The 57,671-nt window shown below is 42.0% G+C and carries 54 protein-coding genes, 2 tRNA genes, 1 pseudogene and 1 riboswitch (1 of these 58 cut by a window edge); of the genes and pseudogenes, 27 read left to right on the plus strand and 30 right to left on the minus strand.

Annotated elements, in window-relative coordinates:
• Window positions 1-98 precede the first annotated feature (98 nt).
• Window positions 99-1,472: an MATE family efflux transporter gene (locus VRUMOI_RS15320; RefSeq protein ID WP_089140300.1), complete on the plus strand. Its 1,374-nt coding sequence runs from the start codon at window positions 99-101 to the stop codon at window positions 1,470-1,472.
• A 2-nt stretch (window positions 1,473-1,474) separates the two neighbouring features.
• Here VRUMOI_RS15320 and VRUMOI_RS15325 read toward each other — a convergent pair whose 3' ends face one another.
• Window positions 1,475-2,374, minus strand: coding sequence for a DNA ligase (locus tag VRUMOI_RS15325; protein WP_089140301.1), 900 nt, complete (start codon window positions 2,372-2,374; stop codon window positions 1,475-1,477).
• 209 nt (window positions 2,375-2,583) lie between these two features.
• Between VRUMOI_RS15325 and hxpB the strand changes: the two genes are divergently transcribed.
• A complete protein-coding gene (gene hxpB / locus VRUMOI_RS15330) occupies window positions 2,584-3,237 on the plus strand; it encodes a hexitol phosphatase HxpB (RefSeq protein WP_089140302.1) in 654 nt (217 codons plus the stop codon).
• Window positions 3,238-3,323: 86 nt separating this feature from the next.
• Here hxpB and VRUMOI_RS15335 read toward each other — a convergent pair whose 3' ends face one another.
• The 11 genes and pseudogenes from VRUMOI_RS15335 to VRUMOI_RS15385 form a co-directional block, all read right to left on the minus strand.
• Window positions 3,324-4,520, minus strand: a complete 1,197-nt coding sequence (locus VRUMOI_RS15335) for a quaternary amine ABC transporter ATP-binding protein (RefSeq protein WP_089140303.1) — start codon at window positions 4,518-4,520, stop codon at window positions 3,324-3,326.
• Window positions 4,520-5,413: an ABC transporter permease gene (locus VRUMOI_RS15340; RefSeq protein WP_089140304.1), complete on the minus strand. Its 894-nt coding sequence runs from the start codon at window positions 5,411-5,413 to the stop codon at window positions 4,520-4,522. The genes VRUMOI_RS15335 and VRUMOI_RS15340 overlap by 1 nt, the downstream gene beginning before the upstream one ends.
• Before the next feature lie 75 nt (window positions 5,414-5,488).
• On the minus strand, window positions 5,489-6,496 hold the full coding sequence (locus VRUMOI_RS15345; protein WP_089140305.1) for a glycine betaine ABC transporter substrate-binding protein: 1,008 nt from the start codon (window positions 6,494-6,496) through the stop codon (window positions 5,489-5,491).
• Between the two features lie 244 nt (window positions 6,497-6,740).
• Window positions 6,741-7,640: pseudogene (locus tag VRUMOI_RS15350) on the minus strand (formate dehydrogenase subunit gamma); the annotation flags it as partial.
• Between the two features lie 136 nt (window positions 7,641-7,776).
• A complete protein-coding gene (gene fdh3B / locus VRUMOI_RS15355) occupies window positions 7,777-8,430 on the minus strand; it encodes a formate dehydrogenase FDH3 subunit beta (RefSeq protein ID WP_089140306.1) in 654 nt (217 codons plus the stop codon).
• A gap of 10 nt (window positions 8,431-8,440) precedes the next feature.
• Window positions 8,441-11,311, minus strand: coding sequence for a molybdopterin-dependent oxidoreductase (locus tag VRUMOI_RS15360; RefSeq protein WP_089140307.1), 2,871 nt, complete (start codon window positions 11,309-11,311; stop codon window positions 8,441-8,443).
• An 11-nt stretch (window positions 11,312-11,322) separates the two neighbouring features.
• Window positions 11,323-11,538 carry a twin-arginine translocation signal domain-containing protein gene (locus VRUMOI_RS15365; protein ID WP_089140308.1) on the minus strand — a complete coding sequence of 72 codons (216 nt, stop codon included), beginning with the start codon at window positions 11,536-11,538 and terminating at the stop codon, window positions 11,323-11,325.
• Between the two features lie 250 nt (window positions 11,539-11,788).
• Complete coding sequence (locus VRUMOI_RS15370; RefSeq protein WP_089140309.1) at window positions 11,789-12,427, minus strand: TorD/DmsD family molecular chaperone; 639 nt, start codon at window positions 12,425-12,427, stop codon at window positions 11,789-11,791.
• 2 nt (window positions 12,428-12,429) lie between these two features.
• On the minus strand, window positions 12,430-14,124 hold the full coding sequence (locus VRUMOI_RS15375; protein ID WP_089140310.1) for a 4Fe-4S dicluster domain-containing protein: 1,695 nt from the start codon (window positions 14,122-14,124) through the stop codon (window positions 12,430-12,432).
• A 254-nt stretch (window positions 14,125-14,378) separates the two neighbouring features.
• A complete protein-coding gene (locus VRUMOI_RS15380; RefSeq protein ID WP_089140311.1) occupies window positions 14,379-15,029 on the minus strand; it encodes a DUF3306 domain-containing protein in 651 nt (216 codons plus the stop codon).
• Window positions 15,019-15,459, minus strand: coding sequence for a DUF3305 domain-containing protein (locus tag VRUMOI_RS15385; protein ID WP_089140312.1), 441 nt, complete (start codon window positions 15,457-15,459; stop codon window positions 15,019-15,021). Before VRUMOI_RS15385 ends, VRUMOI_RS15380 begins: the two co-directional genes overlap by 11 nt.
• Window positions 15,460-15,681: 222 nt before the next feature.
• Between VRUMOI_RS15385 and VRUMOI_RS15390 the strand changes: the two genes are divergently transcribed.
• The 8 genes from VRUMOI_RS15390 (at window position 15,682) to VRUMOI_RS15425 (ending at window position 21,842) form a co-directional block, all read left to right on the plus strand.
• Entirely contained in the window at window positions 15,682-16,515 is an 834-nt protein-coding gene (locus VRUMOI_RS15390; RefSeq protein WP_089140313.1) for a formate dehydrogenase accessory sulfurtransferase FdhD, read from the plus strand.
• 84 nt (window positions 16,516-16,599) lie between these two features.
• The gene (locus VRUMOI_RS15395) at window positions 16,600-17,415 is read left to right on the plus strand and encodes a substrate-binding domain-containing protein (RefSeq protein ID WP_089140314.1); all 816 of its coding nucleotides are present in this window, start codon (window positions 16,600-16,602) and stop codon (window positions 17,413-17,415) included.
• A 32-nt stretch (window positions 17,416-17,447) separates the two neighbouring features.
• Window positions 17,448-18,146: an ABC transporter permease gene (locus VRUMOI_RS15400; protein WP_089140315.1), complete on the plus strand. Its 699-nt coding sequence runs from the start codon at window positions 17,448-17,450 to the stop codon at window positions 18,144-18,146.
• Between the two features lie 91 nt (window positions 18,147-18,237).
• Window positions 18,238-18,915 carry an energy-coupling factor ABC transporter ATP-binding protein gene (locus tag VRUMOI_RS15405; protein ID WP_408646313.1) on the plus strand — a complete coding sequence of 226 codons (678 nt, stop codon included), beginning with the start codon at window positions 18,238-18,240 and terminating at the stop codon, window positions 18,913-18,915.
• Between the two features lie 7 nt (window positions 18,916-18,922).
• Window positions 18,923-19,507, plus strand: a complete 585-nt coding sequence (mobA, locus tag VRUMOI_RS15410; RefSeq protein WP_089140317.1) for a molybdenum cofactor guanylyltransferase MobA — start codon at window positions 18,923-18,925, stop codon at window positions 19,505-19,507.
• Between the two features lie 26 nt (window positions 19,508-19,533).
• Window positions 19,534-21,315 carry a bifunctional molybdopterin-guanine dinucleotide biosynthesis adaptor protein MobB/molybdopterin molybdotransferase MoeA gene (locus VRUMOI_RS15415; RefSeq protein ID WP_089140318.1) on the plus strand — a complete coding sequence of 594 codons (1,782 nt, stop codon included), beginning with the start codon at window positions 19,534-19,536 and terminating at the stop codon, window positions 21,313-21,315.
• Between the two features lie 344 nt (window positions 21,316-21,659).
• Window positions 21,660-21,736 (plus strand) — tRNA-Val (locus tag VRUMOI_RS15420).
• Window positions 21,737-21,765: 29 nt separating this feature from the next.
• Window positions 21,766-21,842 (plus strand) — tRNA-Val (locus VRUMOI_RS15425).
• Between the two features lie 57 nt (window positions 21,843-21,899).
• Here the strand turns inward: VRUMOI_RS15425 and VRUMOI_RS15430 are convergent.
• Window positions 21,900-22,805 carry a LysR family transcriptional regulator gene (locus tag VRUMOI_RS15430; protein WP_089140319.1) on the minus strand — a complete coding sequence of 302 codons (906 nt, stop codon included), beginning with the start codon at window positions 22,803-22,805 and terminating at the stop codon, window positions 21,900-21,902.
• A 131-nt stretch (window positions 22,806-22,936) separates the two neighbouring features.
• On the opposite strand from VRUMOI_RS15430, the gene VRUMOI_RS15435 reads away from it, so the two are divergent.
• Window positions 22,937-24,196 (plus strand): adenylosuccinate synthase, encoded by a 1,260-nt coding sequence (locus VRUMOI_RS15435; protein ID WP_089140320.1) that lies wholly within the window; start codon window positions 22,937-22,939, stop codon window positions 24,194-24,196.
• Window positions 24,197-24,264: 68 nt separating this feature from the next.
• Here the strand turns inward: VRUMOI_RS15435 and VRUMOI_RS15440 are convergent, their stop codons facing one another.
• Window positions 24,265-25,788, minus strand: coding sequence for a sensor domain-containing diguanylate cyclase (locus VRUMOI_RS15440; RefSeq protein ID WP_089140321.1), 1,524 nt, complete (start codon window positions 25,786-25,788; stop codon window positions 24,265-24,267).
• Between the two features lie 560 nt (window positions 25,789-26,348).
• Between VRUMOI_RS15440 and VRUMOI_RS15445 the strand changes: the two genes are divergently transcribed.
• Together VRUMOI_RS15445 and VRUMOI_RS15450 are read left to right on the plus strand one after the other, a co-directional pair.
• Window positions 26,349-27,650 (plus strand): dicarboxylate/amino acid:cation symporter, encoded by a 1,302-nt coding sequence (locus VRUMOI_RS15445; RefSeq protein ID WP_089140322.1) that lies wholly within the window; start codon window positions 26,349-26,351, stop codon window positions 27,648-27,650.
• Window positions 27,651-27,808: 158 nt separating this feature from the next.
• Window positions 27,809-28,708, plus strand: a complete 900-nt coding sequence (locus VRUMOI_RS15450; RefSeq protein ID WP_089140323.1) for a DMT family transporter — start codon at window positions 27,809-27,811, stop codon at window positions 28,706-28,708.
• Between the two features lie 61 nt (window positions 28,709-28,769).
• Here VRUMOI_RS15450 and thiD read toward each other — a convergent pair whose 3' ends face one another.
• A complete protein-coding gene (gene thiD / locus VRUMOI_RS15455; RefSeq protein ID WP_089140324.1) occupies window positions 28,770-29,609 on the minus strand; it encodes a bifunctional hydroxymethylpyrimidine kinase/phosphomethylpyrimidine kinase in 840 nt (279 codons plus the stop codon).
• Window positions 29,610-29,668: 59 nt separating this feature from the next.
• A riboswitch (TPP riboswitch) is annotated at window positions 29,669-29,767 on the minus strand.
• Between the two features lie 123 nt (window positions 29,768-29,890).
• Here thiD and VRUMOI_RS15460 point away from each other — a divergent pair.
• Both VRUMOI_RS15460 and VRUMOI_RS15465 read left to right on the plus strand, forming a co-directional pair.
• On the plus strand, window positions 29,891-30,472 hold the full coding sequence (locus tag VRUMOI_RS15460; RefSeq protein WP_089140325.1) for a cytochrome b/b6 domain-containing protein: 582 nt from the start codon (window positions 29,891-29,893) through the stop codon (window positions 30,470-30,472).
• 39 nt (window positions 30,473-30,511) lie between these two features.
• Window positions 30,512-31,303, plus strand: a complete 792-nt coding sequence (locus VRUMOI_RS15465) for a sterol desaturase family protein (protein WP_408646306.1) — start codon at window positions 30,512-30,514, stop codon at window positions 31,301-31,303.
• Between the two features lie 59 nt (window positions 31,304-31,362).
• Here VRUMOI_RS15465 and VRUMOI_RS15470 read toward each other — a convergent pair whose 3' ends face one another.
• On the minus strand, window positions 31,363-32,844 hold the full coding sequence (locus VRUMOI_RS15470; RefSeq protein WP_089140327.1) for an FMN-binding glutamate synthase family protein: 1,482 nt from the start codon (window positions 32,842-32,844) through the stop codon (window positions 31,363-31,365).
• Between the two features lie 126 nt (window positions 32,845-32,970).
• The gene (locus VRUMOI_RS15475) at window positions 32,971-33,912 is read right to left on the minus strand and encodes a zinc transporter ZntB (protein WP_089140328.1); all 942 of its coding nucleotides are present in this window, start codon (window positions 33,910-33,912) and stop codon (window positions 32,971-32,973) included.
• Window positions 33,913-34,096: 184 nt separating this feature from the next.
• On the opposite strand from VRUMOI_RS15475, the gene VRUMOI_RS15480 reads away from it, so the two are divergent.
• Complete coding sequence (locus tag VRUMOI_RS15480; protein WP_089140329.1) at window positions 34,097-34,849, plus strand: DUF502 domain-containing protein; 753 nt, start codon at window positions 34,097-34,099, stop codon at window positions 34,847-34,849.
• 80 nt (window positions 34,850-34,929) lie between these two features.
• Here the strand turns inward: VRUMOI_RS15480 and VRUMOI_RS15485 are convergent, their stop codons facing one another.
• The 3 genes from VRUMOI_RS15485 to VRUMOI_RS15495 all read right to left on the minus strand — a co-directional run bounded on the left by VRUMOI_RS15485 (window position 34,930) and on the right by VRUMOI_RS15495 (window position 36,823).
• Window positions 34,930-35,541, minus strand: a complete 612-nt coding sequence (locus tag VRUMOI_RS15485) for a glutathione S-transferase family protein (RefSeq protein WP_089140330.1) — start codon at window positions 35,539-35,541, stop codon at window positions 34,930-34,932.
• A gap of 67 nt (window positions 35,542-35,608) precedes the next feature.
• Window positions 35,609-36,154, minus strand: coding sequence for a nucleotidyltransferase family protein (locus tag VRUMOI_RS15490; RefSeq protein WP_089140331.1), 546 nt, complete (start codon window positions 36,152-36,154; stop codon window positions 35,609-35,611).
• A gap of 147 nt (window positions 36,155-36,301) precedes the next feature.
• Window positions 36,302-36,823, minus strand: a complete 522-nt coding sequence (locus tag VRUMOI_RS15495; protein WP_089140332.1) for a DUF2058 domain-containing protein — start codon at window positions 36,821-36,823, stop codon at window positions 36,302-36,304.
• A gap of 138 nt (window positions 36,824-36,961) precedes the next feature.
• Between VRUMOI_RS15495 and VRUMOI_RS15500 the strand changes: the two genes are divergently transcribed.
• The 3 genes from VRUMOI_RS15500 to dbpA all read left to right on the plus strand — a co-directional run bounded on the left by VRUMOI_RS15500 (window position 36,962) and on the right by dbpA (window position 39,327).
• A complete protein-coding gene (locus VRUMOI_RS15500; RefSeq protein WP_089140333.1) occupies window positions 36,962-37,540 on the plus strand; it encodes a DUF1415 domain-containing protein in 579 nt (192 codons plus the stop codon).
• A gap of 49 nt (window positions 37,541-37,589) precedes the next feature.
• The gene (locus VRUMOI_RS15505) at window positions 37,590-37,817 is read left to right on the plus strand and encodes a glutaredoxin family protein (RefSeq protein ID WP_089124347.1); all 228 of its coding nucleotides are present in this window, start codon (window positions 37,590-37,592) and stop codon (window positions 37,815-37,817) included.
• Window positions 37,818-37,911: 94 nt separating this feature from the next.
• Window positions 37,912-39,327: an ATP-dependent RNA helicase DbpA gene (dbpA, locus tag VRUMOI_RS15510; protein ID WP_089140334.1), complete on the plus strand. Its 1,416-nt coding sequence runs from the start codon at window positions 37,912-37,914 to the stop codon at window positions 39,325-39,327.
• Between the two features lie 188 nt (window positions 39,328-39,515).
• On the opposite strand, the gene VRUMOI_RS15515 is transcribed toward dbpA, so the two are convergent.
• The 4 genes from VRUMOI_RS15515 to VRUMOI_RS15530 all read right to left on the minus strand — a co-directional run bounded on the left by VRUMOI_RS15515 (window position 39,516) and on the right by VRUMOI_RS15530 (window position 41,854).
• Window positions 39,516-39,935: a GNAT family N-acetyltransferase gene (locus VRUMOI_RS15515; RefSeq protein WP_089140335.1), complete on the minus strand. Its 420-nt coding sequence runs from the start codon at window positions 39,933-39,935 to the stop codon at window positions 39,516-39,518.
• Window positions 39,936-40,016: 81 nt separating this feature from the next.
• Window positions 40,017-40,475 carry a GNAT family N-acetyltransferase gene (locus tag VRUMOI_RS15520; RefSeq protein WP_089140336.1) on the minus strand — a complete coding sequence of 153 codons (459 nt, stop codon included), beginning with the start codon at window positions 40,473-40,475 and terminating at the stop codon, window positions 40,017-40,019.
• 434 nt (window positions 40,476-40,909) lie between these two features.
• Window positions 40,910-41,452, minus strand: coding sequence for a lipocalin family protein (locus VRUMOI_RS15525; protein WP_089140337.1), 543 nt, complete (start codon window positions 41,450-41,452; stop codon window positions 40,910-40,912).
• A 69-nt stretch (window positions 41,453-41,521) separates the two neighbouring features.
• Window positions 41,522-41,854: a DMT family transporter gene (locus VRUMOI_RS15530; protein WP_089140338.1), complete on the minus strand. Its 333-nt coding sequence runs from the start codon at window positions 41,852-41,854 to the stop codon at window positions 41,522-41,524.
• 313 nt (window positions 41,855-42,167) lie between these two features.
• Between VRUMOI_RS15530 and VRUMOI_RS15535 the strand changes: the two genes are divergently transcribed.
• Together VRUMOI_RS15535 and alr are read left to right on the plus strand one after the other, a co-directional pair.
• The gene (locus tag VRUMOI_RS15535) at window positions 42,168-43,427 is read left to right on the plus strand and encodes a D-amino acid dehydrogenase (RefSeq protein WP_089140339.1); all 1,260 of its coding nucleotides are present in this window, start codon (window positions 42,168-42,170) and stop codon (window positions 43,425-43,427) included.
• Window positions 43,420-44,514, plus strand: a complete 1,095-nt coding sequence (gene alr / locus VRUMOI_RS15540; protein WP_089140340.1) for an alanine racemase — start codon at window positions 43,420-43,422, stop codon at window positions 44,512-44,514. Before VRUMOI_RS15535 ends, alr begins: the two co-directional genes overlap by 8 nt.
• A gap of 14 nt (window positions 44,515-44,528) precedes the next feature.
• On the opposite strand, the gene VRUMOI_RS15545 is transcribed toward alr, so the two are convergent.
• On the minus strand, window positions 44,529-45,428 hold the full coding sequence (locus tag VRUMOI_RS15545) for a LysR family transcriptional regulator (protein ID WP_089140417.1): 900 nt from the start codon (window positions 45,426-45,428) through the stop codon (window positions 44,529-44,531).
• Between the two features lie 149 nt (window positions 45,429-45,577).
• On the opposite strand from VRUMOI_RS15545, the gene VRUMOI_RS15550 reads away from it, so the two are divergent.
• Both VRUMOI_RS15550 and VRUMOI_RS15555 read left to right on the plus strand, forming a co-directional pair.
• Window positions 45,578-46,828: an MFS transporter gene (locus VRUMOI_RS15550; protein ID WP_089140341.1), complete on the plus strand. Its 1,251-nt coding sequence runs from the start codon at window positions 45,578-45,580 to the stop codon at window positions 46,826-46,828.
• A gap of 67 nt (window positions 46,829-46,895) precedes the next feature.
• The gene (locus VRUMOI_RS15555; protein ID WP_089140342.1) at window positions 46,896-47,471 is read left to right on the plus strand and encodes a nucleoside triphosphate pyrophosphohydrolase family protein; all 576 of its coding nucleotides are present in this window, start codon (window positions 46,896-46,898) and stop codon (window positions 47,469-47,471) included.
• Between the two features lie 317 nt (window positions 47,472-47,788).
• On the opposite strand, the gene btuD is transcribed toward VRUMOI_RS15555, so the two are convergent.
• From btuD to VRUMOI_RS15575, 4 genes are all read right to left on the minus strand, one after another.
• Entirely contained in the window at window positions 47,789-48,538 is a 750-nt protein-coding gene (btuD, locus tag VRUMOI_RS15560) for a vitamin B12 ABC transporter ATP-binding protein BtuD (RefSeq protein ID WP_089140418.1), read from the minus strand.
• A gap of 47 nt (window positions 48,539-48,585) precedes the next feature.
• Window positions 48,586-49,581, minus strand: a complete 996-nt coding sequence (btuC, locus tag VRUMOI_RS15565) for a vitamin B12 ABC transporter permease BtuC (protein ID WP_089140343.1) — start codon at window positions 49,579-49,581, stop codon at window positions 48,586-48,588.
• 93 nt (window positions 49,582-49,674) lie between these two features.
• Window positions 49,675-50,718 carry a succinylglutamate desuccinylase gene (locus VRUMOI_RS15570; protein ID WP_089140344.1) on the minus strand — a complete coding sequence of 348 codons (1,044 nt, stop codon included), beginning with the start codon at window positions 50,716-50,718 and terminating at the stop codon, window positions 49,675-49,677.
• Between the two features lie 49 nt (window positions 50,719-50,767).
• Window positions 50,768-51,703, minus strand: coding sequence for a siroheme synthase (locus tag VRUMOI_RS15575; RefSeq protein WP_089140345.1), 936 nt, complete (start codon window positions 51,701-51,703; stop codon window positions 50,768-50,770).
• A 476-nt stretch (window positions 51,704-52,179) separates the two neighbouring features.
• Here VRUMOI_RS15575 and VRUMOI_RS15580 point away from each other — a divergent pair, with 476 nt between their 5' ends.
• From VRUMOI_RS15580 to VRUMOI_RS15595, 4 genes are all read left to right on the plus strand, one after another.
• Complete coding sequence (locus tag VRUMOI_RS15580; RefSeq protein WP_089140346.1) at window positions 52,180-53,202, plus strand: amino acid ABC transporter substrate-binding protein; 1,023 nt, start codon at window positions 52,180-52,182, stop codon at window positions 53,200-53,202.
• Between the two features lie 78 nt (window positions 53,203-53,280).
• Window positions 53,281-54,489 (plus strand): amino acid ABC transporter permease, encoded by a 1,209-nt coding sequence (locus VRUMOI_RS15585; protein WP_089140347.1) that lies wholly within the window; start codon window positions 53,281-53,283, stop codon window positions 54,487-54,489.
• A gap of 16 nt (window positions 54,490-54,505) precedes the next feature.
• Entirely contained in the window at window positions 54,506-55,603 is a 1,098-nt protein-coding gene (locus VRUMOI_RS15590) for an amino acid ABC transporter permease (protein ID WP_089140348.1), read from the plus strand.
• A gap of 36 nt (window positions 55,604-55,639) precedes the next feature.
• A complete protein-coding gene (locus VRUMOI_RS15595) occupies window positions 55,640-56,389 on the plus strand; it encodes an amino acid ABC transporter ATP-binding protein (protein ID WP_089140349.1) in 750 nt (249 codons plus the stop codon).
• Between the two features lie 139 nt (window positions 56,390-56,528).
• Here the strand turns inward: VRUMOI_RS15595 and VRUMOI_RS15600 are convergent, their stop codons facing one another.
• On the minus strand, window positions 56,529-57,671 hold the 3' portion of the coding sequence (locus VRUMOI_RS15600) for a chitinase (RefSeq protein ID WP_089140350.1). Its footprint extends 534 nt past the window's final position; only the last 1,143 of its 1,677 coding nucleotides appear in the window; its start codon lies off the right edge, out of view — the gene reads right to left on this strand; it ends in the stop codon at window positions 56,529-56,531.

Raw genomic sequence — 57,671 nt, forward strand, 5'->3', positions numbered from 1 at the left:
AGGGGCTTTTTTTATGTCTATTTTGTTAAATTTTTATCGCTAATTGTATACAACCAGATATAATTCTTTTCCGCCTTTTCACGCAGTTAGGAGTTAATATGCATCGTTATCGTAAAGAAGGCTCAATCCTTGTTAAGTTAGCAACTCCCGTGCTATTAGCTTCGGTTGCTCAAACCGGCATGGGCTTTATTGATACCGTCATGGCGGGTGGCGTGAGTGCTACTGATATGGCTGCGGTAGCGGTGGCTTCGAGTATTTGGCTCCCTTCTATTTTATTTGGTATTGGGTTGCTGTTAGCTCTTGTTCCTGTTGTTGCCCAATTGAATGGTTCCGGTCGACAAGTTCGAATTGCACATGAAATTCAGCAAGGCTTCTACCTGTCTTTTTTAGTCGCGATTCCAATTATTCTCGTATTATCGCAAACAAAACATATTCTAGACATCATGCATATTGAGCCTGTTATGGCACAAAAAACCAATGGCTATATGTTTGCGATGATTTTTGCTGTGCCCGCTTTTTTACTTTTTCAGACATTACGCAGTTTATCCGATGGCTTATCTCTAACAAAACCAGCCATGATTTTAGGATTTCTAGGCTTAGCGATTAATATTCCGTTGAACTGGATTTTTGTGTACGGCAAGTTTGGCATGCCAGCTTTAGGCGCGGTAGGTTGTGGCGTAGCAACGGCAATTGTTTATTGGGTAATGTTTTTGCTTATGCTCACTTATGTGTTAATCGCACAGCGATTCAAAAATATCCATATTTTTAGTGAATATCATAAACCTAACATGCATTCATTGAAGCGTTTATTTCGCTTAGGGTTTCCTATTGCCGCGTCTTTATTTTTTGAAGTCACCTTGTTTGCGGTTATTGCCTTATTGATTGCACCATTAGGCCCTATTGTGGTCGCTGCGCATCAAGTGGCGATTAACTTTTCAACCTTGATTTTTATGCTACCAATGAGTATTGGTGCCGCCGTTAGTATTCGTGTCGGTCATCAGCTTGGAGAAAAAAGCGTTGAAGGTGCCAAAATATCGACTCATGTTGGGCTATTGTTTGGATTTAGTACGGCACTCATAACAGCACTATTGACGATTGTATTCCGACACCAAATTATTGAACTCTATACAGAAAACCCAGAAGTAACCGTTATTGCATTGCACCTTTTAATCATGGCTGCTATTTATCAATGCAGTGATGCCGTGCAAGTGGTGGCTGCAGGAGCTTTACGCGGTTACAAGGATACGAGTTCAATTTTCAGCCGAACCTTAATTTCTTATTGGGGAATTGGCATGCCTATCGGATACGTATTAGGCATGACTGACTTGATTACGTCAGAACCAATGGGAGTGACTGGTTTCTGGGTTGGAATTATTGTTGGGCTAACCATGGCCGCAATCTTGCTTTCTCTTCGCTTACTTTGGCTGCATAAGCAAGACGATAGCGTACAACTTGATTTTTCAACGCGTTAAAATTAGGGTAACTTGGGTTTGATTTCTTCACGCAAGTGGCTAAAGCGAACAAACCTAGGTAACCCATTATGCGTTAGCCCATTGTATCTAAAGGTTATTATAGAACCGATTGGCGGCGGGATTTTCCGTTCTTTATTGGATAATCCCGAGCCAATATAAAATGTCTTACCCTCTTTCCACTTCACTAAAAGTGACCCTGTTAATCCATCGTATTTGCCTTTTCCTGGCTTATAACCAATAACAACTGCTTCATCATCTTGATAAGTTTTCACTTTTAGCAAATCATCACTGCGGCCTGTATTATAAGCACTGTGCTTATTCCGTAGCATAACGCCTTCTCCGCTCAACCTTTCAATATTATCAAGCAAACGATCTAATTCGACTTCAGATTGTAAAGGTAGGTGTTCAACTAGGCGTAAATGAATCGCAAAGGTTTCATTTATACAACGCCTCAGAGCGTGATAACGTTGAACATATTCACCTGGTTGATCCGGCATATCAAAGGCCATGAATAAAATATTCTCCCAATCTTGGTCATTGGGAACGGAATCTAATACCGTTTTTTGAACATGATTAAATTGACCTCGCCCAGCCCAAAGTTCGCCATCTAATGCTTGTTTAGGAAATTGAGCAGTAAACCAATCAGGCGCATAAATACGCTGCCCTTGTCGAGTTTGAAAATACTTCCCGGTCCACAAGGCTCGAATACCATCGTATTTTTCACTGTACCAATAGTCCTCAAGATTTACTTCATCATGATAGACATTTGCAAGTACAACTTGTTCAGAACTTTGCTCTTCTTCATTTTTCACCTTTGTGGCAGATGTATTCGGTGAAGACAATATCGCTGCACCTGTAATGAAAGAATAAACAATAAAAGAATATTGAGATTGTTTCGCCATTATTACGCTCTGTTCATTAGTAAAAAACATAACTTAATACATCAGAAACGTCACAATGATCTGGCAAGTCTAAACTGCGACCCTACTTATATTTAAATTGTTTGATAAACACATCAATTACATGAGGACATTGAAGGGAACCTTATTTGCACGGTAATAACGTCATGTTAGACTCTTCAAACACATTAAATAAAAGAAGAGAATTCAACATGATTAAAGCTGCTGTGTTTGATATGGACGGCCTAATGATCGATTCGGAACCTTATTGGCAACAAGCTCAATTAGAAGTATTTCCGACTGTAGGCGTTAAGATCAGCCTACAAGATACCATTGATACGACCGGTATTCGTATTGACCAAATTGTTGAGCAATACTATCGTCAGCAGCCATGGGAAACGCATACTTGTGAGGAAGTTTGTGACATGATTTTGAATCGTGTGATTGAATTGGTAAAAGAACATAAACCGATGATGCCGGGGCTATTCCACGCGCTTGAAACATGCCAACAAGCCGGATTAAAAGTTGCGTTAGCGTCTTCTTCACCTATGGTGTTAATTCAAGCGACGCTCGATGCTTTAGAATTAGATGGCGTATTTGAAGCGGTCTTATCCGCGGAAGGACTGCCTTATGGAAAACCACATCCTGAAGTGTATTTGAACGCAGCGGCGGCATTAGAAGTATCACCATTAGACTGTGTCGCTTTAGAAGATTCATTTACCGGACTGTTAGCCGCTAAATCTGCGCAAATGAAAATGATCGTGATACCAGAGGCTAGCCAATCTGAACAGGCTCGTTTTGTGATTGCCGATTATAAATTAGCCTCGCTTGAAGCTGTCACATCTGAGCTGTTACAAGCCCTATAAGGATACAACCTCGTTACGAGCTTCTATTTGTAAGCCGTAACGAGGCATTCACTCAACTTTGTTCAATTTGTAATTGTTTCTACTATTTATCGCCCGCCTAATAACGTCGCCAAGAGTTTCTTATCTAGCATCCCAGCATATTTTCCATCCATATTCTGTACGGGTAATGGTTGGTTACTATCCAGCACCTCAGGCATCACTGACTCTAAAGTCTGATCGATACTAAGCATTGGCTGATTCGATTGAGGGCTCATCACATCACGAACATAGCGCTCTGGAGTCGATGGCATCATCGCTTGTAGTTCAACCAGACGAATCAAGCCGATGTATTGGTGTTCACCATCTACTACTGCGCTTTCTGTTGATATCGTTTGTTGCATGTGAGATATCGCATCACGGATACTTGATGTCGCTTGTATGGCGTTTTGTGCGGTATAAGCGTGTTTCACGGTTAATGCTCGACCTCGATTAATGTCTTTAACAAACGAGGCAACATAATCAGTGGCAGGATTCAGTAAAATATCAACGGGCTTACCTTGTTGAATTAACTGCCCATCTTTTAAAATGGCAACTCTATCACCTAAACGCAAAGCTTCATCGAGATCATGGGTAATGAAAATAATGGTCTTATGAAGTTTTTGCTGCAAGTCTTTTAATTGTTGCTGCATTTCACTACGAATAAGCGGATCTAAGGCTGAAAACGCTTCATCCATTAATAAAATATCAGGATCAGTACATAATGCACGCGCAAGACCGACACGTTGCTGTTGTCCCCCAGATAACTGATTAGGATATTGATTTTCATACCCCGTTAAGCCGACAATATCAATCCAGTGCTGCGCTTTGCTTTGCCAATCAAGTTTATTAACCCCTTGAATTTTTAGTCCATAAGCAACGTTTTGAATAACAGTTCTATGAGGAAGTAAGCCAAACCGTTGAAAAACCATCGACATTTTATGACGGCGTAAATCTTGGATTTGTTTTTTATCTAACGAGCAGATATCAATGCCATCGATTTCAATCGTACCTTCTGTAGGTTCTATTAAACGATTGAAATGGCGAATTAAGGTCGACTTCCCGGAACCTGACAGCCCCATCACCACAAAGGTTTCGCCTTTCTCAATATCTAAACTGATGTCACTCAAGCCAACACTGAGCTGATATTGACTCATTAATTCATCTTTTGAAATCCCTGCCTTTAACTTTGTGACGCCGTCACTTGAATTGCTGCCAAAAACCTTATAAAGGCCTGAAATTTTAATGTAAGTAGAGGCACTAGACATTATGATTTGCCTCCTAAATGTTGTTGGGTTCGCTTGGCATAACTTTGAGTGACTCGATCAAAAATAATCGCCAATGCGACAATTGCCAGCCCATTTAATAAGCCCAAGGTAAAATACTGGTTTGTGATGGATTTTAATACCGGCTGACCTAGCCCTTTCACGCCTATCATTGAAGCAATTACCACCATCGCCAATGCCATCATTATCGTTTGGTTAATGCCGGCCATAATATTAGGCATGGCCAAAGGGATTTGTACGCCAAACAATCGCTGTATTCGATTGGCTCCAAAGGCCGTTGAGGCTTCGAGTACTTCTTTATCAACTAAACGTATACCTAAATTGGTTAAGCGGATCACCGGAGGAATCGCATACACGACAACCGCAATTAATCCCGGAACTTTCCCTATTCCAAGTAGCATTACGATTGGGATGAGATAAACAAAGGCTGGCATGGTTTGCATCACATCAAGCAATGGTGTGACTATTTTTTGAATCCGATTAGAGCTGGCCATCGCAACCCCTGTTGGCACTCCGAGTATTATTGCCACAAACGTTGACACTAAAATAATACTCATAGTGCGCATGGTATCTTCCCACATGCCTAAATAGCCGATAAAAAAGAATGCGACCACCACACACAGGGATAATTTCCAAGAACGACTCGCCCCATAAGAAAGTGCCGCTAAAATGGCGATGATTAACCACCAAGGCGTGGCAAGTAATAACTTTTCAAAATGCACTAAAAAAGATAATAGCGGATCAAAAAAAGATTCAATGGCTTCGCCATATTGACGGGAAAAATCGCGATACGCGCCATCTAAGGTTCTTCTTAGCCATAGTAGGCTATCTCGGTCAAGTTCAGGGAACTGGGTTAACCATTGAGGTACAGACATGTCATTTCCATTCTTTATGATCATTACAACAAACGGGTACCCAATATTTGAATATGAAGTACCCGCTAGACCAAATTACAGCTTATCTACTGCAGCTTGCACGGCGGCTTGCGATTTCTCATCTAACCACTGAGACCAAATTTCTTTGTGTTTTAACATGAACTCTTCCATGGCCATGTCACCATCAGCCTGATTATCTTCCATCCACGCTAACATTTGGTTCATTTGTTTATTGGTATAAGAGCGGTGAGTTAAATATTTCATTGCCTCAGGTGAACGAGTTGCAAAAGATTCTGTTACAACCGTATCGACTTTCGATGGTGGCCACATGATAGGTTTAGGGTTCTTACATTCGACTTGAGTAATGCATTCTTGGTAATGTTTTACATCTGTTCCATGGCCAAATTCCACTTTCACCATAGGATATTTACCTAGGACGGCTGTAGGAGCCCAGTAGTAGCCAAACCAAGGTTGCTGTCTGTCGTATGCTTTCGCAATGGTGGCCGCTAAAGCTGCACCAGAACCAGGGTCGACTTGCTCAAAACCTGATTCTTTTAAATGAAGCGCATCAAAAATATGCCCAGCGGATATTTGGCAAGTCCAACCGGCTGGACAGGTATAGAATGCCGATTTACTGTCATCTTCTGGGTGAGTAAATAGCTTAGCGTTCGCCTTGATACCTTCTATCGTCGCCAAACTTGGATCTTTATCCACCATGTACTGTGGAACCCAATATCCTTCCTCACCACCATCCGATAAACTTTGTACCGCAAAGCGAAGACGTTTTTCTTTAACCCCGTTTTCTAATAACGCTTTGGCTGAGTTACTCCATAGCTCTGGCGCTATATCCGGCTCACCTTTTTCAACCATTGAGGTTGTGGTTGGAACGGTATCTCCGGGGATAAGGTCAACTTCACAGCCGTAAGCATTTTCTAAAATAAACTTATCAACATTCGCCATTAAAGTGGCTGAACTCCAGTTCATATCGGCAATCGAAACCGTGCCACATTCTGAGGCCATACTTGCGATTGGAAAGCTGGATGCCAGCAAAAGCGAAGAAAGTGCGAAATATTTTTTCTGCATATACATTTCCTTATGTTTTTTATTTATCCTACTGTAATCGTTTCGAAAATTATTCTTCTAAGTATAAATAGTAGATATAGAACAAGGTTTTGCCCATTTATATCCAAGTAACGTCAATTTTCCTGTTTGTAGCTTTTTTATTCTTGCTGAAACTTGCACCTTGACGTTACTTGGATGTATTAAAAAATAAGCAATAAAAAAGCAGCTAAAAACTAGCTGCTTTGTTCGTTAACGTATGAAATGGTTAGACTTTGGGGTCTTCCACTTTACCTTGAGCTTTCATTTCTTCATACCATAAATCATGGTGTTCTTTGGCCCAAGTTTCATCTACTTCGCCTTTCACCATCCCTTCTAAGGCACCTTCCATACCGAATAAACCAATATAGATATGGAAAATAAAGCCACAAATAAGGATCAAGGCAGAGATCATGTGGGCTAAGTTAGAAATATCCATATCACGACGGCCTTGGCCAAAAATTGGAAAATCTAAAATAAAACCACTAATGGCGGCAATAATGCCCATAAAGATCAACATCCAGAAAATAATTTTCTCACCTGCATTAGAAAACTCGGCTGAAGGATGCTTTCCTTTATGTTTACCAACCATACCACCTAATTTTAAACACCAATCAAGGTCAATTTTCTTAAAGGTACTTTTACGCCACCATTTAATTAAGACTGCCATCAATAAGATGAAGAAAATCGGGCCGATATAGTTATGGTATTGCTTAGCAAAATAAATGATATCTCCCCAAGCGGCCGTAGAAATGATCGGTTTGAGGAAGTGTTTTCCCCATACCAATGTCATTCCAGAAAAAGCCAGACTTAAAAAAGTGAACGCCATTGACCAATGCAAAGCGCGATCAAAACGAGTCCAACGCTTGATCTTACGACCGGTTCTCGGTTGGCTAAGCTTTAATGGCCCAACAATCACGTAGGCTAAAGCCACCATTGCTAAACTACCCAGAACCGCAATTGCGCCTAATGGTGACATCCATTTCTCTTTCAAACGGTACCAAGTCTCACTTGGTTTACTCACCAAGACACCATGCTCCATCGATTGAGAAGTTGTGTAACCTTCTTGTCCATCTTGCACTTTCTGATAAAACGTTTCGCCGGCTAAACGAGTCATTTCTTTTTCAGCGGTCGTGGCAGGCGCAACACCCGTTTGTTTGTTGGTGTCATCGTTGGCTAAAGTGGTAAAGCTCAAGCACAACATCATTACTGTCATCAAAGAGACAGCAAACGTTTTGAATGATTTCATGAACATATCTGCCCCCTTATTTGTGACTGTTTGATTGAGAGGCATCATAAGCCAATGATTCATCATAAGTGACACCCGTAACATTGCTACGGTCATCCTTACCACCTCGGTCATGTACGCGTTTTGCCATGATTTGCGCAATTTTATCTGCAGGCCCGGCCATTAATGCTTTGGTTGAGCACAATGAAGCACACATCGGTAGCTTGCCTTCCGCGATACGGTTAGCGCCATATTTTTCGCGCTCTTCTTGAGAGCCCGGCTCCGTTTCAGGGCCTCCGGCACAGAAAGTGCATTTATCCATTTTGCCACGTTCAGCAAACGCGCCATGTTGAATAAATTGAGGGGCACCAAATGGGCATGCAAATAAACAGTAGCCACAACCAATACACAAGTCTTTATTGTGTAAAACAATGTTGTCTTCGGTACGGTGGAAGCAATCCGCAGGACATACCGCCATACACGGCGCGTCATCACAGTGCATACATGCCACTGAAATTGATGCTTCACCCACTTCACCATCATTAATGGTGACGACGCGGCGACGTTGGATTCCCCACTCAAGGGCATCATCGTTTTCGTTTTTACAAGCTGTGACACAACCATTACATTCAATGCAGCGTTCCGAGTCACATAAAAACTTCATTTTTGATTTTTTATCTGTTGTAGACATAACCTACCCCTTACGCGTTTGAAGTGCTGGTGGCTTTGCTAATTTTACAAAGCGTCACTTTGGTTTCTTGCATTTGAGTCACAGGGTCGTAACCGTAAGTGGTTGCGGTGTTTGCTGACTCACCAATAACGTAAGGATCCGTGCCTTCAGGGTACTTCTCGGTTAAATCCTTGCCTTGGAACTTACCACCAAAGTGGAACGGAATAAACGCCAAGCCTGGTAGAACACGGTTAGTCACCATGGCTTTCACTTTGATACGGCCTTGTTCCGCGCCTTCAACCCACACATCATCGCCATCTTGTATACCATTGGCTTGAGCTTCTTGCGGGTTAATTTCCACAAACATTTCTTGTTGTAGCTCCGCAAGCCACGGGTTAGAACGGCTTTCTTCACCACCACCTTCATATTCAACCAAACGGCCAGAAGTCAGAATGATTGGGTATTCCTTTGAATGATCCTGATCTTGTATTGATTTATACAAGGTAGGCAGACGATAAATCGCATCGTTATCATCCCATGTTGGGTAGTCTGCGACGAGATCACGACGAGGTGTATATAGAGGTTCACGATGTAATGGGACACGATCTGGGAACTGCCATACAATAGTGCGAGCTTTACCGTTACCAAATGGAATACAACCATGCTTAATCGCGACACGCTGGATACCACCAGAGAGATCTGTTTTCCAGTTTTTACCTTCCGCTGCGGCTTTTTCTTCAGCGGTTAAATCATCCCACCAACCAAGTTGTTTTAATAACTTATCGGTAAATTCTGGGAAGCCATCTTCGATTTCACAATCTTTCGAAAAACTGCCGTCAGCCAGTAGGCTCTTACCTTCAAACTCCACACCAAAGCGAGTACGGAAATTACCACCACCGTTAGCAACGCTTTTCGAGGTATCGTAAAGAATGTGAGTGCCTGGGTGTTTCAGTTCAGGCGTGCCCCAACATGGCCAAGGCAGACCGTAGGTTTCACCTTTCACTTCACCTGACTCTGCTTCCAAGTTTTCATGACTGAATAAGTGCCAGTTTTGTTGATGGAATTTCAAGCGGTCAGGGCTTTGACCCGTGTAACCAATTGTCCACATACCGCGGTTAAACTCACGAGTAATGTCCTCAATAACCGGTTGATTATTCTTGATTTCTACATTTCTAAATAACTCGTCAGCAAAGCCAAGTTTCTTAGAAAGTAGATACATGATTTCATGATCCGGTTTAGACTCAAACAAAGGTTCGATAATTTGATCACGCCATTGGATTGAGCGGTTTGATGCAGTCACAGAGCCATAAGTTTCAAACTGCGTAGTAGCCGGTAGCAGATAAACACCATCGGTGCGGTCATTGATAACAGCCGCGACCGTTGGATATGGGTCGACGATCACCATCATATCCAGCTTCTGCATGGCTTTGGGCATTTCATGACCACGGGTTTGCGAGTTCACCGCATGCCCCCAATAGAACATGGCGCGGATATTATCGTTCTGCTCAATGCGAGACTTATCTTCTAATACACCGTCAACCCAACGAGAAACAGGAATCCCCATGTTATTCATTGGTAATTTGCCGTTGTATTTCTTCTGATCAAAGCGGCCTTTTAGCCAGCCATAATCGATGCCCCACACATTTGACCAATGCTGCCATGCGCCCTCTGATAAGCCATAATAGCCTGGTAGATCGTGAGATAACACGCCAAAGTCTGTTGCACCTTGTACGTTATCGTGACCACGGAAAATATTCGCCCCGCCGCCCGATTTACCCATGTTGCCAAGCGCTAATTCAAACACACAATACGCACGAGTATTATTGTTACCTGTCGTATGTTGAGTACCGCCCATACACCAAACCACACAGCCCGGTTTATGGTGAGATAAAGTCTTCGCTGCTTGGTACACATCCGCTTCAGGAATACCCGTAACACGCTCAACTTCCGGTGGTGTCCATTTTGCGACTTCTTCACGAATTTCATCCATACCAAACACACGTTGATGGATAAATTCTTTGTCTTCCCAACCGTTTTGGAACACATGCCATAACATGCCCCAAATGAAAGCAACATCCGTACCTGGGCGTAACGCGACATGTTGATCGGCTTTCGCTACCGTACGGGTTTTACGAGGGTCCGCGACAACAATTTTACAACCACGTTCTTTGGCGATCAGAATGTGCTGCATCGCAACCGGATGCGCCTCTGCTGGATTCGAACCAATAAACAAAATCGACTTACAGTTATGCATGTCGTTAAATGAATTGGTCATTGCGCCATAGCCCCAAGTGTTGGCAACACCGGCTACTGTTGTTGAGTGGCAAATACGTGCTTGGTGGTCAACGTTGTTGGTTCCCCACATTGAGGCCATTTTACGGAAAGTATAAGCTTGTTCATTGTTGTGCTTGGCTGAACCTAAGAAATACACCGAATCAGGGCCTGATTCTTGACGAATTTTTAATGCTTGGTTACCAATTTCTTCAATTGCGGTATCCCATGAAATTCGTTTCCACTTTCCGCCTTCCAACTTCATTGGGTATTTTAAGCGACGTTCGCCGTGACCATGTTCACGCAAGGCAGCGCCTTTAGCACAGTGACCACCGGCATTAAATGGGTGATCGAAAGCCGGTTCTTGACCTGTCCAGACGCCATTTTGTACTTCTGCATAAATACCACAGCCAACTGAACAGTGAGAACAAATGGTTCTTTTAACTTCAGTTGGTGCAGAACGATCCACTTCTTGAGCTTCAGCTTTTTTCATAATGCTCGGGGCAAACATTGAGGCGCCTACCACAGCACCACCGGCTGCAATACCAGTGTTTTTCATGAAATTACGACGACTCAAACCTAATTGGTTCTCGCTTTTCGAGACGCTATCAGAGCGCTTTGTCAGTTTCATTATCGCTACTCCTATAGAGAATCGAAATAATCACGAATGTGTTGCGTTTCGTGATAGCCCTTTTTTAATTTTGGCTGCTCATTGTTTTGAGGCTTTTCTGCGGCAGATACTTGGGTTGAAATACCTGCGGCCACTACACCACCTACAACGGCTGCTGTAGTGATTCCCTTGAGTAAATCTCGTCGACTTTCGTTGACGCTCTCTTTATTTAGAGATGTTGTTTTCATACATTGCTCCTTACAATACCAACCGCATGAGTGATCATCTAATTCATTTGATTGGTATAACCGTGTATCCGGTCATCGGAAACCATTGTTAAATAAGCGGTTTAATGAATGAATTCATAGAATCGCTTATGACGCAGATTTAAATTGCCTTTAACCGCAATTCAGGTCCATGGTTGAACCTTCGGTTCTTCAAAGTACTCACTTGGAAGTCCCTTTCTCTAAGTATTAACAACTCAAAGAAAACTTATTGTTATTGCAGACGAGTGATTTCTATCTCGCCTGACGATGATTTTTCGGTATATCGCGCTTGTTCTATTAGCCCAAAATGCCGTAGTACTCGCGAAACTGGCAGATAAAATTGCGCTGACTTAGCCTTCTCAATTTCATTACAAAATGAGATGAACCACGGGCGAATATGGGCATTAAAAAACTGTTGCTGAGCATCGAACGCTTCAGATTGCAACATCGACATCACTTCTAAAAGCGCGGAGATACTATCTTCTGGTTCGCGAATATCATCTTGTCTTTCAAAGCCAAAACGTTTGAGATCTTGACGAATCGCCACCAAGGGTTTTTCCATTAAGGTGCCAGCAATATGCCATGAACTAAATGGCACTACTTCCCCACAGCCAATACCAATAAATAAGTCTTGGTATTCATCGGCTACTTGCTCTGGACTCGTCATTAACGCCGCCTCTTTTAAACGAAACCACGCGTTAGTCATAGCATGTTGTTCACAAGGCTCGACTTCTAATTCTCTTAACCATTGCAAAACTTCTGTTGATGGCGGCTCTCGTAATAAGCATGCCAATAAACCATAAACCTCTGCTGTCACCGCTTCTTGTTCTATTTCTTTAGGTTGTTCCGTATTTATATTCGACTGTGGCATAGTTAAATATCCAATTGTTTGGCAGGGTTAGCGGTCAGGTCAGAGAACAAATCTCGCACGCGGCAGTCTTCACACATGGCAATGCGACGTAATTTATCTTCACTGGCAAAATGAGAGTGACCACGTAACTTATTTTGTAACATCTCTATCATCGAAGCGGGTGCAAATGGCTTACCACAACTTAAACAATGTGCTGCTGGCTCTTGATGAAGTGTCATATCTTGCGTGCGCTGCTGTTTATCCCAGTTAAACCTTGGCTCTAGGCTGATTACTTTTTCCGGACAAGCACTTTCACATAAACCACATTGAACACAGTCTTGCTCGGTAAATAACAACGCAGGGCTATCCCCTTTAGCGTGTAACGCTCGCGTTGGGCAAACCGAGACGCAACTCATGCATAATGTGCAGTTATCAGCGTCGCAATTTACCGTACCAAAAGGTGCTCCTTCAGGTACTTGAGCAATATTATTGGTCACTAGATTCGTATCTGGGGCGTAGTGCTCAGCCAGTAAATCTAACGCATTGAACAAACGATCACGCTTCATACCTGATTGAATGTTGCTTGCAGTGATGGCCAACGGTTGTTGGATTAATGTCGGCGCGCTATGACGTAGATCTTCCATGTACATAAGATCAATACGTTGTTTTTCTAGCCCTAATTGAGTCAATAAGGTTTGAGCAATGGCAACCTCGGTTTCTAATACACGGATGATGGTGGCAGGCATGTGTCGGCTAGCAGCAAACATCACCTGACAGGCACCGTGAACCAGCGCACTAAACCAAGTATCAATCCCAACACTTGGTAATTCATCTAAAGTAATAGGAATAACATTGTCAGGTAGCATGCCCAACATCATTAAATTATATTTTTCATGACGTTCACTACAAAACATCACGATTGGGGTTTCCCCGCCTTCTGCAAAGTACTTAGCCAACACACGTTCAATAAAAGTTTGTGTTTCTTTAGGCTCAGGCAGCGCGTAACTGATCGCTTCTGTCGGGCACGAGGTTGCACATGTGCCAACGCCTTGGCATAAATAAGGGTTAATTTCAATTTTATGACCGGTTTTCTCACTACCTTGACTGGTGAGTGCCCCTGCAGGACAAGCATCAATGCAACGAGTACACCCTTTCACACCACGTGAACTATGGGCACATAACTCGGTGTTTAATCGGAAGAACTTCGGCTTATCAAAGGTACCGATAAGCTCGGGAATGGCTTCTAATGATTCATCAAGCGTTGGGTATCCACGCCCACTTGGGTAATAACCTGGGACGGGCACTTCTTCCATCATGATGCCATTAGGGGTGAGATCTAAAACGACATCAAAATGATCTTCTCCGGTCACGGCTCGGGCTAAGTTATGCGAAACCCCAGAGCGAACAATGCGAACCTCAAAATGACCGAGAAATCCAGAAATCGTCACTTGTTGAGAAAAGAAGCACTGAGCAGAAGGAATCACCGCTGAAGTATGAGTTTCAGCATCAACCATTAATGCAGTGACTGAATTCATCGCATCAAAGTGGCTAAATACGGCTTCCACTTCTTGTTGCGCTCCGACAATAAGTAGATTGCCACGAGATTCGTAACTCACGGTTGGCGGAATTAAGTTTTTTAGCTCGACCGTATTTAACAAGGCGAATGAACGAGCTTTACCGTTAGCGCTCGATTGCTGCTGTAGAAATGATGTCAACATTGCTCTTCTTCTTATAGTGAAGTTCTAATTTTATGTAATATTCCAGTCGTGATGATTCAAAATAGATTTAATCATCGAGCAACAGACCCTAAGGGTACAGATAATAACCTTTTTAAAGCTATGGTTAAGTTCTAATGTGATGAAAAAACTAAATTTTTGAATTCGAGCCCCTTTTATCGGCTGGAATGAGAATCGATATTAATAAGCCTGTTCAAATATCAACCAAATAAAAGCTTAGTCTAAACAGGCCATTGTCATCCTGATTTTTTATTGTCTTCATCCATTGCGACTTTAGCTAGGTCTGCGCCTTTATTTGGACTCGCTTGATTATTTTTACTCGCTTCACTGCTATTCACTTTGGGTTGGTCGTTTTCTTCCGCTGCGTAAGCGACTTGCTCTGCTTGCGCTAACTCAGTATTTCCAGTGAGACATTCACTCGCATCTTCATTCTCATCAAACACTTCCTCGACACGCTTATGCCAACTACGCAAAGTGTCTGCCACATCCTTAGGCAGGCTTTTTACTTTGGTGTAATCCATGTTGTAACTATCAAGTGGATCGATGCCAGAAAACTCATCAGAATGAAATAACGCGCGAAGTTGTTGTTGCTTTTCTTGCTTGGAAAATCCTTCACTAAATACATGCGCAATCGTCGTAAGTGGTAAATCTTGATTGGTTTCCCCCTCACTTTCATCACGGTGCGAGGTGTGATCATTTGGCTGTTGATGACTAGGCAAACTCGAATCTGTTTTAGAATCGGCCAATGTTTCCTCATTCAGAGTCACAGTCATCGAATCTAAGGCGTCAGCATCAAACTGTGCGGTGATCGGCACGTCGACTTCTTGGTTTTCTTCCAAGCTTTTGTTCTTTTTCGTTAACCAACGCTGAAAACGATTAGTTGCCATTTGACCGCCCTGCGCCTTGACGCTTTTTCTTGCGCACTTCAAGCAGTTCACCGTGTCGACCAATAAAGGCTTCCATCCATGCTTGAATCGCCAGTGGCATATCGATTGCCAGTACCAAATAATCCGTATCCATATAGCAAGCGATGGCAGCTTGAGACGCCGTTAAGTGTGAGATTTTAGGGGCTGAATTGGTATCCAAGAACTCTAAAGCAAGAAATAACTTCGGTTGTTTTGAGCTAAGATTAAAGCGGTAATCGGTGCGCTCATCTTTATACAGTTCAAGTAATTGTAAGTACGGGTTCGGCTCCGTGACATCTGGGGTTAAATTGATGCCTTGCCATTGCCAAGATTCAGTTTCCCAGCGACCTACAAGTTTAATCTGTTTTTCCAATAGGCAAAGAACCGGCCAACTATGGGGTGTTTTTTTCATCAAAATTGAAATCCTTTTTCTAGGTGTTCGGATTTTGTTCTACGATAATGTAACAATATTTGACATAAATCATTAAACCTACTGATAATAAGGTAATTCACCTATTAAGGGGTAGTCGCTCCTTAAATTAGTTGGTTTATTATTGATTTTAAGCGTATTTTTTGGCTATCAGAACCAACACCTATTCAAGTAAGAAAAATAGGAAAACCTCAAGGAGCTTTCGTGTCCGACTATCCAAGCATCATTAAAAGCGGTTCCACACCTGTTCAAACTGAAATTGTAGAAGTTTATGACGAATATGGTGAAAAACTCACTAAGGAAATCGCTTGTGAGCGTCCTCTTACGGTATTACTTAACTGGAAAGAAATCGTCACGCTGATGACTTTAGGTTCAAGGCCGGAATCTCTGGTATTAGGCTATTTGAAGAACCAAGGTTTTTTAAAAGATCCCAAAGCGATTGAGTCCGTCATCATCGATTGGGAAACGCAAAGTGCGGCAATCATCACCAAAGAAAGTACTGACCATCTTGATAAAGCATTAGAGAAAAAGACCGTCACATCAGGCTGTGGTCAAGGCACTATGTATGGCAACGTCATGGCGCAACTGGAAAACTACCAAGTTCCACAAGTTCCATTAAAACAATCCGATATCTACGCGACACTTGAAGCTCTCACTCATTTTAATGAAACCTACAAAAAAGCCGGCGCCGTTCATGGTTGCGCGGTATGTCGTGGTAGCGAAATACTATCCTTTGTAGAAGATGTCGGTCGCCATAATGCAGTGGATACTTTGGCTGGTGAAATGTGGCTAAAACAAGAAAGTGGTGACGATAAAATCTTCTACACAACCGGTCGTTTAACCTCTGAAATGGTCATCAAAGTGGCTCAAATGGGCATACCAACGTTATTGTCTCGCTCGGGTGTGACTCAAATGGGGCTCGATCTTGCCAAGCAATTTGGCATCACCACCATTGCACGCGCTAAAGGATTACGTTTCCAAGTATTCTCTGGTGCACATAAAGTTGAATTTGATGTCAAAGGGAATCAGTCGGCGTAATTAAACCGCTCGTTTTCTTTTTTGTTCAAACAAACGGCCTTTTATTGGGCAATAATTAACTATCAACCATAAGATGGAATTTCTATGAAAATGCGCTTTTGGGCAACCGCCCTTCTTTGCTTAGCGACTTTAGCACCAACGGCTAATGCTCAAGATGCAAAAACCATTCGCCTTGCCACCACTACCAGTACTTACCACTCAGGTCTTTTAGATTACCTACTGCCTAAATTTAAAAATGAAACCGGCTACACCATTGATGTGATCGCTGTTGGTACAGGTAAAGCTTTAAAAATGGGTGAAAATGGTGACGTTGATTTAGTGATGACTCACGCCCCTGGCGCAGAAGCGGAATTCATTAACAAAGGTTTTGGCGTTGAAGCCCATCACTTAATGTATAACGATTTTGTGATTGTTGGCCCGAAAAACGATCCTGCTGGCATTAAAGATGAAAAATCCGCCGCCAAAGCGTTAAAAACACTAGCAGATAAAAACATCACTTTTGTCTCTCGTGGTGATGATTCGGGTACCGACAAAAAAGAAAAAGCGATTTGGAAACAAGATAACATTCAACCTAGCTTCTCTGCTTACCGCTCTGTAGGTCAAGGCATGGGACCAACGCTGAACATGGCATCCGAACTTCAGGGTTATACATTAACGGACCGTGGCACTTGGATTGCTTACCAAAGTAAACTCGATTTAGAAATCATGGTACAAGGTGATAAAGCACTATTTAACCCATACCAAGTGATCTTGGTGAACCCTGAACGCTATAAAGGTTTAAATACGAAAGGTGCCCGTGATTTTAGTAACTGGTTAATCTCCAAACACGGCCAACAACTGATCAATGATTACCAATTACAAGGCCAGAAATTATTTACCGCCAGTTACGATGGCAAATAAACTCAACCGGTAAATAAAAAAGAGAGAAAAGAATGCAGCTTTGGCAAACGACACTCGATGCGCTTCATTTATTAGTCAATTTTGATGCTGATTTATGGAAAGTGGTATCTGTGTCTTTTTCGGTCTCGTTTACTGCCATTTTAATGGTATTGGCGCCGGCGTTATTGTGCGCGTTTATCTTGGCTTACTGCGAGTTTCCCGGACGCTGGATGTTGCTTTCTTTTGTTCACACATTACAAGCCGTTCCTACGGTCGTGATCGGCTTACTTCTGTATATGACATTATCTCGCGCAGGTCCATTGGGTGACTGGCAAATGCTATTCACTCAAAAAGCGATGATCTTAGGACAAATGCTGATTAGCTTCCCTATCCTCGTCTCATTGATGTATGGTGCGTTTCAAAACAGCGATAAGCGTTCAATTGAAACCTCTTACACACTAGGAGTTAGTCGTATACGTATTTTAATGACCTTGCTATGGGAAACCCGTTTTCCTTTATTTGCTGCGGTAGTGGCTGGTTTTTCAAGGATCATTACGGAAGTTGGCTGCTCAATGATGGTAGGTGGGAATATTTTAAATTCCACTCGTAATATCCCAACAGCCATCGCACTAGAAAGTCAAAAAGGCGCATTTGCTCAAGGAGTGGCATTAGGCATGGTATTGCTGCTGCTCGCCTTATTATTGAATTTTGTTTTAACCTCTGCCAAAGGTCAGGGACATTTACGAGTTTAGTTACCAAACGATTAAATCCGTCGGTCTTGTTTTGTACATTTCACTAAAAATTGGATAAGCCATGCTCCCATTACAAGCGTCTAATTTATCTATGCAATTCAAGGATAAGGTTCTATTCCATATCCCAAGGCTGCAACTTGCACCGAATGAAGCCGTTTACCTACGAGGTGATAATGGCGTGGGTAAAACGACGTTATTAAAAATTCTATCCGGTTTAATGGCCCCCACTTCTGGCACTTTAAGTCATTATCAATCTTGGTTGTCTCGTTGGGTGAATCCCAATAAATACGGCATTGTTTATTTACATCAATCTCCTTATTTATTTGATGATACCGTATATAAAAATGTTCAATACGCCATCAAGTTTTCAAAAATGTCGAGGCAAGAAAAGCGAGCTCAAGTCATTACGGCCTTAAGAAAAGTAGGACTTGAAACCCTTGCCGATGAACATGTGTCCGTACTATCTGGTGGAGAAAAACAACGCATTGCGATGGCTCGAGCTTGGATCATCAAACCTGCAGTTTTATTAATGGATGAACCCAGCTCTAGCCTTGATATTGAATCTATTTCACGTCTAACCTTGTTAGCTAAAGAACTACTAGAAATAGGGTCAAGTTTAGTTATTACTAGCCATCAGCAAAATGAGTTAACTCAATTATGCTCAAAGCAATGGTGGATAAAAAATCACACTTTGGTTGAATCGCCATTATTACAAGTTATTCAAGAATCAACCGAACCTGAGTCGCTACAACAAACAACGGTGCTATAAAGAAATGATGCTAAAACCACAACAAATCGATTGGGTGATCCTCGCCGGTGGACAAGGCTCTCGTATGGGAGGCATGGATAAAGGTTTAGTCGAACTTAATGATAAACCGCTGATAGAGTATGTGATTGAAGCGCTGCAATCTCAAACTGCGAGTATCACGATCAACGCCAACCGTAGTCATGATATTTATCAGCAGTACGCTCCAGTTATAGCAGACAGCTTCACTGAATTCCCCGGTCCACTAGGTGGTATTCATGCTGGGCTTAGTCACCCTGGAAACAATGAATGGGTCGGTTTTGTTCCTTGCGATAGCCCCAATATCCCCAACAATCTTGCGCAACTATTTTGTGATGCGTGGCATCAAGAGGCTGATATTTTAGTGGCTCACGATGGCGAGTATTATCAACCCGTTTTCACTCTATTTCATCGTCGAGTGCTTGAAAAACTGCATGATTTTTTAGAGCGTGGCGAACGTAAGATCATTTTATTTTATGATGAGTGCAACACGGTCAAGGTTGATTTTTCGAATGCAAAAGACACATTCATCAACTTAAATACGCCAGAACAGCTCAAGATGTTTTCTCAACGCTAAATCAAATATAACGAGAAGGTTTTTCTATGACTTCATTTCCGATCCCTGTACTTGGCTTTGCGGCATACAGCGGCACAGGCAAAACCACCTTACTTGAAGCCTTATTGCCTAAGCTCACCGCTAAAGGTTTACGAATTGGGGTTTTCAAACACGCGCATCATGATTTCGATATCGATCAACCAGGCAAAGATAGTCATAGATTAAGAAAAGCGGGCGCAACACAGATGTTGATTGCTTCGCGAAATCGCCACGCCTTAATGACAGAGACTCCGGAAAAAGAAGCCAATTTTTTCAAATTACTTGAACAGTTTGACCTCGATAATCTCGACTTTATTTTAGTGGAAGGCTGTAAAAATCTATCTTTTCCTAAAATAGAACTACACCGGGAAGTGATAGGTAAACCTTGGCTACATCCTCATGATGACAATATTTTTGCTGTCGCTTCAGATAGCGACATTATCGAATCTGAACTTCAACATGTGGATATCAATGATCTTGATGCTATTTGTGAATTAATAGAAAACTTTATACAAGGTACAAGTACAACTAAGCCGGCTACCACTACCTCTTGCGACAGTTTGTCACCCGCCTTTTTATCGGTTGAACAAGGTTTAGATAAGATCTTAAGCACGCTAACGCCCCCCAAATCGACGGAGCAACAGTCTCTATTCAATGCTCGTTTAAAAGTGATTGGGCAAGATATTATTTCACCTATCAATGTGCCAGCTTATTGCAACTCGGCGATGGATGGTTACGCACTGCGTGGTCAGGATATTCTAGATGGCTTATCCTCTTTTGAAGTCGTCACTGAAATCTTAGCGGGTAACGGTTATTCTGCTGAGATTGCAACCGGTCAAGCGGCTAAAATCATGACAGGTGCTCCTATGCCGCAAGGTGCTGACACGGTGATCATGCGTGAACAAAGCCAACAAAATGGCCAATCGGTCAGCTTCTCAGTCAATACAAAAGAATTTAAAGTGGGCCAAAATATGCGGCAAGCCGGTGAGGATCTTGCTCAAAATAGTGTTGTCTTTAACCAAGGCACCCGTATCACTTCACCAGAACTCGGCATGTTGGCTTCATTGGGTATTAGCCGTGTCCACACCTACCCTCAGCGAAAAGTCGCCGTGTTTTCTACCGGTGATGAAGTGCAAGCTCCTGGCGAGACATTAAACGATCATTGTATCTATGATTCGAATCGCTTTACTGTGATGGCGCAACTTGAACGATTAGGTTGTGAAGTGGTTGATTTAGGCATCATTGAAGATAACAAGGCTGCGCTAGAATCCACTTTACTCGAAGCATCCACACAAGCCGATGCCATTATTTCATCTGGTGGTGTTTCGGTTGGTGACGCGGACTTTATCAAAACCGTTCTCGATAAAATCGGACAAATTAACTTCTGGCGAATTAACATGCGCCCAGGCCGCCCTTTAGCTTTCGGTCATATTAACGAGACGCCATTTTTTGGCTTACCCGGTAATCCGGTTGCCGTGATGGTCGCTTTCCTCGCCTTTGTCGAACCGGCCTTGCGCCTGATGCAAGGTGAGAAAAATTGGCAGCCGAATAAACTGAAAGCAGAAACCGAAAGTAAAGTGTTTTCTCGCTTGGGCAGAACGGAGTTTACCCGTGGTATCTATCACTTAGATGAGTTTGGGCAATTAAAAGTACGCACGACGGGCAAACAAGGTTCCGGTATTTTACGTTCAATGAGTGAAGCCAATTGCCTGATTGAAATTCCACCTCATGTTGAAATGGCAAAAGAAGGTGAAATGGTGACGATTTTACCGCTAGAAGGTCGCTTATAACGGCGCTAAAAATCTTGACGGGATACTTTAAGCACCTAAGTTTTGACTGTGGTATAACCAAAGTTGTTGGCGTTGCAGAGTGGCGACAAGTAAATAAAGCCCCATGAGCATAGCTCGCCTATAAGTTTTTTCAATGAATAGATGAGGGCGAATGAACGCCGCCAGCAAAGCCGCCGCTTCAAATATCAAGGCATACATGTCTAAAAAATCGACACTCAGAGCATAAAGTCAGCAAACAGTCGCAAAGTATTGATTTTCTGCTTGCAACAGGCACACGGCATCGTTAATATCTTTCCCGTTCAAAGCCGATTCAAATTTGGTTTGTTAAGAACATTTTGAAATGTGCGCCCGTAGCTCAGTTGGTTAGAGTACTACCTTGACATGGTAGGGGTCGGTGATTCGAGTTCACTCGGGCGCACCATCTCAAAATATTTTTATTTTAATAATTATGCGCCCGTAGCTCAGTTGGTTAGAGTACTACCTTGACATGGTAGGGGTCGGTGATTCGAGTTCACTCGGGCGCACCATATAAGACTGCCCACTTCAAACGAAGTGGGCTTTTTTATTCCTGTCATTTTTGACACTCATATATGTGTACGAATAATCTCATCACTGACCCACTGTAAAAGTTGTTTAATTGCCTTTGATAAAATCTGATTTTGTCGCACCACATAACCTAAACGGGTACTAGGGAATTCTGGTAGCGGCGTAATCGTCGAGGTTAGATTACGTTTCGTCGAAACCGCAAACTCCGGCACGATAGCCACCCCAAATCCGGCTTCTGCCCAATCGATCTGAGCATCAACGCTGCCAACTTCCATGATTCGATAATTAGAAAGTTGTAATGATGGCAACGCTTCATCAATCAGATCTCGAGTACGAGTATCGTGCCCTAAAAGGATTAAAGTGGGTTCACTCCCCTTCACGACTTCTGATTTATTGTCATACTGTTGCTCCGCATCTTGTTGCCACTGTTCGAGATTATTCCCTAATGCGCACCATTTAATTTGCTGCAATTCTGTAAAATGTAAAGGCTGACTTTGCTTTTGGGCGATAACAAACCCTAAATCGGCTTCAGCGTTTTTAACCAGCTCTGAAGCCTGAGATGACGTGGTATTCAACAAAGTGAAATCGATGCCTGGATATTCAGCTTTAAATAATTGAAATGGCCCGATAAGCAATAAACGAGAAATGATATCACTGGCGGCTATCGTCAATGTACCGCGGTTTAAATCATTAAAAGCATTGAGATCCGCTTGGCAAATTTGCAGTTCAAGCAAAGTACGTTGACTACTTTCGAGTAAACGCTGCCCGGCTTGTGTTAAATGAAATGGATTTCGATCAATGAGCTTCACGCAGGTGGCTTGTTCCAATTGCTTTAAATGCAAACTGACATTAGGTTGAGTCATATGCAGTGCCATTGCAGCACGACCAAAGTGCTTGTATTCCGCTAAAGTAACAAAGGTTTTTAACCAATTGATGTCCAACATAATCTCACCCAAGCTTTAAAATTCCAACTTATCTTATATGAGTTTCTTATCAAGACAATAATTATAATTAATTTCTCATATTCAATCGACAGGCATAGCATGATGCCTTAACCAATTAGGAGAATAAAATTATGCCGTCTATCGTTGTTGTGGGTGCAAACTGGGGTGATGAAGGTAAAGGCCGAATCGTTGATTTTTTAGCGGGTGAAGCTGCTGCCAGTATTCGTTTTCAAGGTGGTAACAATGCCGGCCATACTGTTGTAAACGATCACGGCACGTTTAAGTTACACCAACTACCAAGTGGTATTTTTAATCCTAATTGTATTGCAGTATTAGGCCCTGGCATGGTGATAAGCCCTGCAGCACTAAGCGAAGAAATTGCGGAAGTTCAAGCTGCAGGTGTTGACGTTAAACTTTGTATTTCTGACCGCGCGACCCTATGTCTACCCTTACACGCATTAGAAGACACTTTAGAAGAACAACGCCTAGGTGATGCGGCTTATGGCTCTACTCGTCAAGGCATCGCGCCAGCCTATGGAGACCGCGTAATGAAAAAAGGCATTTTAGTAGGATGGTTAAACCAACCTGAAGTTTTGCAAGAGCGTATTCAATTCATGTTGGATTGGAAAATGCCACAACTTAAGGCGCTTTATCCAACTTGTGATTTTTCTCAAACTGCCAGCGAAATGACCGAATGGTTGCTTGAAGTCACCGCAGCATGGCGCCCATTTATTTGCAACGTCACCGAGCCACTTAAAGCGTTGCAAGCTAAAGATGCCAACCTACTGTTTGAGGCCCAACTTGGTGCCGGTCGCGATTTAGTTTATGGCGAATACCCATATACGACTTCATCAAATGTCACCGCAGCTTATGCAGGAATTGGTAGTGGCTTACCCGCGCTGCGTCCTGAACGAGTGATTGCCGTCGCAAAATCGTTTAGCTCTTCTGTTGGCACCGGCACTTTAGTGACCGCAATGGAAGAACAAGATAATTTCCGCGAAAGTGCTAATGAGTATGGCGCAGTAACCGGCCGCCCACGTGACATGGGTTACTTTGATGCGGTCGCAACACGCAACGGTATAGAACTGCAAGCCGCTACTGAAATTGCTCTCACTAAGATTGATTGTTTATCAGGAATGCAAGACCTTAAAATCTGCGTTGCCTACGATGGTGAACATACTGAGAACCCTATTTGGCCACAAACGGCAGCATTAAGTCCTGTTTATGAAAACATGCAAGGTTGGGATGAAGATATTACTGGTTGTCGTCACTTTGCTGATTTACCTCAAGCCGCACAGGATTATGTGACTCGTATCGAGCAATTAATGGGTGTGCGAGTGAGTATGGTATCGGTTGGTCCAGAGCGTGATCAAATGATTATCCGTTCATAATCGACAAGTTCATCCTTCAACGAATAACGCCGGCCTCTCACTTGAGAACTCGGCGTTTTTTTAGTTCATTAATTGTAAAAACGATAACCACTTTTTCCTGCATGTTTAATGTCATACATCGCTTTATCAGCCAGTTTGATCAATTCTTTAGGGTCATCATTATCATCTGGGTACATTGATATACCAATACTTGCTGTGACACTTAACTGGATCTCATTAAATTTAAGCGGTGTTTCGATGGCCTCTAACATTCTTTGGGCAACATTAGCGATAACCTGTTTATCCGACACGTGGTTAAGCACAATTAAAAATTCATCACCGCCCATGCGAGCAATGGTATCTTCATCACGTACACAACGTCTTAAACTTTGTGCCACCGACTTCAATAATTCATCGCCGGCATTATGACCAAAGGAATCATTCACCGCTTTAAAACCATCAAGATCGAGAAATAACACCGCCACTTTACGATTATGTGCTTTTGCTGAAGCAATGGAATCGGTTAAACGCTGCATAAACAAGGTTCGTGTAGGTAACCCCGTTAATATGTCATGGTATGCCATATGATGAATTTTCTGCTTCGCCGCTTTTAAATCGGTAATATCTTCCTTTATCTTTACATAGTGTGTAATTTTCCCATTGGCTTGAACCATTGGTGCTATTGAAGCTAACTCCCAAAACAGTTCGCCATTTTTCTTTAAGCTCTTCAATTCGCCACGCCACACGTACCCATCTTCTAAACGTTGCAATATAACGGGCATCTCTTCTGCCATGACTTCTTTAGGATGAAGAATATCGATATTGGCACCAAACAACTCTTCCTTTGAATAACCCGTTTTCTTAATCAACTCTGGATTCGCATATTCAATCGTCCAATCACGATTCACGATCATAATAGAAGAGGCTGAATGTTCCATTGCCAATAAGTAAGAACGAAATTTCGATTCAAGAATTGAGTATGTTTGTAGAACCAAAGTGATCGCAAGGCCACTAATGATAAAAATGCTGCTTAAATACAAAATAGTTTCAGCTACACCACCATCCAGTGGTGCTTTTCCATTTGGATATAGTATCTCCATAATTCCACGCATCACATGAAAAAAGGCAAATAAACCAAAAATGATGGCAACAGGGTGACTGGATTTTTTACGTACTCGATTATTATCAGTGACCAGCGTAAAAACAATTGCAATACACACAGTGGCGACAAGGAAAGAGTACAGCACCGTTCTAATCGTTAAGCTTGGGTAGATGTAATAAAAATAATAAAATAAAAATGCCGTTAAAAACGTAATAACAAAATCATAAAAAATAAAAGGCTTTCGCTCCGTAAAAATACGAAGCCCATGGAAAATAAGCTGCATCCCTAACACAATGGCGGTGTTCACAACGACGATCGAAATGAACATTGGAATGTAACCTCGGGCAACGGTAAACACACTGCCTGCCCCAATCAGCGTGATCCCTAACGCCCAGTGGCCCACTCCTGTAGACTTTGGTCTGATTCTCCATAAAAAAGCTAAAACAATAGAAGCACCTATCGTGATAAGGCTGACAGCAACCAACAGTGTTCTATTATCCAATACGATCATAATAACCCATTATAAAAAATGAAGACGCGACAAATATTTGCCGCGCATTCTACTTGCTTTTAACCATTTCAAAAACAGATTAATTATTTACATTCCCTTTACAAAGGAGCTGGTTATAAAAATGTACAGATAAATATATTAATTATTAATAACTTACCTTATTTAACTCATTCAAATGTATATTTGTCTATACATAAATCATTCAATTAAATGACAAAATCAATAATATCCCAGTGAATTCATGCAGTAATTATTGATAATAGAAGGACAAGCGCGATCTAAATAAGAAAATAGTACCCACTGCTGATAAATGTGTTAGAGAAAGGCATTCATGCTGAAATAAAAATCAATATAAGAATGACTTTTTAATATAATGAGCTTTTGCAGAAGATTAAAGAGCTAACATATTTACCTTTTAGACACAAACCACCTCAAACTTGTGATCTTTATCACGCAAAGAGATCATTTTTTGTAACAAATGAAACGAGTTCTTAGTGAACTCTGCTAATCTCCGCTTCACTTTGAAATGTTGTACAAAGTATTCATATGGAGATCAGTTCATGACGAACGACAACAAAAACAAACGCTCACTTACGAGCAAAATTTTATTCGGCATGTTTGCCGGTATTCTATGTGGATTTTTAATTCGCAATTTCTTCTCTGGTAATGAATTCATCGACGGTTATATCGTTAATGGTTTATTCGATGTTGGTGGCAAAATTTTCATTGCTAGCTTAAAAATGCTAGTTATCCCTCTTGTCTTTGTTTCGCTAGTTTGCGGAACAAGTTCATTAAAAGACATTACAACGTTAGGACGCTTGGGTGGTAAAACACTTGCTTTCTACATCACAACAACCGCAGTTGCGATTACTCTAGCATTAGTGATGGGGATTTTCTTCCAACCAGGTGCCGGTGCCGATTTAACATCAGCGACCTCATTTAGTACAGCTGAAGCCCCGTCACTAGGTCAAGTTATCGTTGGCATGTTCCCAAGTAACCCAATGGCAGCAATGTCACAAGGTAATACCTTACAAGTTATCGTATTTGCCGTGTTATTTGGTATTGCGATTAGCCTTGCGGGTGAAGCTGGACAACGTGTTGCAAACTTCTTCAATGATGTGAATGAAGTGATCATGAAGCTTGTCACCATTTTAATGGAAGTGGCGCCTTACGGTATTTTCTTCTTAATGGCAAAACTATTTACTGGTCTCGGCTTAGATGCTATCGGTAACTTAGCAGCATATTTCCTTGTTTTGGTTTCCGCCCTGCTCATCCACGCATTTATCACTTACAGTGTTCTACTAAAAGTACTTTCGGGCTTAAACCCAATTGCTTTTTGGAAGAAGATGAAAGATGCAATTATGTTTGCATTTTCGACAGCATCTTCGAATGCAACCATTCCTGTTACGATGGAAACCGCGACTCATCGTTTAGGTGTGAGCAATAAGATCGCTTCTTTTACTGTTCCACTTGGTGCAACCATCAACATGGACGGTACCGCGATCATGCAAGGTGTTGCGACGGCATTTATTGCTCAAGCTTTCAATGTTGATTTGAGCCTTGGTGATTATGCGACAGTCATTCTTACAGCAACACTTGCTTCAGTAGGTACAGCTGGCGTTCCTGGTGTAGGCCTTATCATGCTGGCAATGGTACTTAACCAAGTTGGTCTACCCCTAGAAGGTATTGCACTGATAATGGGTGTTGACCGCTTACTGGATATGATCCGTACTGCGGTGAACATCACTGGTGATAGCGTTGTAACTTGTATTGTTGCTAAATCTGAAAATGAATTAAACATTGATACCTTTAATGACCCTAAAGCTGGTGAAATTGAGCTAGGTTTACGTTCTAAATCTTAACGCTTTCACTTAAGTCCAAAAGCCCTTAACTAGAGTTCATCGTTTGATACTGGTTAAGGGCTTTTTTACTAGGAATATTAAACAGTGAGCAGTACCTAAATTTTATTATTATTCTCGTGTTAACCTCATCTTTCTCTTCTTTTTTGTGACGCCAATCTATGAATCAAGAAACCAAAGCGACCCTTATTCTGATCTGTACCACTATCTTTGCAGGTCTCGGTTGGATATTTTCTAAGCAAGCGATTATGGGTCTCCCTCCTTTTGCTTTCATCGGAACTCGCTTTATTGCGGCCTCAATACTGTTATTCCCCTTTTGCTATAAACAACTCTTTAAATTAACGCGCACTCAAATAATAAATTCAGCCAGTGTTGGCATATTAATGTCATGCGCATTATTAACGTGGGTAACGGCAATCTCGGTAACCGATACGCTCGCCGAAGGGGCTTTTATTTCAAGTCTCGCCATGCTGTTTGCACCACTTGTGGGATGGGCTTTATTCAAACAAAAACCAATCCGTATGTTTTGGATTTCATTACCTTTTGCGATTCTGGGACTTGGTTTTTTGTCACTTTCTAATGGATATCATCATTCCCCAAGCCAGATTTGGTTTCTTATATCTGCATTTATGCTCGCTTTTCATTTTAACTTTAATGCGAAATATGCTCAGAGCGTTCCCAGCTTAGTACTGGCCTGTATCCAGCTCTTTGTGGTCGGTGTTATTGGAACGATAGCTTCACTGATATTGGAAGAGTGGCCAGAGCATGTTTCAGAAACCACCTGGATGTGGCTCGCCCTCAGTACCATTGTCGCCACTAGCTTACGTTATGTGATGCAAACCATGGGGCAAAAACTTACCACCTCAGGCAATGCAGCCATTATTATGATTTTGGAGCCCGTATGGGCGAGTTCATTAAGTGTGGTGTTTTATGGCGATGATATGCCAGCAGGAAAAGTAATTGGTTGTACTCTAATCCTATGGTCGCTCTTTGTTTACAGAGGTGGTGCTAAATTATTAGAAAGACGGCAACAGACGCTACCGCCTAAATCGAGTAAATAACTGCGACTGGTATATACCCAATTATTTTGGTTTGGTGGATGTAAGCAACAACGCTGCAGCATCAAGTGCGAAGAGTATAAAAATGATGAACGGGACCCGCGCCCTTACCTACATTAAGCTCATCGGCATGAGTTAGTGCTCTTGATAAATACTGCTTAGCATGTCCAACAGCTTCAGTGAGCTCAAAACCCTGCGCTAAATAAGACGCGATAGCAGAAGAAAGTGTGCACCCTGTTCCGTGAGTATTTTTGGTGACAATACGTTGGTGTGTATAGACCGCAGTTTGGTTTCTTTGAATAAGCCAATCTCGGCTTTCCTCACCTTTAAAGTGCCCACCTTTTAATAAAATATCTACGTTATGTAATTCTGAATGGGCTTTTAGCTTTTCAATAAACCCCTCAATTTCACGTTCTGACTTTGGTTCCGGCTCGCCAATTAATAAGCCCGCTTCGGGTAAATTTGGCGTTATGAGCCTTACTAATGGAATAAGCTTTTCTTTCAGCGTGTTAATGGCGGATAGTTGAATTAATGGGTCACCACTGGTGGCAACCATAACTGGATCTAACACCACATTCATTAAGTTATAGTGCGCTAACTTTTGGGCAATCACTTCAATCACACTACTATCATTAAGCATCCCTATTTTCACAGCTGCAATATTTATGTCTGAAAAGATGGCATCTAATTGCTGGCCAACAAATTCAGCAGAAACAGGGAAAATAGCATCGACACCTTGGGTATTTTGCGCAGTAAGAGCCGTAATCGCAGAACAAGCAAAACCACCAGTAGCAGAAATCGCTTTAATGTCGGCTTGAATGCCTGCGCCACCGCCAGAATCGGAGCCGGCAATGGTTAAAACATTAGGAATTTGAGGGGGAGATGTGTGGTATTGTTGGGACATAACATACTTCCTTATACGTGTGGAAGTAATATACATGCAGAGATAGAAGAGCGACCTACCACACGTTAATATTAGTTCCCTACGCCAGTGTTAATTGGATCAGGTTCAACGGGTCTCACAATTGTGATCTCAGCCTAATGGCTCCCCGACTAATGAAGCCTAATCTAAAGATTTGCCTCCATAATGTAAAGGCTAAATTAATTCACTTGTATTAAGCAATCATTAAGTTTCATTCGTTATTCTAGTGACTTCTATTTATTTGCCACTGTTAAGGAAACGCTATGGACATCACCTCTCCTTTTTTTCATTACTTAAAACAGCATCAATCAACTGCCATTCGCCACCTACATCTAACCGTGATGATGCTAGTACTCCTGGAAGTGTTACTCAGCAATATTATGCACGTGAATAAACAAGGAGAAATCGGTCAAAGCACGTTAGAGTATTTGGGAACATGGGCACATATCGTAGTCGGTATCAGTCTCGTGTTCTTTGGAAGCCTTTTTATTGTCGTCGCCTTTAAACAACGTGGATTTAAATATTACTTTCCATATCTTTGTAACCAGTGGCAACCGTTAAAATCTGACATTAAATTGCTCACTCAATTGACCTTGCCAGAATCAAAACCCTACGGTATTTCTTCTTGTATTCAAGGGTTGGGACTCGGTGCTTTATGTCTTGTTTATATAACCGGTATCAGTTGGTTTATCAGTTGGAACTTAAACCTCACTCTTGCGCCTAACCTATTACACTGGCATAAAACCTTAACAGGATTGGTTGAGGCTTACTTAGTTGGCCATGGTGTGATGGCAATCGTTCATATTTACAACCCGCTCAAACTAAAACGAGAAGTAATCAACTAACCCATTAACCAGAATAGGACGCATTGAATGGACACATGGCTGCTAGAACATCAAACCCTACTTCGAGCCAGTGTCTTTTTCATGGTCTTTGTTGTCATGGCCGGTTGGGAGCAGTTGGCCCCGAAAAAGCATCTCAGCCAGCCTAAATGGTATCGCTGGATAAACAATTTAAGTTTGGTGTTTTTTAATAGCTTTCTATTACCTTTCACTTTGCCATTTCTAGCGGTGGCAATGGCTTATCTTGTCGAAAGTCAGCAGCTCGGCCTTTTCTATTGGTTGAATACACCGACATGGTTCAACCTCATCCTCAGTCTTATCTTATTGGATATGATTATTTACTGGCAGCATCGACTATTCCATCGAATTCCCCTGCTTTGGCGTTTACATCGCGTTCATCACGCCGATCAAGATATCGATGTCACCACCGGTTCTCGTTTTCATTTCATTGAGATTTGGCTTTCAATGCTGATTAAACTCGTGACGATTGCTGTATTAGGGATTTCTCCTCTAGCTGTTTTTGTATTCGAAGTCATCCTCAACGCCAGTGCAATGTTTAACCATAGCAATATTTCACTGTCTCATCGTATTGATCAGCGTTTAAGGAAATGGATCGTCACGCCAGATATGCACCGAGTGCATCATTCGATTCACCGAAATGAAACTGACAGCAATTACGGGTTCTGTTTATCCATTTGGGATCGTTGGTTTGGTAGTTATATTGACCAACCGAAAGAAGGACATCAAAAGATGGTGATTGGGATTTCTTTGTTTCGAACGCCTCAAGAGCAATCGCTATGGCGGATGTTATTGCAGCCATTTAGAAAACAATAACGCAAGCCGAAGCCTGCGTTATGAATTCTTATATATTATTTGACCATCATGAAATCGATCTATTGGTAATGTTCATACATTTTATCTAACGAAATAGATAAACCATTCTCTGTCACTACCCGAACATGCTTATGGGTAATCTCGCGGATATTAGACACTCCACAAGAATGCGCCATAATGCCTAAACTGTAGTTGATGAAATGATTGTAATTCGCCACACGTTCAGTTTTATTCGTAACATCTAAACCTTGTTGACGCTTCACATCTTGTGTTGCGATGCCGGTTGGGCAGGTATCTTTGTTACACTGTAATGATTGAATGCAACCCAGTGCAAACATATAACCACGAGCACTGGTCACAAAATCGGCCCCCAGCGCAATCGCCCATGCTACTTTGGACGGTGTGATAAGTTTACCCGATGCAATCACTTTAATTCGATCGCGCAACCCATGATGCTGAAGGCGCGAAACCACATAAGGTAAGCTTTCTTTTAAAGTTAAACCGACGTAATCCATCAAAGGTTGCGGCGCGGCTCCAGTTCCGCCATCTGCGCTATCAATGGTAATAAAATCTGGGGCGCTTTCTTCACCGCGATGCTTAATCGCTTCTAACAATTGGTCAATCCACTCATAAGCACCGATCACCGCTTTAAAACCGACAGGCTTACCCGTCGTCTTTCGAACAAACTCAACCATATCTAATAAATCAGACACATTACGAATATCAATATGGCCATTTGGGCTAATCGAATCTTGCCCTTCTGGTATACCACGAATGTGAGCAATTTCTGCTGTCACTTTTTTACCGGGCAAAATACCACCTTTACCCGGCTTCGCACCTTGACTCATTTTAATTTCAAACATGCGAACTTGTTCATGAGATGCCGCTTGTTTCAGTTTTTCAGCACTTAAATGGCCAAGTTCGTTACGGACGCCATATTTAGCTGTGCCAATTTGCACCACTAAATCAGCTCCACTTTCTAAATGATAAGAAGTGAGCCCTCCTTCTCCTGTATTCATCCAACAACCTGCTTTCTTCGCTCCTTGAGATAACGCACGTACTGCAGGCTTAGAGATCGCGCCATAGCTCATGCCTGAGATATTGAATATGGATTTTGTGGTGTACGGCTTTTGGGCATAAGGGCCAATCGTTACTTCACCAGGTTCGGTAGCATCTTGATCTAAGGTGGGAAATGGGCAATTCATGAATAAAATGGTGCCCGCAGGATCAAGATTTCGTGTTGAACCAAAGGCTATGGTGTTATCGACATTTTTAGCCGCACGATAAACCCAAGAACGCTCAGCTCGGTTAAATGGCATTTCTTCACGATCCATCGCAAAGAAATACTGACGAAAAAACTCACCTTGTTTTTCAAAGAAATAACGTAAACGACCAATAACGGGATAATTATGGCGAATCGCATGCACATGCTGTTTTTTATCTACGATATACATATAAACCAGCGCAACCACAGATAACGCCAGTAAGACCATAAAAAGACCGGCAACCAGATCGACGATAAAAGAAACACTCTCAGCCATTGGTACTCCCTTAAATATTTTCAAAGTAAAAATATGGTGTGCAGCCGTTTTAACATGCTCAGATATTTATAATTGTGAACAAGCAGGAATAAACATCACAATTAATCATTGTTAATTGCAATTTAATCAAAAGAACTTAAGCCAGCGTAATAGAATGAACTCCAACACGAATGTGACACCAAGCCCAGCACAAAAGATAAAGAACGCTAATGGGTTATCTACCCCAGGAATACCGCCAACATTAATACCCAGCAGGCCAGTTAGAAAGCTCACGGGTAAGAAAATGGCGGCAATTACGGTAAACAAATAGGTGTTCCGGTTCATTTTCTCGGCTTGTTCTTGCTCTATATCCGCTTTGATCAATTGAATCTGTTCAATATAAAAATCAATCGATTCATTAATCCGAATCACGGTATCCAAGGCATTGCGCATTTTGAGTTCCACATCTTCCATTTCTGGATGGTCAATCTCTAAGAAATCATCGTGCGCATAACGTTGCGGCTTCATAAAACGGCGAAGTTTTAGTAAACGCTTATGAATGATATGCAGATCGCTGTTTTTACCATCGCCTTCTTCAATTTCAAATAGTTGCTCTTCAACCTCATTCAAAAAACCGGCAATGTTTTGGTTTAAACCTTCAATAATGGACAGTAATAAACGAGCGGTGCTTTTCGGGCCTTTCTGTTCACGTAATGCTTGGCGAATGCCAGTAATCGCTTTTGAGGAAATTTTACGCGTGGAGATCAGCGTCCCTTTATGCCAAAGAATTCGAACACTGAGCATGTCATCAGGCTTTGCGCCCTCATTTAAGTTAACGCCACGCATGATTAATAGAAAAGATTGATCTTCAAAGATCTCAAAACGAGGGCGAGTATCATCGGCAAGCAAACTATCCACTACACCGCTTTCAAAATCATTGTCTAGTAGCCATTCACGTAACGCGCCCGCCTCACGCTGACAGTGATACCAATGATTTTCTTTTAACATTTCTAACGGTTCTTGTGGCTCAACCAATTGGGCTGGTTGGGTTGAAAAATCCCACTGTTCAATCAAAAAGCTGTGTGACATATTACCTGCTCTCACTTTTTCTATTGTCTTCACTTATTTGATGTTATTAACGCAGAGGTTACATAAAGGTGCAAGAAATAGTTATGCTATGAAGCACTTACTCGTACAATGGTATCAAAATATCAATTTAGCATTGTTACCGCGCCATTAATGACAATACGCTTGCAAAGGAAGCCATCAAGCTATGAAAAAACTCATTATTCGAAAAATAAAAATAGGCATGCTGTTTGTGATCCCTTTGGTGATCGCCTGCTGGGTTGTCAACGCCGTCGTGACTTTCATGGATAAAACTGCCAGCTACTTTTTACCTGATAGCCTACACCAAACATTAAGCAATATATGGGGCTTTGGTTTAATTACCGCGATTATCTTAATGTTCATTATTGGCATTATCTTTGACGGGAGTTTACAGCAACGCTTTTACAGTTGGTTATCCGATAAAACCATTAACCGTATTCCGGGTTTTGGTATTATTCATAGCTCGACCAAGCAAATCATGGAAGCTTTGACCTCCGATGAATCGCCATTCAAAAAACCAGCTTTCGCCCGTTCATGGTCTGGCCCCAATTCAAAAGAAATCGTGTTTGATTTAGGCCCAACCTGGATGATCCCAAACCAAAGTGGCGAAATGTTTTTAGGGCCTGATGGTGAGTTTTATCCGGTTCCTGAAGAAGGCTATCGAGTCGTTTTTGTACCGCAAGCCATTAACTTATCCAATGGCTATGTCCGTTTCGAAAAAGAAGAAGATTTATTATACGTGCCCCATCTTGCGGTCGAACAATTAACCGCCACGCTGATTTCATGTGGCTTAACCTTGCCTAAAAAGCCAGATGATGCGTTAGGGAAAGTGTTAAAGAATGAGCAAGAAATGCAGCAAGCCTTAGAAGAATGGAAGAATAACCAAGCCTCAGAGCCCACTCGTCATAAAAAGCATTAATGCAAAATGAACAAATGAAAGCCCGCCTATTTTGTTATGGAAATAGGCGGGCTTTTTTATTTGATTATATTATGACGCCGCTATTGAAAAGCGGCTCGTTGCGATAGTTTGTCATACCAAGCTTGAATATGAGGGTAAGCCTCTAATGCTTTAATTTCTAATGCTTTCTCACAAACAACACCGACGAAAAGAAAACCGGTAATATCTGCCACACTCAGCTTAGTCCCCGCCACATAATCATTGCGGCTTAATTGCTTATCCAGTTTAGGTAAGAACTCTTCAACGCGGCGTTTTGATTCTTCCCCCCATGCTGGCACGCAACGTTCACGGTCACTATAAACGCCCGATAAATTGCGAAATGCCTGAAAACCAGCGTACAAACCATCAAACTCAACAATTCGTTGCCACATTTCCACTAACCCTTTTTCTTCAGGTGTGGTGCCAAACAAAGACGTATCATTATGTTTCTCGGCGAAAAAGCGACAAATCGCAATGGTTTCACTAATGCAGGTGCCATCATCTAGCTCAAGCATTGGCACTTTACCATTAACGCTTTTCTCTTGATATTCTGCGTTTAAGTTTGCCCCTTCACGGACATTGAGTTGCACACGGTCAACTTCGATACCTAATTCTTTTAAAAAGATCCCAACTCGACGTGAGCTTGGATTAGCAGCAAATTCATATATTTTCATCAGTGGTTCCCTTTTCTGAACATTCGCTTATCGACAAATCAATAATCCATTTACAATGAGCGGACTATTAAGTTAAAACTTTCAAATTAGGCCAAGTTTTTAACCAAGCTTTAGAATGAACTCGATATTCAAAGACCTCTTTATTTCGTTTGGGGTTGTGCGTCACTTCAAGTGCAAATAACGAATCAAACCCAAAGGCTGAAATACATTCTAGTTCACCATCAGCTTTCTTACGTATCGCGACCGCCGTTTCTTTTTCCGGCCAATAACCCATTGCATCGACCACGCTGACGTATGGGTTATCATGATTGCGGTGATGCATCATCGCTTGATTTCTTACTTGCCAATTCACATTCGGCATCATCCCTTTTAGCCTGGTTTCATATTCAAGATCAACATGATTGCCCACATTTGTCGAATCAAAATAGATCACATCAATGTCATTTAACGGCGTTGGTTCACTTTTATGGTGTAAAGCGTCCCAAACTAGGTTTCGTACAAAACCCGCCGCAATATACCCTTCGGGTAAATCTAATAAAGCGACGCAATCCAACGCTTTTAATCGCAACGTATCTTGCTTGACCAGTTCAACGATTTTATTCACGTTATTCATCTTTTATCTTTTATCTTTTATCTTTTATCTTTTATCTTTCAAAAATGATAAACCGTACCCTGAAAACAAAAATGGCAGACTGACTCCGGTGTTTCAACCTTTATCATATCTGCCATTTTAGCTAACGGTCTGATGTTAAGAAGCGGATTACCACATCAAATCATCTGGCACGACGAAATCTGCGTATGGATCGTCTTCATCTTGCTCTTCTTGAGTCAGAACATTGTTCAGTACAATACTTTCTTCATCACGTTGGAAGATTTTATCTGCCACACTCGCCGGAATGATCGCGTAGCCTTCTAAATAGCGCGCAATCGCCAGACGACCTTTGGTCAATTGGCCTTGAGTTGGCTTATCAACATAAAGCTTCTTCACTAATGCACCGTCTGTAAAGTTATAACCGATCTCACCGTCTGGGATCTCAATGCGGTTCATCTCAATCAATTGCTTCACTTGTGCTTTCAGCTCTTTAGTTAATTGCTGTTTTTTCTGCTCAGCATTTAACGCTTTATCACGCTCAAGTTGCGCTTTCTTATTCGCTTCTACCGCCTCTCTTGCTTCACGAGCTTGAACGCGAGATTTTTTCGATGACTTCTTCGCTTTCTCTAATTTCTTATTACTTACCAAGCCTGCTTTTAGCATTTGCTCTTGTAGTGTCAGTTTTGCCATGATGCTCTCTTTACAACGTAATCTTTGCGGTGATTATACCTTTAAAAAGATCCAATTTGCGAGATAGATATATGTTAGAATCCGCCGCAATTGCCTATCTTGTCAATAACCTCATTAATAACTGGTGTGAGAATTCCAATGTCAGCTGCTTCTTCGTCACTTCCTACCCATCAAGAAATTGAATCACAAGTTGAACAATGGTTACTTGATGTGGTGATCGGTTTGAATCTGTGCCCTTTTGCTGCCAAGCCTCAACGCAATAAGCAAATTAAAATCATGGTCTCTAAAGCCGATGTGGAAGAAGCCTTATTAGAAGATGTGTTTCAAGAGTTCACGACTTTGGTGAATACCCCGGTTGCTGAGTTAGAAACCACATTAGTTGTCATTCCCCACATGTTGCAGGATTTTGATGACTATAATTTCTTTTTAGATTGGATCGATGCTCTCATCAAGCAAGAACAGTGGGAAGGAATATTCCAAGTGGCAACCTTCCACCCAGATTATTGCTTTGCCGGCGCCGACCCAGATGATGCAGAAAATCTCACAAACCGCGCACCTTACCCTGTGCTTCACCTTATCCGTGAAGAGAGTATGGAAAAAGCGGTCAAACATTATCCCAACCCAGAAGCGATTCCAGATACCAATATCGCTCGGGTAGAAGGCTTAAGTGAAGAAGAAAAGCAGCAACTTTTCCCTTACCTGTTTAAAGCCAAGTAATAAATATAGATAAAGAAACTTAATAAACGACAATCAAAAGATACTGACTATGAAACGAGTTGTCTTATATGTGGCTGACAAGTGCCCACACTGTAAAGCCGCTAAAATGTATTTAGATTCAAAAGGCATTAAGTACCGTTTGTGTAATGCCAAGATGCAACGTGGGCGCAAAGAACTTGAAGCAATGGGCGCACGTGGCGTACCCGTTTTAAAGATCGGCGACCGAATGATGGCCGGATGGAACGCAGCCAACTTCGACAAAATTTATAACAGCTAATCATAACGCTGTAAGCACTCGCCTAGAGAATATACTCAGGCACTCATTTTTGAGTGAGCCGATATCAGCTTGCTCTTCCTTTAAGGAAACCATTTTGACTACAGATTCTCCTACAAACAAAGCTCCTGCAAATACTGCATTTTCTAGCCTTGCATTAGATCCTGCGCTAATCGAAAACCTAACCTCAATGGGTTATGAATCGATGACACCAATTCAAGCGGATAGTTTACCTCTGATGATTGCTGGCAAAGATGTGATTGGCCAAGGCAAAACAGGTTCAGGTAAAACTGCGGCATTTGGCTTAGGCTTATTAGCGAATTTGAACGTGAAGCGTTTTCGTGTGCAATCTTTAGTGCTTTGCCCTACTCGCGAGTTGGCTGACCAAGTGGCGAACGAAATTCGCAAACTGGCTCGTAGCATCCACAACATTAAAGTCTTAACACTTTGTGGCGGCATGCCATTTGGCCCACAAATTGGTTCATTAGAACATGGTGCGCACATTTTAGTGGGTACGCCGGGCCGTATTCTTGATCACTTAGAAAAAGGTCGTATTGATTTATCAGAATTGAATACGCTCGTATTAGATGAAGCAGACCGCATGTTAGACATGGGCTTTCAAGATGCGTTAGATGCGATCATCGAACAAGCGCCAAGCGAGCGTCAAACATTGCTATTTAGTGCCACCTTCCCACCGGAGATCAAGAAAATCGCCAATCGCATTATGCGAAATCCAGAATTGGTGAAAGTGGAAAGCCAACACACCAACTCAAGCATTTCTCAGTTCTTTTATAAAACCAATTCATTTGAAGATCGTTTAAAAGCGACTCAAATTCTGTTGTTGCAACACAAACCAGAATCTTCCGTGATCTTCTGTAACACCAAGCGTGAAGCTCAAGAAGTGGCAGATGAACTGCATTATAAAGGTTTTGATGTTATAGCCCTACACGGTGATTTAGAACAACGTGACCGTGACCAAGCTTTACTACGTTTTGCCAATAAGAGCGCTTCGATTCTAGTGGCAACCGATGTGGCCGCGCGTGGCCTTGATGTTGAAAACCTAGATGCGGTCATCAACTTCCAACTGGCACGTGACGCCGAAGTTCACGTACACCGCATTGGTCGTACTGGACGCGCAGGCAGTAAAGGCATGGCATTTAGCTTATTTGCTGAAAAAGAAATGTTTAAAGTCGCTCAAATTGATGAGTACATGGACATTGAGATTTCACCATCGACCCTACCTTCAGACAGCGTGCTAACTGATACTCCATTTGAATCGAAGATGGCCACCATTCAAATTGATGGCGGTAAAAAACAGAAAGTTCGTGCCGGTGACATTCTAGGTGCACTAACTGGCGGTGATAATGGCGTTGACGGTAAGCGTGTCGGTAAGATCCACTTATTCGATATGCGCGCTTATGTTGCGGTTGAGAAAGGCATTGCCAAACAAGCCTTGAAGAAAATTTCAAACGGTAAGATGAAAGGTAAAACTTTCCGCGCTCGTATAATCTAGTCGCTATTCTTTAATCACTAGATTTGAAATGATAAAACCTTGCCTTGAAGTGATTCAGGGCGAGGTTTTTTGTTAATACATTAATGTTAGTACAACTCATATACTCAAGTGGCTTCAAGATGCTAAATTCAATCATTGAGATGTGGTGACATGGAAAAAGATAATGACCGACACCATCGCTCCTTTTATCAGATTGTCTTCGACATCCAATGAAATCTGTCATCAGAATGATCAACCGCAAACCCTACTCTTTCATAAAGATGAAACGCTGGGCTGATTTTAAAGACTCGTAATTTAAGTTGATGTACGCCTACCTCCATTGCTAGTCGTTCACATTCAGCAAGTGCAAATACACCAATACCTTTCTTTTGATGTTTCTCGGTAACTTGTAAGTCTCGAATGTAACAACCATCATTGTCAAAGCCTAAACGGATTGCACCAACTACTTCCCCGTTGAACAATATGTCGACATTGGTTAAGTCACGAATTTGCTCTGCTATTTTAGAACAATCCCAATCAACGGAGTAATGCTCATAGTATGGGCGCATGTTTAAGTAAGTTATCTTAGCCGAAGCGGCTAAATCTTCTGTTTGTTGATAAGAAATCATAAAATCTCCCTTGAATAATAAGCAATGCTACCTTACTTAAACCACAACGCAGTAAATACTAAAGCTTATCCAAACCTAAAGTTAAAAATAGGTTGGCAGTACCCCATCAAACTTTGATGAATCATGTGAAATATACATACAATCAGAGCCACCAACACTCACAAAACCAAGCTTGTTATAAAACTGATGACCAACATCACTGTGTAAGAATATGGCTTTAGCATTGTGATTCAGGAACAATTCTGCTTTCACTAAATTAATCAAATGAGATGCATAACCTTTACCTCGAAGCTTATAAGGAGTCGCAACCGAACCAATCCCAAAATAGCCTTCTTTTAAATTAAATCGACCGTGATAAACAATAAGAGACGATAGAATGTCGTCATTTTCCATCAGAACATACCAAGTACCCGCTTGATACTTTTCACTACCACGACATTCATCTAAATATTTTTCATCAGAAAGGCCATTATTCCATGAATCAAAACCAATAGCATAAATAGTATCTAACTCATGAAACTCTGCTTCTTTAACGTACATTATTATGCATCCCCTCAATAGCTCAAAGACTTAAACCATAAGACATCTATTTATCACCAAACCCAAAATGTTAGAACTCTCGAATCATTAGAACACAATATACCCAGCGACTAAAAACTGCTTAACGTATCAGCCTTTCCTGGGTTTGCAATACAACGTCCAAATAACCACCATAACTAAAGTAAAGTAGTGTTTTCTTTGGTATGTGATAAATCTGCCACATGCACAACTCAAGCTCTTCCCCTTGTTCAGAAGACCCACTTGATAGCTAGAAGTAATAATAAGTGGAAGTTGGATGGGGTTAGATTCTATGAATTAAGCCATTTCCTGAGAGTTAGCCGCTAATGTTACACTAACCACGCTTTGGGAGATCCTGAACGGCGCTCCTACACCGCTTTTCAGCGATGACGGAATATTTTTTATCAGAACCCGTTTTAATCTAATCCACTAGTCTGATCCACAAAGATCAATTGCTTAGTATCAAAGCCCTTCTCTTGACTTATTTTGATGAACTGTTGTTTTACAGAATCATCGACGGTTGGGGTTCGGGAGAGTAACCATAGGTACTCATGATCGGGGCCGGAAATAAAGGCGTATTGACCAGCGGGATCTAGGTAGAAAATTACGTATGAGCCGTAGAAAGGCCCAAAGAATGAGACTTTTAAGTAGCCTTCATTGGGTTCGTTAACAAAATAGGCTTTGCCTTCCGCTTGCTGCCATTCGCCCTCTTGTGCTGAATAACCACGGTTAATGACTTTTACCCCACCATCTTCTTTAAATGAATATGTCGCCGTGACATGGGTTAACCCACGTTCAAAAGAGTGATCAAGACGAGCGATTTCATACCAGGTGCCGAGATATTCATTCACGTCAAATGTTTGAATTGGTGTAACCGACTTGGGCATGCCTAAACAGCCGGCCAGCAACAACACCAGCAATACGGGTAATGCTTTAAGGTAAAGCTTGAATAGGGTCATATAACGTCCTTGTTTTTGTCTTACTCCTGAGTTTGATACTTTATGAACCGCATGAGGTATTTGATCAGATTAATGTCCACCTGTTTTTGAAAAGATATTAATCACCACTACTCCTAACAGAATCAACGCCATACCGAACATTGCCGGAATATCTAGCTTTTGGCCATGTACTATCCAACCAACGGCCGCAATTAATACGATTCCTAGTCCTGCCCATATTGCATACGCGATACCGACAGGCATGGTTTTCAACGTTAATGATAAAAAATAAAAAGCGGTGATATAACCGAGCACCACCACAATTGAAGGTACTAACTTGGTAAAGCCTTCACTTGATTTCATCGCCGAGGTTGCAATCACTTCAGATACAATTGCGGCCCCTAAAAACAACCACTGTTTCATATAGCCTACTTGTTAAGTTACTCAATAAAGAACGAATTTTACCCTATTATTAAAATAAGTGCCCTTTTTCAGTTCAATCATAAAGAAAAATGATAATTAAAATCGACGCAAACGCTATCGTTTTATCTGCTTACTCATTTATTGACCAAGATCCCACTTTGTAGCACGTCAAAATTTAATATTTTTTAGTCTATTAAATTTGATTTTTATCAGAGTTTTAGTCTGCACTTTTAAAAACAACAAAGCACCATTCTCCTGATTTTGGAATAAACTTGGATTTATACATTGTTATGGTTCGAAATTAAGGAAGATCATGAAAGTAGCAATTTTAGGTGGTGGCGTGTTAGGTGTGGCAACGGCTTGGTACTTAGCGAAGTCTGGACATGAAGTCACGGTGATCGACCGTCAAGCGCATGTAGCCGAAGAAACCAGCCACGGTAATGCAGGGATGATATCGCCGGGATACAGCTCTCCTTGGGCGGCACCGGGTGTTCCTTTCAAAGCCATTGGTTGGATGATGCAAGACCTTTCACCTTTTATGATCAATATGAAAGAGCTCGATGGTTATACCCTTTCATGGATGAGTAAGATGTTGGCGAACTGCAACACTAAAAGTTATCAAACCAATAAATCGCGCATGTTACGAGTGGCTGAATATAGCCGTGATTGTTTTGTCGATATTCGTAAAGAACTCAACCTTGCTTACGATGGTCGCCAAAAAGGTACTTTGCAGTTATTCCGTAAACAAAAGCAGATTGATGCGCTGCAAAAAGACATTGCGGTGCTAAAGCAACTTGGTATTCCTCATCAAGCGTTAGATATGCAAGGCTGTATTGAACATGAACCCGCGCTCGCCAATGTAAGGGACAAATTTGTCGGTGGTTTACGCTTACCGGGTGATGAAACGGGCGATTGCTATAAGTTTACTTCCGAGCTTGCTGCGCAATGTGAAGCGCTTGGGGTGAGGTTTATGCTCAATACCAATATTGAACATTTGGTGGAATCGAACGGGAAAATTGTTAGCGTTAAAACCGATAAAGGTGTTCTCAAAGCCGATACCTTTGTTTGCGCGCTAGGAAGCTACTCGCCTAAATTGATGAAACCTTTAGGGCTCGATCTGCCGATTTATCCGATTAAAGGTTACTCACTCACCTTACCGATTGAAGATGAGTCGCGTGCACCTCAATCAACCATTATGGATGAAACCTATAAAGTGGCAGTGACTCGCTTTGAAGATCGCATTCGTGTGGGCGGTACCGCAGAAATCGCTTCGTTTAATTTAGAACGTCCGGTTAAGCGTCGAGCGAGTATCGATTTTGTCATTCAAGATATGTTCCCGGGTGCGGCAGATGTCGCAAAAGCGGAGTTTTGGTGTGGCTTACGCCCAATGACGCCAGATAGCACCCCAATTTTAGGTGGCACCAAGTACTCCAATTTATATTTGAATACTGGACACGGCACTTTAGGCTGGACAATGTCGTTAGGCTCTGCCAAATTCGTGGCAGACATTATCAATAACAAACAGCCGGATATTGATCCAGAAGGCTTATCCATCGAGCGATACTATGGCTAGACCAACCAAAGCAAGCATTGATCTTGCCGCCTTTCGACATAACTATCGTGTTGCCAAAACGCAATCACCGAGCTCACAAGCGGTGGCCATCATCAAAGCCAATGCTTATGGGCATGGTGCGATTGAACTGGCTCATGCATTGACCGAAGCGGATGCATTTGGTGTCGCTTGTATTGAAGAAGCCATCGAACTACGCGAATCGGGTATTAAGCAGCCGATTTTGTTACTTGAAGGTTTCTTTGAAGAATCCGAACTTGAGCTGATAAGACAATATGATTTCTGGACCGCTATACACAGTCCAGAACACATTGATGCGTTAGAACGCCAACCAGTATCAAGCAAGGTATCGGTTTGGTTGAAATTAGACAGCGGTATGCATCGTTTAGGATTTACCCCGCAAACCTACCCTGCGGCATTCCAGCGATTAAGCGCCCTGCCTCAAGTCAGCCATATTGTGCACATGACGCATTTTGCTTGCGCTGATGAAATCGAAAAATCGATGACGCACGCTCAACTGCAGGTTTGTGATGCAACATTCGCGAATTTAGACGCTCATGCCTGCAGTTTTGCCAATAGCGCCGCGACTCTTGCTCACTCAGCAAGTCATACTGAGCACCACGGGGGTTATACTCGCCCGGGCATTATGCTGTATGGCGCGGATCCTTTGTCTGCGCCTAACTCGGCCTCTCAGCAATTGATTCCGGTGATGACATTATCATCCAAGATCATTGCAATTAGAGACGTGCCCGCTGGGGACGCTATTGGCTATGGTGAGCGCTATCGTTGTTCACACAATATGAGAATTGGTACCGTCGCGATTGGTTATGCTGATGGTTACCCAAGGCATGCCCAAGATGGTACACCGGTTTTAGTGGATGGCATTCGCACGAGCTTAGTGGGTCGCGTTTCTATGGATATGTTAATGGTCGATCTCACGCATATTCCTGATGCTCATATTGGTTCATCCGTTGAACTGTGGGGAAAAACCATTAAAGCCGACGAGGTGGCGCGTTATTGTGACACTATCGCTTATACATTATTTACGGGGATCACACGCCGCGTTCATAAAGAATACATCGAAGGCTAAGTGGTTAAAGCCCGTTAGATTAAATGATGGCGCCCAACCAAAGCGGGCAACGCTTGCTTGGTAAATTCCATGAATGCTTTATCCGCGACCGATAAATAACCCGCTTTGCGCCATGCCATACCGATTTTAAGCGTGATTGATTGTTCAAATGGAATGCCAATCACGCCTTTTTCTTGCTCTGTCACTAACTTCAATAATGCCCCTATCGCAAAATCTTTTTGCACCACTTTTAGGATCATCGGAATAAGATTGGTTTCAATCGATATATTCGGCTCTAGACCATGCTGAATACATAATTTGTCCACCATTTCCCGATGAAAATAGCCCTTTTTAAACATGATCAATTCTTGAGAAAAGAACTCATGAATAGAGATCGTTTGTTGCGCGGCAAAGTCATGTTGTGGGCTTACAACGGCCAACATTTCATCTTCAATTAAGGGCTCTATTTCTAATGAATCGGGGACGCTTTCATTGAGTATCACACCAAGATCTAGCTCGCCATCGATCAGCATTTTTCGAATGGATTGAGTGCCTGCGTCAATAATGGTCAGCTTCAAACCAGGGTATTGTTGCTTAAATGCCATCAAAATATCAGGAAAAAAATACGAGCCCATCATACTTGGCACGCCCAGTCTTACTTCGCCTTTAACTAGCCCTTTCAATTCTTGCATTTCCAGTTCAGCGTCTTGGAGTTTTTGCAATATCTGTTTCGCATGGTTGTACAAGCGCGTGCCTTCATCGGTTAACTGTACGCCTTTTTCGTGACGGTGTAACAGCGTTAAACCAATCGATGACTCCAATTTTTTCATTGCCACACTCAAGGCTGACTGGGCAACATGCAGCGCCTCTGAGGCTCGGCTAAAGCTTTTCAACTTTACGATGGTAACGAAATAATGTAAGGCTTTGGTATTCATGGTTTCTCGCATTTTAATCCGATGGTTGGTTTGGTCCGTTGATCTAGTCACTTAGATCAAAAACAGATACCAACTATAAATTTAATATATTTTATATATAACAGGTAAGTTGATAAAATTCTGTTATCGTCCTCACTTGAGCACCGTTTATGTTAAGTAAATCGTTTGAAAATCATCCTATCTCAGATCAAGCTACACCGTGTGAGGCAACTGAGAACGCTGATCCGAAATCACTCAAAAAAGTCACTTTCGGCTTATTCATTGGTTCTTTCATTTCATTTTGTAATCTCTACTTATTCCAACCACTTCTACCGTTAATTGCTCAACATTATCAAGTCAGTGCCGCTCATGTTAACTGGGTACTGGCAGCCGCGACATTAACGCTCGCACTCTCCTTGTTACCTTGGGCTATCTATTCTGAAAAGATCGGCCGTCGCAAAATCATGTTGTTTAGCTTATACGCTTCACCCGTCGTGGGTTTATGTATTCTTCTGTCCGATCAGTTAGGGTTACTTATCGCCTCACGTGCACTGATGGGGATTGCGCTGTCAGGCTACATTTCTGTTGCGGTGGCTTATATGGCCGAAGAATTTAGCCCAAAAGTATTTTTACTCGCGGTGGGTTCTTATATTGGCGCCAATTCATTGGGGGGGATCACTGGCCGAATTTATGGTGGTGTGGTTGGTGAATGGCTCGGTTGGCAAACGGCGGTCATTGGAATGGCCCTATTTAGCCTTGCTATCGCTATTTTAGTCACGCTCTGGGTGCCTGCGCAGAAAAATTTTGTGGCCAAAGAAACGTCGTTATCCAGCCATTTAAAAGATGCGATGCGCCACATACAAACGCCAAGATTGTGGATGGCTATGTTGATTGGCGGGCTAAACTTTGCGCTATTTGTGAATCTCTACACTGTGATGGGCTTCCGTTTAGTGGCTGAACCCTTCTCTCTACCCGTCGGTATGGTATCGCTGATCTTCCTTTGTTATTTAACCGGCACGTTAACCTCAAAACTCAGTGGCCAATGGAGCCTACGCTTCAAACCCACCAGCGGTATTGTTTTGGGTACGCTTGTCAGTCTATTAGGTATGCTTATTGCCCTGATCCCCAATTTATATGCGATGTTTATTGCGCTTATTTTAATCAGTGGCGGCGCTTTCTTCACTCATTCATTGGCGTATGCCTGGGTCAGTTCAAAAGCACAACAAGCTAAAGCAAGCGCAACCGCCTTATACCTCGTTCATTATTACGCTGGTGGCAGTTTAGGAGGGTTTTACTTAATCTATTGCTGGCAACATGGTGGCTGGTTGACTGTCGCCCTTGGTGGCAGCTTGCTCTATATCGCAATTCTCATGCTCACATATAAATTAAATACGCTTGAGGATACCAATGTACGCTCATAATTGATCATGACTGGAACACGGATTATTTGTTATCATCTGCCGCAACTTTTATTCACGAGGCAATGACATGCAATTTACCCTACTTTCTACTGAACTTTACCAGCACTTATATCGTGATATTACAGAATTTCGTTCAACGTTTGATCTCCCTGTTGCCGACTTAACTTCTCTCGACAACAAAGCCGATACTTTGCATACCTCACTTGCTATCGAAGAGCTGACTGAATTAGCAGAAGCCGATTGTAAAACGGAACAGGCCGATGCGATTGTGGATACGGTTTATGTTTTAATGGGTCGTTTGGTCCATCGTGGTGACGAGCAAGTAACCAGCAATGTGGGTATCAGTTACATTATCGAATTATTGCTGCATGTGGCTAAAAACCGTGGCATTGAATTTTTACCATGCTGGGATGAAGTTCATTCAAGCAATATGAGTAAAGTTTGCCGCAACGAACAAGAATTCACTGAAACACAAGCATTCTATGCCAAGCAAGGTGTTGAGCTTGAAGGCGTGAAAAAAGGCGAATACATCATCGCAAAATGCGCAAAAGATGTAGAGATGCAAGGTAAGACCGTACGCAAAGGCAAGGTGCTGAAATCGGTTTACTACCGCCCAACCGATTTAGAAAAATTGACTCAATAATCCAAGTTTAAAAGATAAAAAAAAGCCTGTCTCAGATGAGGCAGGCGTATGTGTTAAATGTATGACTTTTACTAAAAAGTTATCTCTGTTAACACAAGGTAGGACGAGAATGTATCACTCTCATTAATGCCAGTTGTGTGCCAACTTTTGACAACTTCACATAAAAAACTTAACTCATTGTTTTACTAGATTATTTTAGAGTAATCATTTCTTTATTATTCCCGACACCGACCCTAACCCTTTATAGGTAGATTCTCTTGCACACATTTGGCGTGCTTTGCTCTATCAATGAGCATTCAAACCATCAGTACAAAAGGTTAATCAAACAATAAATGGGCTTGTCCTGCATGCTCAATACGCGTGACTTGGGTATTGAATATATCGGTGAGTAATTCCCCCGTTAATAACGACTTGCTTTCGCCCATCGCTTTCAATACACCTTCTTTTAACACGACCACTTTATCGGAATGCCTTAAGGTTCGATTCAAGTCATGATTCGACATAATGATCGTTAGCCCTTTCTTCGCCATCACATCGATCATTTGGTATAGCAAACTTTCTTGGCCGACATCTAGCGGCGCGGCAGGTTCATCAAGTAATAGTAATTTAGCTTGTGGGTTTAACGTGGGCCACACTTGCAAACATACTCCAGCAAGCCTGACTCGTTGCCATTCCCCACCTGATAAATGGTGAATGCTTTTGCCTAGCTTCTCGGTAATACACAGCTGGGTAGTAATCTCATGGACCGCACTTTCTACCACATCACTCGCCATCTCTTTGGCAATGGATAGGGATAAATACTGAAAAACCGACATATTGAATGCTGGTCGATCGGACTGACACAAATAAGCTCGAATTTTAGCTAATGCTTGCAGATCATAGTGAGTAATTGACTCACCGTTTACTCTGACATTACCTTGATGTGAAAGTAAGCCAGACAACACGTCAAGTAAGGTACTTTTACCACTCCCATTAGGGCCAATTACATGAATAATGTCACCCGGCTGTACCTGAAAGCTCATCGGCATAAGGCGCTTGGCGACATGAAGATCATTAATATCAATCATAGCTTCACTCATAGCAGTGGCTCGCTCATAAGGTTTGTTCTACTCACTTAATGTTGGTCATGCCCACGCAGTAGCATCCAAATAAACACTGGCGCGCCGATACTGGTTGTCATCACGCCGAGAGGAAGCTCTGCACTGGTTAACGACACTCTTGCCAATAAGTCGGCTAACACCAAGAGGCTTGCTCCGCATAGCGCTGACATCGGTAATAAATATCGATTTTCGCTACCAAAAACCAAACGAATAAGATGCGGAACCACCAGCCCAATAAAACTGATCACCCCACCAATGGCGACCGAACAGCCGACTAATATTGACACATAGATTATTAATTTCCAACGTAGAGCAAATACATCCAAGCCAAGTTGTTTGGCATGTTGTTCACCGGCCATCAGTAGATCTAAATCACGACCTTTCAAACACAACCAAACGATACAGGGTAACATGATTAAGCCTAGTGAGACCTGAGCCCAAGACACCCCGCCAATACTGCCCATCAACCAATACATTAAAATTCTAAGATTGAAATCATCACTAAAATAAAATGCCCAGGTTACGACTGCGCCAGATAAAATCCCTAATGCCACCCCAATAAGCAGCAATCGCCCAGTGGTTAAACGCATCGCTTTGGCAAGAGAAACGATCAATAAGGTAAATACTAACGAACCGAGTATCGCCACAGCCATAGACCCTAGTGGCGACATTAACATGGGGAAGAAGAACAACGCGATCACCATTGCCAGGCTTGCACCACCTGAAATGCCAATGATTCCGGGCTCGGCTAGAGGGTTACCCAGTAATACCTGTAACGTTGCACCCGCTACCGCTAAGGAAGCACCTAATAAAATCGCCGCCATTAGTCGAGGCAAACGAAGATTCACCAACACTTGTTGTTGTAAATCTGACATAGGATGAAAAAAAGACAGGGATAGATCACCAACCGATAAATAAATAGCACTCACGCAGGCTAAAAAGATAGTGATTAAAATAAATGGCAGTTTCCAACGCTGGTGTTTGATGTGAATTAACTGATTGAATCGCATATGATCATAGTCACTTGGGTATAAATAGCAGTATTTGCGATACCATAACCAGTTACACACCAATTGAAAAGTAAAGTCAGGATATATTTATCATTAACGAATTCTTTCCACTAACAAGGCTGCTCTCTGACCAACATCGACCTTGTCGTTAGCAAACACTAAAGCGTGCCCACCAGACTCACAGATCATTGGAGCACCGCCTTGTATTCCGTACACTTGGTTTAAGTACAGTGGTTCAAAATTAATTAACGCCTGTCTCGCGGTAAAAGCTAAATCTGAGTGTTGTTTACGTATCTCATCCACCACATCATAAACGGCAATATCTTGATTCATGCAATTCACATCATCGACTTTTTCATTTCGATTAAGCAATAAATGCATACCCGATAAAAACGAGGTAAATACCGAAAGATCATTTTCTCCCAATGCTCTTAGCTGCCCGAGCTCTATCGTTAAGCTCTTAGCTTGAAAATATTCACCGGTATACCAACTAAACGCATAACTTGGATGGTGACATAGTAAAACAGCTTGAACATCAGCGTGCTGGGCAAAATATTTTAATTCTTGGTCAGTGTCGTCAGATTGGTGTCTAGTGGCTGGGCGGATAGCAAAAACTGGGTATTGTGAAGGGCGAGATGAGCAATGAAGGTCGAGATGCCAGCGTTTCTTCCCAGAAGATCGTTCAAAAAACAATTCAACCACATCTTTTATCTTTGCAGCAATTTCGCCTTCAATGCCTCGTATCTGCATAGTAGACATTTCAAAAAGCTGATTGAGGTTCTGTTCTATAAAGCGCTGTTTTTTGATCGTGGCATCAGGGTGAGCAAATATAAACAAACACGGATGACTAATAGTTACCTCACCAGATAGCACTTGGGTGACCAGTTTATCAGCCAGTTCAATCGGGCCAGTTTCATCACCATGAATTCCCACCGATATAACCGTGGCACTGTCCCCTTTGTATTTGGCAGGAGTAATGCTCAACATGCCACGATGGTAAAACCGTAACACTAAGCCATTATCCACCGTTAAGGTTTGTTGCGGCCACGATAAATGGTGCAAAGTGGTATAAATAAACCCTTTCGTCACGAGATCGTGAATTAAAGGGTTATCTTTTTGATTATGCTGGTGCTCCATAACCACCTCCGCAAAGCCTACTCTTTAAAGTCTAGACTAAGTTGATGGTTTATTCAGCAATTCTAATTAGCTTGTCATTACCCATTAAAAGTTTTAGTTCTGAGGCAATTGGAGCACTTGAGGTAAATATACACACTCTTAATTTATCCGCTTTGGCTCTCTCGATTAACGCAGCCAATTGATGAATATCTTGATACTCCTCCCTATCTGCATCACGACGGCATAAATCAACAAATTCGAATGGACAGTTTGTTGGGTATAAAACCAATTCTGATTCTTGCATTAGTCGCAACGCTTTAATCGAGAGATTCTCTACATCATGATTAAATTGAATCCAATGTAGAACAGAAGTCACTTCCACTTTATCTTGCAAAGTATCTAAATAAAGAGATTCCAATTGTTCCCGTTTAGTGATCGTTGGCATTTTTTCCGAAGAAAAGAAACGTTCCCAAAACTTACGTCTTTCATCTACCGTGGCTAATGATTCTTTAATACTATTACGCTTAGATGCGCCAAAATCGGCCAATAATGATAAATTTTGCGGCAGTATCGATTCTAATTTTTCACGCAGATAACGGATTAATACCGGTGATGCCCCACCACTCGATACTGCAATTTGAATGCGACCACGGTTGATCATGGAAGGCGTAATAAAATCACAATAAGGTTTGTCATCCACAACATTTACCATGATATTTTTCCGTTTCGCATCATGATGAACTTGATGATTCAAATCAGGATTATCGGTTGTGGCCCACACTTGAATGTAGTCATGCAACATTTCAGATTGATAGAATGCTTTCACCCAAAGTAGCGACTGTTGCTCTGATAATGAAAGCAAGTGAGGATGAATATTCGGCGATACAACCGTGACATTTGCCCCTGCTCTGAGAAGCATGTCGACTTTTCTGCAAGCCACTTCTCCGCCACCCACAACGAGTACCGCTTTATTATTTAGATCGAGGAAAATCGGGAAATAGCGCATTTAATTCCTTTTTGTGATGGATAACTCATGATTGATACTACCAAATTTGTGCATATAGGAAACATCAGATCCTTATCACAAACAATTTTACTTTGAATTTACTACCCATACATCACTTTAACTCTAAATATTAACCTAATTTTATTTCTTTTATATCGCCCTAATCGTTTTATTTAGAACAAAAGATTAAATGTGACATTGTGGTGCGACTTTGCACTATTTACATTGTCATGACATTTATTCATTCTAAATTTAACGAAAGATTTGTGATGCAACTCAACCACATAATGGATGTAGTGGTTTGTGTATTTCAAATTCTTTCCTACTCTTTAAGAGTAAAAGATACAAAACCTAAACTAAATAAAGGGCGTATCTAGCAAGTATTTTAATTACAACAACATTAGTTTTAATCAATCACAGACAAATTCGTTTTCAGTTCAACCTGATTTCAATGGACGTATACAGGAAGGATACACATGCAAAAATCAATTAAACTTCTCGCTTCAGCTGTCGCAGTTTCTGCCGCAATGCTGGCCAACTCGGCTTTCGCCGGTACACTTCAAGATGTACAAAAAGCGAATGAACTAAAATGTGGTGTTAGTACGGGCCTTGCAGGCTTTTCTAACCCAAACTCTAAAGGCCAATGGGAAGGTCTTGATGTCGAATATTGTCAAGCGGTTGCTGCTGCCGTATTAGGTGATAAATCGAAAGTAAAATATGTGCCACTCAACGCAAAAGAACGCTTCACTGCACTTCAATCTGGCGAAGTTGATGTTCTATCTCGAAATACCACTTGGACGCTACAACGCGATGGTTCTCTTGGCCTTAACTTCGTAGGCACAACCTATTACGATGGCCAAGGTTTCATGGTGAAAAAAGACTTAGGCGTGAAAAGTGCGACGGAACTTGATGGCGCTTCTGTCTGTGTGCAAGCCGGTACCACAACTGAGCTAAACCTTGCTGACTATTTCCGTTTGAAAGGCATGTCATACAAACCTGTGGTATTTGACACCATGGACCAAACAGCGAAAGGCTTTGATTCAGGTCGCTGTGATGTCCTAACTTCTGACCAATCTCAACTTTACGGACTACGTTTAAATCTTAAAGATCCAAGCTCAGCGGTCGTTTTACCTGAAATCATTTCAAAAGAGCCTCTAGGGCCTGTGGTTCGCCAAGGTGATGATCAATGGTTTAACATTACTAAGTGGACATTATTTGCCATGATTAATGCTGAAGAATACGGCATTACTCAGAAAAATGTCGATGAAATGAAAAAATCGAACGATCCAAACGTTAAACGTATTTTAGGTCTTGATGGCCCTAAAGGCGAAGGCTTAGGTCTTAAAGACGATTGGGCTTACCAGATTGTGAAACAAGTCGGTAACTATGGTGAAATGTTTGAGCGCACTGTCGGTCAAGGTTCTCCATTAAAAGTTGACCGTGGCGTGAATAAACTTTGGAACGCTGGTGGCTTCCAATACGCACCACCAATCCGTTAATACAAATAACTTCATAACAAACTGAACTAGGGTGGTTTCGGCTGCCCTTTTTTTTAAATGATTTTGAGGTTACGTAGTATGAAACCCAATGAATCTGAGAAAGCCGTCAATCAGTCAGAATCTGGTAGCTCCCTTTCTCGTCTAATCTATAACCCAAGAGTCCGCTCTATCGTTTTCCAGCTGATTACAGTGGCTGCTCTGGGGTACTTTTTCTACATCATCATCAATAACACGATGACCAACCTGAATGACCGTGGTATCTCCACCGGGTTTGGTTTTCTTGATCGTGAAGCTGGCTTTGGCATCAGCCTTAGCTTAATTGAGTATGATGAAACCTACACATTCGGCCGCACGTTCATCGTTGGCTTATTGAATACTGTTCTCGTCTCTATTCTCGGTATTATCTTAGCGACCATTCTTGGTTTTACGGTGGGTATTGCACGTTTATCTTCCAACTGGATGGTAAACCGCCTTGCTGCTGTATTTATCGAAATTGTTCGTAATGTCCCGCCGCTGTTACAAATACTATTTTGGTATTTTGCAGTATTACAAGCGCTCCCCTCTGCTCGACAAAGCTTGAGTCTAGGTGAAGCCTTATTTTTAAATATACGTGGCTTATATTTACCTAAACCAGTTTTTGAATCCGGAAGTTGGCTAATAGGTGTTGCTGCCATTTTAGCGGTAGTTTTAAGTATCGGAGTGTACTTCTGGGCTCGAAACAAACAAAAAGTGACAGGGTTACAAACTCCTGTTGTCAGAATTGTTTTAGGTTTGTGTGTCGGATTACCTTTGATTGCTTACTTTTTAATGGGTATGCCAATATCAGCTGATTATCCAGAGTTAAAGGGCTTTAACTTCAAAGGTGGTATTACCATCCTTCCTGAGTTGTTTGCACTTTGGATCGCTCTCGGAATATTCACCTCGGCCTTTATTGCTGAAATAGTTCGATCTGGAATCAATGCCGTTAGTCATGGCCAAACCGAAGCAGCAACAGCTCTAGGCTTATCGCGTTCTAAAACCTTAAAACTGGTTGTTGTGCCACAAGCAATGCGGATCATTGTGCCACCGCTGACGAGTGAATATTTGAATTTAACTAAAAACTCATCACTTGCCATGGCGATTGGTTATCCGGATCTCGTCTCTGTTTTTGCCGGTACGACACTCAATCAAACAGGACAAGCTATTGAAATCATATTCATGACTATGGGCGTTTACTTAGGTCTAAGTTTACTGACCTCATGGTTGATGAACATCTATAACCGCAAAGTTGCGTTAGTAGAAAGATAATAGGCGGAGAAGTTAGATGAAAAAACACCAATTTCAACCAAGCCTTCCGCCACCAGCAAATACTGTTGGCTTTATCGGCTGGTTACGCAAAAACTTATTTAGTACCCCATTAAATAGCATTTTAACGCTCGTCATGGCTTATATTGCGGTAACAACAATTTGGTCGATTGCTGGCTGGGGAATCATCAATGCTAATTGGTTAGGCTCAACTCGTGATGCGTGTACCGATACCGGAGCATGTTGGGTATTTATCAGCGTTCGCTGGGACCAATTTATGTTTGGCTTTTATCCAGCAGCTGAGCTTTGGAGACCTAAGCTCTTTTATTGGACGTTAGCCATTCTCGTTATCTTAATGGCCTATGAGAAAACACCTAAACGCTCATGGATATTTATCTTCTTTGGCAGTGCCTACCCTATTTTAATGGCGGGTCTGCTTGAAGGTTCAATGTTCGGTTTACCGGTTGTTGATACTCACCAATGGGGCGGCCTTTTGGTCACGCTCATTTTATCAACCATTGGCATTGTGCTATCGCTACCAATCGGTGTGGTTTTAGCTCTAGGTCGCCGATCAAAAATGCCGATTATCAGTAAGTTAAGTATTGCTTACATTGAAATTTGGCGTGGCGTTCCATTGATTACCGTCTTGTTCATGGCGTCAGTTATGCTGCCACTATTTTTCGCTGAAGGCGTTCAAACCGACAAGCTCATTCGAGCGCTCATCGGGGTCGTTATGTTCTATTCAGCCTATATGGCAGAAGTAGTGCGTGGTGGTTTGCAGGCAATCTCTAAAGGACAATATGAAGCGGCCGACTCTCTTGGTCTTTCTTATTGGCAAAAAATGGGATTAATTGTGCTGCCCCAAGCGTTAAAAATCACGATTCCATCGATAGTGAATAACTTCTTATCTTTATTAAAAGATACCAGTCTCGTCCTCATCATTGGTATGTATGACGTATTAGGCATTGGCCAGGCAGCCAATAACGACCCTGATTGGTTAGGCTATTCAACCGAAAGCTATGTGTTTGTTGGGTTAGTATTTTGGGTATTTTGCTTTGGAATTTCACGTTATTCCATTTACTTAGAAAACAAACTCCATACCGGCCATAAGAGATAAGGCTATTGAAAAATAGAAGTATTCAAGGAAGTAATTATGACTCAACAACAAGATTATATGATTCAAATCGACAATATGAATAAGTGGTATGGGGAATTTCACGTACTTAAAAATATTAATTTGAATGTTAAAAAAGGCGAAAAAATCGTTATATGCGGCCCATCGGGTTCAGGGAAATCGACCATGATTCGTTGCATTAACCATCTTGAAGAGCATCAAAAAGGCAGCATCAATGTGGGCGGTATCGAGCTGACTGAAGATCTAAAAAACATTGAAGCTATACGTAAACAAGTGGGGATGTGTTTCCAACACTTTAATCTTTTCCCACACCTAACGGTGTTAGAAAATTGCACGTTAGCGCCAATTTGGGTAAAAAAAATGCCTAAAGCGGAAGCTGAAAAAGTGGCAATGAAATATTTAGAGCGCGTAAAAATTCCAGATCAAGCGGATAAATATCCTGGGCAACTTTCTGGTGGTCAGCAACAACGGGTTGCTATCGCTCGCTCGCTTTGCATGAACCCACAAATCATGTTGTTTGATGAACCTACCTCTGCCCTCGATCCTGAAATGGTACGTGAAGTGCTGGATGTCATGGTCGAACTCGCGGGTGAAGGTATGACTATGTTGTGTGTAACTCATGAAATGGGCTTTGCGAAAGAAGTTGCCGACCGCGTGATCTTTATGGATGCAGGGGAAATTATTGAAGAAAATAATCCGAAAGAGTTTTTCGAAAATCCTCAATCGGATCGTACCATCAATTTCTTAAGCCAAATTTTGCATCATTAATCATAACTTACCCTTAATGCGTCAAGACGCTAAAAAGAAAAATACCATATAAACGAAAGCCTTAGCGCAACACGCTAAGGCTTTTTTATGTATTTCTTATGTTTATCACAATGCTTCGATGCTTTTCAATATCACTCTATTATTGGCACTGAATTTCATCCCAGAACCAATTGGACTGTACCGGTGACTCCCAAATACCGGGGCCATTTTTCGCAATAAAGCACTTACCCAAATAGGTTACTTTGTCGCCATTAGAAATTTGAGAAACACCCGGCTGCCAAGTAATGAATTCTTCTGCAGGCGTTGGTTCAGGCTCTGGTGTCGGTTCAGGCTCTGGCAAAGGTTCAACATCCCCACCGCCATTGACTTCACCGCTGACTAGAGACCAAGGGCCACCACTTGTCGGTGTATCACCTTGAGTCCACCATGCAGCTTGATAAATAGCACCTTGGTAACTCACTTGATCGCCGCCAGTATAAACCTTACTTGCTTCCCATGTATTCACACCATCCACAGGAGGGTCAACTGGCTCTGGAGTGACCGGCTCAAGATTATCAACCACCCTTACTTCTGGCCAACCAGCATGAGAGCCATAAAAGTTTTCGACGCATTTTTCATAATCACCAGGTATTAAGGCTGAATATGCCGTTTGAAAACCCACTAACTCGCATTCAAATGAATAACCACCAGGGCGATCAGAATAATACTTCCAGTTACCATCCCAATTGGTATACAGCACATCCGTTGCACCGTTTAAATTTAAACTTCCATAAGGTGTTTGTTGCCAACAAGTATTTTTTTCATCACTTTCAATTGGGATCTGAAAGTGTTCTGCAAGCCCTTCCCAGTAGCGAATACGGTTTACTGGTTGGCCTTTTTCTTTGTTTTGTTCACCACACTCTATACCACCATTGATAATGTTAATTGTGGTACCAAAGCCATAACCAATCCCTGCATCAAGCTCACGCTGCGATGGAACCCAAGTGCGATCAATCACATGTAACATGGCAGGCTTAGGCGCTTGAGGCGTTAAGAAAAACCAAATCGCTGATGCTAAATTTAGCCATGAATCAGCGACTAACCCTGGATTATTGAGTAATACTGTCGCATCGCCATCAAACATGACTTCCGAAAAAGCGCCATAATTAAAATGATAAGAAAGTTGTTTTGCGCCTCGACCAAAATAGCCTTCTCCTGCCGCACAAGGCCAACGCTTATTTTGCCAATCATCTTGCCCACAGCCTGTTGTATAACCGACTTGTCCTTCAGACCAACCCATTTC

It is taken from the genome of Vibrio rumoiensis (assembly GCF_002218045.2).
Lineage (GTDB): Bacteria > Pseudomonadota > Gammaproteobacteria > Enterobacterales > Vibrionaceae > Vibrio > Vibrio rumoiensis.

Excerpts from the sequence above, each read along its gene's own strand:
- VRUMOI_RS15320 (WP_089140300.1), top strand. The coding sequence starts at position 99 with ATGCATCGTTATCGTAAAGAAGGCTCAATCCTTGTTAAGTTAGCAACT.
- VRUMOI_RS15325 (WP_089140301.1), bottom strand. The coding sequence starts at position 2,374 with ATGGCGAAACAATCTCAATATTCTTTTATTGTTTATTCTTTCATTACA.
- hxpB (WP_089140302.1), top strand. The coding sequence starts at position 2,584 with ATGATTAAAGCTGCTGTGTTTGATATGGACGGCCTAATGATCGATTCG.
- VRUMOI_RS15335 (WP_089140303.1), bottom strand. The coding sequence starts at position 4,520 with ATGTCTAGTGCCTCTACTTACATTAAAATTTCAGGCCTTTATAAGGTT.
- VRUMOI_RS15340 (WP_089140304.1), bottom strand. The coding sequence starts at position 5,413 with ATGTCTGTACCTCAATGGTTAACCCAGTTCCCTGAACTTGACCGAGAT.
- VRUMOI_RS15345 (WP_089140305.1), bottom strand. The coding sequence starts at position 6,496 with ATGCAGAAAAAATATTTCGCACTTTCTTCGCTTTTGCTGGCATCCAGC.
- fdh3B (WP_089140306.1), bottom strand. The coding sequence starts at position 8,430 with ATGTCTACAACAGATAAAAAATCAAAAATGAAGTTTTTATGTGACTCG.
- VRUMOI_RS15360 (WP_089140307.1), bottom strand. The coding sequence starts at position 11,311 with ATGAAACTGACAAAGCGCTCTGATAGCGTCTCGAAAAGCGAGAACCAA.
- VRUMOI_RS15365 (WP_089140308.1), bottom strand. The coding sequence starts at position 11,538 with ATGAAAACAACATCTCTAAATAAAGAGAGCGTCAACGAAAGTCGACGA.
- VRUMOI_RS15370 (WP_089140309.1), bottom strand. The coding sequence starts at position 12,427 with ATGCCACAGTCGAATATAAATACGGAACAACCTAAAGAAATAGAACAA.
- VRUMOI_RS15375 (WP_089140310.1), bottom strand. The coding sequence starts at position 14,124 with ATGTTGACATCATTTCTACAGCAGCAATCGAGCGCTAACGGTAAAGCT.
- VRUMOI_RS15380 (WP_089140311.1), bottom strand. The coding sequence starts at position 15,029 with ATGGCAACTAATCGTTTTCAGCGTTGGTTAACGAAAAAGAACAAAAGC.
- VRUMOI_RS15385 (WP_089140312.1), bottom strand. The coding sequence starts at position 15,459 with ATGAAAAAAACACCCCATAGTTGGCCGGTTCTTTGCCTATTGGAAAAA.
- VRUMOI_RS15395 (WP_089140314.1), top strand. The coding sequence starts at position 16,600 with ATGAAAATGCGCTTTTGGGCAACCGCCCTTCTTTGCTTAGCGACTTTA.
- VRUMOI_RS15400 (WP_089140315.1), top strand. The coding sequence starts at position 17,448 with ATGCAGCTTTGGCAAACGACACTCGATGCGCTTCATTTATTAGTCAAT.
- VRUMOI_RS15405 (WP_408646313.1), top strand. The coding sequence starts at position 18,238 with ATGCAATTCAAGGATAAGGTTCTATTCCATATCCCAAGGCTGCAACTT.
- mobA (WP_089140317.1), top strand. The coding sequence starts at position 18,923 with ATGCTAAAACCACAACAAATCGATTGGGTGATCCTCGCCGGTGGACAA.
- VRUMOI_RS15415 (WP_089140318.1), top strand. The coding sequence starts at position 19,534 with ATGACTTCATTTCCGATCCCTGTACTTGGCTTTGCGGCATACAGCGGC.
- VRUMOI_RS15430 (WP_089140319.1), bottom strand. The coding sequence starts at position 22,805 with ATGTTGGACATCAATTGGTTAAAAACCTTTGTTACTTTAGCGGAATAC.
- VRUMOI_RS15435 (WP_089140320.1), top strand. The coding sequence starts at position 22,937 with ATGCCGTCTATCGTTGTTGTGGGTGCAAACTGGGGTGATGAAGGTAAA.
- VRUMOI_RS15440 (WP_089140321.1), bottom strand. The coding sequence starts at position 25,788 with ATGATCGTATTGGATAATAGAACACTGTTGGTTGCTGTCAGCCTTATC.
- VRUMOI_RS15445 (WP_089140322.1), top strand. The coding sequence starts at position 26,349 with ATGACGAACGACAACAAAAACAAACGCTCACTTACGAGCAAAATTTTA.
- VRUMOI_RS15450 (WP_089140323.1), top strand. The coding sequence starts at position 27,809 with ATGAATCAAGAAACCAAAGCGACCCTTATTCTGATCTGTACCACTATC.
- thiD (WP_089140324.1), bottom strand. The coding sequence starts at position 29,609 with ATGTCCCAACAATACCACACATCTCCCCCTCAAATTCCTAATGTTTTA.
- VRUMOI_RS15460 (WP_089140325.1), top strand. The coding sequence starts at position 29,891 with ATGGACATCACCTCTCCTTTTTTTCATTACTTAAAACAGCATCAATCA.
- VRUMOI_RS15470 (WP_089140327.1), bottom strand. The coding sequence starts at position 32,844 with ATGGCTGAGAGTGTTTCTTTTATCGTCGATCTGGTTGCCGGTCTTTTT.
- VRUMOI_RS15475 (WP_089140328.1), bottom strand. The coding sequence starts at position 33,912 with ATGTCACACAGCTTTTTGATTGAACAGTGGGATTTTTCAACCCAACCA.
- VRUMOI_RS15480 (WP_089140329.1), top strand. The coding sequence starts at position 34,097 with ATGAAAAAACTCATTATTCGAAAAATAAAAATAGGCATGCTGTTTGTG.
- VRUMOI_RS15485 (WP_089140330.1), bottom strand. The coding sequence starts at position 35,541 with ATGAAAATATATGAATTTGCTGCTAATCCAAGCTCACGTCGAGTTGGG.
- VRUMOI_RS15490 (WP_089140331.1), bottom strand. The coding sequence starts at position 36,154 with ATGAATAACGTGAATAAAATCGTTGAACTGGTCAAGCAAGATACGTTG.
- VRUMOI_RS15495 (WP_089140332.1), bottom strand. The coding sequence starts at position 36,823 with ATGGCAAAACTGACACTACAAGAGCAAATGCTAAAAGCAGGCTTGGTA.
- VRUMOI_RS15500 (WP_089140333.1), top strand. The coding sequence starts at position 36,962 with ATGTCAGCTGCTTCTTCGTCACTTCCTACCCATCAAGAAATTGAATCA.
- VRUMOI_RS15505 (WP_089124347.1), top strand. The coding sequence starts at position 37,590 with ATGAAACGAGTTGTCTTATATGTGGCTGACAAGTGCCCACACTGTAAA.
- VRUMOI_RS15515 (WP_089140335.1), bottom strand. The coding sequence starts at position 39,935 with ATGATTTCTTATCAACAAACAGAAGATTTAGCCGCTTCGGCTAAGATA.
- VRUMOI_RS15520 (WP_089140336.1), bottom strand. The coding sequence starts at position 40,475 with ATGTACGTTAAAGAAGCAGAGTTTCATGAGTTAGATACTATTTATGCT.
- VRUMOI_RS15525 (WP_089140337.1), bottom strand. The coding sequence starts at position 41,452 with ATGACCCTATTCAAGCTTTACCTTAAAGCATTACCCGTATTGCTGGTG.
- VRUMOI_RS15530 (WP_089140338.1), bottom strand. The coding sequence starts at position 41,854 with ATGAAACAGTGGTTGTTTTTAGGGGCCGCAATTGTATCTGAAGTGATT.
- VRUMOI_RS15535 (WP_089140339.1), top strand. The coding sequence starts at position 42,168 with ATGAAAGTAGCAATTTTAGGTGGTGGCGTGTTAGGTGTGGCAACGGCT.
- alr (WP_089140340.1), top strand. The coding sequence starts at position 43,420 with ATGGCTAGACCAACCAAAGCAAGCATTGATCTTGCCGCCTTTCGACAT.
- VRUMOI_RS15545 (WP_089140417.1), bottom strand. The coding sequence starts at position 45,428 with ATGAATACCAAAGCCTTACATTATTTCGTTACCATCGTAAAGTTGAAA.
- VRUMOI_RS15550 (WP_089140341.1), top strand. The coding sequence starts at position 45,578 with ATGTTAAGTAAATCGTTTGAAAATCATCCTATCTCAGATCAAGCTACA.
- VRUMOI_RS15555 (WP_089140342.1), top strand. The coding sequence starts at position 46,896 with ATGCAATTTACCCTACTTTCTACTGAACTTTACCAGCACTTATATCGT.
- btuD (WP_089140418.1), bottom strand. The coding sequence starts at position 48,538 with ATGATTGATATTAATGATCTTCATGTCGCCAAGCGCCTTATGCCGATG.
- btuC (WP_089140343.1), bottom strand. The coding sequence starts at position 49,581 with ATGCGATTCAATCAGTTAATTCACATCAAACACCAGCGTTGGAAACTG.
- VRUMOI_RS15570 (WP_089140344.1), bottom strand. The coding sequence starts at position 50,718 with ATGGAGCACCAGCATAATCAAAAAGATAACCCTTTAATTCACGATCTC.
- VRUMOI_RS15575 (WP_089140345.1), bottom strand. The coding sequence starts at position 51,703 with ATGCGCTATTTCCCGATTTTCCTCGATCTAAATAATAAAGCGGTACTC.
- VRUMOI_RS15580 (WP_089140346.1), top strand. The coding sequence starts at position 52,180 with ATGCAAAAATCAATTAAACTTCTCGCTTCAGCTGTCGCAGTTTCTGCC.
- VRUMOI_RS15585 (WP_089140347.1), top strand. The coding sequence starts at position 53,281 with ATGAAACCCAATGAATCTGAGAAAGCCGTCAATCAGTCAGAATCTGGT.
- VRUMOI_RS15590 (WP_089140348.1), top strand. The coding sequence starts at position 54,506 with ATGAAAAAACACCAATTTCAACCAAGCCTTCCGCCACCAGCAAATACT.
- VRUMOI_RS15595 (WP_089140349.1), top strand. The coding sequence starts at position 55,640 with ATGACTCAACAACAAGATTATATGATTCAAATCGACAATATGAATAAG.